Source organism: Bacillus sp. MN7755 (assembly GCF_054771475.1).
In genome coordinates this window covers 341,344-398,786 of sequence record NZ_BTRL01000015.1, presented here as the reverse complement: position 1 = coordinate 398,786, position 57,443 = coordinate 341,344, and the positions used below count along the sequence as shown (strand labels likewise).

The following is a 57,443-nucleotide window of genomic DNA, read 5'->3' as shown; positions in this document are numbered from 1 at the left end:
GCGGTACAGCCCATTATAAATTTTATAAAAAAGAACCCAGAAAAAAATTGGGATGTTGTAGTAAAGGATTTTGGAAGATACTCTACGGGACAATTTTTAAAGTATCATCCTTATCAATATAATACGTACTTTTCTCCAGTAACGATTGAAATGATCGGTGTTCTTTTAGACTTAGAAGGTTTTTTGGAAAGGTCGTTTGTTGAAACGTTGCGCTTTTTATATATTATGCAAGAGGAGAGTGGATTTTGTGAAATAGTAGGGGGGAATGATAGATTACCAAAGTCCTTTTTACCACAATTAGAAGAAAATATTATTTATAACCAAAAATTAATGAAACTGCATCAACACGATAATGGGGTGACGGCTTTCTATCGGAACGAAGAAACGTTTGAATATAGTAGTATAACTGGTGATTTAGTTATTGTTACGATTCCGTTTTCGACAATGCGTTTTGTGGAAGTAGATCCATTTGATTCTATATCTCATGAAAAATGGAAAGCAATTCGTGAATTGCATTATATGCCTGCGACGAAAATAGGGATTCAATTTAAAAGCCGATTTTGGGAAGAGCAAGGACAATTAGGAGGCAGAATTATAACAGATTTGCCAATACGTTACGCTTATTATCCAAGCTATGGAATTGGAGAGAAGGGACCAGCTATGATGCTAGGAAGCTATACATGGTCATATGATGCGTTGTTATGGGATGGATTATCAAAGGGGGATCGTATTTATTACACATTACAAAACTTAGCAACGATACTAGGTGGTCAAGTATATGATGAATTCTTGTCTGGAATATCAAAAAGTTGGACATTGGATCCATATGCACTTGGAGGGTTTGCGCTATTTCAGGCAGGTCAAGAATCTGAGCTACAACCAGTGATTGTCAAACCAGAGGGAAGAATATTCTTCGCTGGAGACCATACGACGTTATATCACGGTTGGATTCAAGGGGCAATTGAATCTGGGGTTCGTGTAGCGTTAGAGGTGAACAAGTAAAATGTGTAAAATTCAGAAATTTCTTTACTGTATAGTTTGAGATGGATATTATTATATATAAAAGAATTATAGGGAGTGTTTACAGTGAATCCATTATTATTCGATTTTCCTTCTGAATTTTATACTGAAAGGCTATGTATTCGAATGCCGAAACCGGGAGACGGTAAAGTTGTATACGATGCAATTCAAGCTTCTATGCAAGAATTAAAACCATGGATGGTTTTTGCTCAAAAAGAGCAAACAGAGGAAGAAGTAGAAGAAAGCATTAGAAAATCACATATCCAATTTTTGAAGCGTGAGGATTTGAGATTGCTAGTATTTTTGAAAGAAACAGGTGAATTTATTGCATCAGCTGGATTACACCGTATTAATTGGGATATACCTCAATTTGAAATTGGGTATTGGATTGATTCAAGATTCAGTGGAAAGGGCTATATGGTAGAGGCAGCAAAGGGTATAACAGATTATGCTTTTTCTGAGCTGAAAGCAAACCGCGTAGAAATTCGTTGTGATTCTTTAAATAAGAAGAGTAGAGCAATACCTGAGAAATTAGGCTTTAAGTTAGAGGGTACGTTAGAAAGTGCGAGTGTAGCAGTAGATGGTAATGGATTAAGAGATATGTGTGTATTTGCGATGACTAGAAATACATATGAAAAAGAAGAGCTGTAAGAAGCAGCTCTTCTTTTTGTGTATTATGGTACAGGATGTCCATTAGAACTTTCGAAAATTGTAAACCATTGTTGACGGTCTAAGTGAACTTTTGTGGCAAGAGCGGCCGTTTTAACACGATCTAATTTACCAGAGCCGATGATTGGCATCATTTTAGCTGGATGTGCAAGTAACCATGCATACATAACAGTATCAATGCTACTAACACCTAGCTCAGTAGCAACCTTTTGTAAAGTTTCACGTACACGTACGGCACGTTCTGATTGACCAGTAAAGATTTCTCCGCCAGCAAGTGGTGACCAAATCATTGGATTGATTCGTTTTTCTTGGCATAAATCAATTGTTCCTTTTTCAAAATGTTCAAGCTGCATTGGGGATACTTCAATTTGATTCGTAATAAGCGGGAAATCTAAGTACGAACTTAACATATTAAATTGGGAAGGTAAGAAGTTAGATACACCGAAGTGACGAACTTTTCCTTCTTGCTTTAAGCGTGAGAACGCTTCTGCCACTTCATTTGGATCCATAAATGGATCAGGACGATGGATAAGTAATACGTCAATATAATCTGTATGTAAATTTTTAAGTGATGCTTCTGCACTTTGAATAATATGTTCTGCACTAGTGTTGTAGTGAGCAACATATCGCTCTGGAAATTTTGGTGATGGGGGAGCGATTCCACATTTTGTGATGATTTGCATGTTTTCACGTAAGGAAGGCTTTAGATGTAATGCCTCTCCGAACAGTCCTTCACATGTATAACCGCCATAAATATCAGCGTGATCGAAAGTAGTAATCCCCATGTCCATGCATTCTTCAATAAAAGAAAGTAATTCTTGTTTCGTCATATTCCATTCTGCTAAACGCCAAAAACCTTGAATAATACGAGAAAATTCTAGCTTTTCGGCCATTTGAACTCGTTCCATTATAAGTGCCCCCTTGATGAATAATAATATTTCTGAAAAGGCTTTCTTTCTACGTATTATTATATAGTTAGATGGGTGTACATACAATAAATATGTTTTGCCACAAAAACGATTATTTCTATATGCTATAATGTAAAAACATATAGCTATAAGGAGATGTACGAAATGATTCCAGTAACAATATTAACTGGTTTTCTTGGTTCAGGGAAAACGACACTATTAAATCGCATTTTGTCAGAGAATCACGGTCAGAAATTAGCGGTGATTGTAAATGAAATAGGGCAAATTGGTATCGATAATCAGTTGATTATGAATGTTGAAGAAGAAATTATGGAAATGACAAACGGTTGTTTATGCTGTACTGTACGGGAAGATTTACTCGTTGCATTAAAACAATTACTAGATGTAAAAGCAGAAGGGAAAATGGACTTTGATGGATTAGTAATTGAAACGACTGGTCTTGCAAATCCGGGTCCGATTATTCAAACATTCTTTTTAGATCCAGTCATTCAATCTGCATACCAAATTAACGGTGTTGTAACAGTAGTAGATAGTTATCATATACATAAACATTTTGAAAAAGGGCTAGAAGCAAAGGAACAAATTGCATTTGCTGATGTCGTTTTAGTAAATAAATTAGATTTAGTGAATGAAAGTGAAAAGGAAAATCTCTTGCAGGAACTGCAAGGTATTAACCCAACTGCAAAGTTAATCGAGGCCACTAACTGTGATGTAGATATTCCATCATTACTACAAATTCAAACGTTTAAAACGAAAGATACGTTACAAATTTATCCTCATACAGAACATAACCATCTAGAAGGTGTAAAATCGTTTGTATTACGTGAAGAGCGCCCGTTAGATTTACAAAAACTAAATGAGTGGATGTCAGCTGTCGTTCAAGAGCTAGGGGAGTATTTATATCGTTATAAAGGGATTTTATCCATCGATGGAGTAGATAAACGTATCGTTTTCCAAGGTGTGCATACATTGTTTGCTGCATCATACGATAGAGAGTGGCAAGAGGGCGAAGAACGAGTAAGTGAAGTCGTGTTTATCGGAAAAGATATTAATAAAGAATGGTTTCAAGAACATTTCGAGGAGTGTGTGAAATAAGTCTGCGTATATTGCAGGCTTATTTTTTGGACGTAACTAAGTGTTTTGTAGAAAAATACTAGATTGCCAAAAACGAAGGATTAAAAAAAGCCTGTTTTCACAGGCTTGTATGTTCATCTAAAAGTAACTCCATTACAACACCTACAACTGGGCCTTCATCATCAATATCCCCGTTTAAACGGAAACCAAATGATTCGTATAGTCCCATTGCAAGTTTGTTGTCTGGGTGTAAACTTAAATAAATTATTTTACATTCAAATTTATCTTGTAAGAATTGAAGGAGTATGCGAAGGAAACGTTTTGCGTATCCTTTTCCTTGATATTGTTGGTCAATCATAAAGCGGTCTAACCACACACTTTTACGCTTTTCCCAATACCATCCGTACATTGCATATCCTACAAGTGTTTCTCCATCATATAAACCTATTGACGTTCCGTTTCCTTCATATAATGATTCTGCTAAAGAAAACGCATTACTTTCAATAAATTGCTGCTGGTCTTTTGCGACGTTTAAAGCAGCTACTGAACGCCAATTTTTTGCTGTTACTTCACAAATGTGAAGAGTCATAATTCCAACTCACCTTCTAAATTAATATAGCTCAAAAGCTAATATGGATAATTTTACTTGTTATTTTGGTCAAGTCAAGCAGAAACACATAAAAAAGAAGAGGTTGCCCAAAAGTAGCTGAATAGCTAATTTTGGACAACCTTTTTAATATTTATGCTTCATTATGCTAATAAGAGCATCTCCATTGGTGAGCTCAATATTTTTATTCACTGCACATTGCGCTCGTTGAAGGGGCACTTGGTTTTGTATTGTCTGCTGTATGTAATATCCTACAGGAGAAATCTTGCCAAGGGGTGTAAAAAAGATGGAGAATGCAAGCTCAATTTTCGTTTACCGACTCTTACTGCATCAGAAGTAGTGGTAGATCAATCTAGATTAGAGAAACTGCAATTTATTCCAGGAAGATATATATGAAAGAAAACGCCACCATACTGCAAGTTCTGTATATTGACGGCAAGGTCAAGTGGAAACATCTAAAAGAATATGAGATGGATAAACATGAACATACAGAATCACATGAACATCAACCATTGTGTGGTGATACTCGCTACGATTAGAAAGCTACAGTTTGCAACAAGAAGACATGTAATTAGTATTCATGATATGGGGAGTATCCGAAATGCAAAACTTATTATGAGAGATTTAAAGTCATATGTGAGCAAAACAATGCCAGGTGGTCCGGTATTGCCAATAAGGCTCAGTGTTACCGGTTGCCCCTGTAGCACCCGTTGAACCAGTGGGACCTGTAGGGATTTGAAAAGGTTGCATAGGTGGAAGTGTCGGTCCGACTGAACCTGGATTTAATGCAGCGGAGGATAAAAACTCGTCCAATAAAATTCACCTCTGAAAAATTCGTATTACTAATAGTAAATGCGTGGGTAGAGCCAAATGAAATGGACAAGCGATTGTATATATGAAATTTAATAAAATAGTTATTTAATAAAAAAGCAGTTAGCTTTCGCTAGACTGCTTTGCTCCCTAATGTAGTTCTTGTTATGTAATTTAGATGAAGATACTACCTACTAGGATTAAGGCTCCTAGCAAAATTAGAGAATCAACTAAAATCAAGAACTGGTTTTTCTGTGGCTTTTTCAATTCTTTTATTAAGCTGAAAACTGCACTTAATCCGAAACAAATGTATAACAAAATCATTATCGTTCCTGACATGATTAACACTCCTAATATATCGATATCTTAATTATATAACGAAAAATATATACATGTAAGTTTTTAATGAAATCCTTATTTAAATAGGGAAATACAGCTGAAATGATAAGTATATCTACTGAACATTTCAGCTGGTATTCAAAGTTTTAAAAACCAATTTTTTTAAACATCTTAGTATATGTAATTACAAGTGCAGCTTGTACAATTACGAATAGTGAACCCATAAACATTTTGTGGTTATGATCTAATGCACCGAATATTGCCATAGATATTCCAATTAAGATAAAAAGTACACTTAGGAAAGGCGTAATTTTCATTAACACATTAAGTCTTTTATTCATATACAGACATCCTGTTCTCAATAGATTTAAGTATTAAACGAACTTATAAATGTATTTTACTATATTTTTGTTTTTGGATATACAGGGACGTATATAAGTACAGGAGAAATTTGAACAAAAACGCTATTTGGGTAGGAAAGGAGAATGAAAATTGGTTACAACTTTAAATGTAACAAGTGTGGCCATAACAATACTGAAGAAGATATTGATTATACGAATATGCTTTGTGGAGAACCTTGTGGTTGTGAGTGCAATGAATACGAATTAATTTGTAGTTCTTGTGGTGATGAAATTTGCAGCGGTAATGGATGGGGAGAATTCGACAGAAAAGAAGCTGCTGAGGATGCTCAAGAAAAACTACTTTATATGAGCAAAAGAGCAGCTAGCAAAAGCTAACTGCTGATCTCCTCCAAGATGTAATTTACTATGTAAATTACATCAACTTATCCGTTAGTAAGTATGTAAATCCTATGAGAATTAACAAATTGAACGAAATCAAAAAAAGAGTTATAGAATTTATAGAAAAACCATAAAAAGATTTAAATTACTGGCAGAATTGTGCCGGTTGTTTTGAAATCATCGTGATATATTTGTATTGTGAGAAATGGCGGAAAAGAGAAAAAAGCATCTATTCAGTAGGTGCTTTTTCTTTTGCACAAAACAAACGAACACAACGAACGAAAAAAACAAGACGTTATGTTTTTTTTATATTTTTCATTTTGTTTTGCTAACTTGATTTTGATGTGACGTAACCTTAAGTATTTAAAAAATTAAAAAAGTCCCTCAATAATGTTAAAGGGACCTTGCTCACGCAAATGATCTGTAAATCAATTCATCTTTGATACACAGATCATTTGTATGATAATATTTATAAAGAATTGCTAAATAATGAAATTACATAAATGCTTTTAGAAGTTCTTGAATTAATGGGATTGCTCCACCAATAAATTTTAAAACTGCCATTGCGATTTCCATATTATTCTCTCCTCTGTTTTTGTATTAAGATGTGTGAATCTTTATAACCTTATTATAGTAAGCGTTTACATTTATAACAATACATTTTCGTATGCAATATTGCATATTTATACGTTTAGACAAAAATTAGGCTCTATTAGTCATTCTTTAATGGTATCATAGCGAGGTGTGAGTCTTTAAGGGTTTTCCCTAATAGGAGGAAATATGGAAAGAGTACAAGTGATTTACAGTAATCTGAAAATTAAAAGTTGGGCTAAACAGGTATTAGCTGTAGGAGGAATATTAGGGTTCTGCTACTTGGTGTTATATGTTTTTAGTTTCTTAGTTGTTATGTAAATATTATATAACTAAACTAGTAGAGTCTTGCCAAGATAGGTAAGGCTCTTTTGTTTTTATCTGTGATGAGCAAACTACATACAAAACCTTTCAAGTTTGTCAGATACTATGTATGGTGCCTTATTTTTCTATGTTTTAGAACACTACCTCTTATTATTGAAATTAAATAAACTTCTATTAAAAATTTTCATTTATATTGAAAACACAATTGTATTTATAAAAAAATGTATTTTTATAAATACATCTTAAAAAGACAAGCATAAGTTATATTAAGTTTTGGTGAAATTTTTTTATCTTTGAAAAGGATTTAAATCTTACAAATAGATTTGATCCCTTTCTGTATACCGTAATTCCTATATTATCATATGAATATAATATACTGAAATTAATTTAAAAGCAAGAATATTAGTAGGTGTCCACCATATGCCCATCAACTTAAGATTTTAAAGTAGCTCCTAAACGAAGAATTTTTTTAAAATTGATTGTTAGTAAACAAGATAGATTGGCAAATCACTAACTAAAGAAATCTCTTCAGGTAAGCTAATCAGTAATATATCAAAAGATTCTTTACAAAATTTAGAGATATATTTCGTAGGTGTTTATCCTTCTATTAGTAGATTGGAAATGCTGATATAATTCTACCAGTTGATTTATCAAGACAAATTTGGATTTGCCGTCTGTTCATTGATTTTCCGATATATGTATTTCTAGCACCTTTTAAAAATTGAGCGTTTTGATAAGCTTCATTTTATAAGGGATACATGAAGAAAGCGATGAAGTTGCAATGTATTGGTATTTGCATTTCAAATGAAAGTACACCAAAATGCGGATATATAAATTCTTTGCTGTTATATTCGGGACACGCAAATAACTAAAAGAAAAAGGAGGTTTTTTTCTGACAGTAGGGGGTATTTTTGATCTTGCTACCGATAATCAAACGATATGTTAATTAGATTTAGATAAAATAAATACGTAGGTATTTACGGTTGACTTCCTATTTTTTTAGAATTATTTTAGTGAATTAAAATTAAAACTTTGTATACATCTTTTGTACTAGTAGACCTAAGTCTAAAAGTATGTACAATTACAACATTTGGCTAGTGGGTAAATTTTACGAACTGATATATACTAGTATTGTGTCTTGCCTTTTTAGGTGCAGTACACAGCCGGTGATTGGCTAGTGGATGTTCTTCCATTTTGCCAGTGCCGGTTTTTTGTTGGATAATAGAGAAAATGAAGTTTTTATAAAGAAAGAAGGGGTTTTTTTGAAAGATGTAAATTCTATCTTTATGAGAGAAAAGATTGCTAGTACTTATCTTTATTTTATTTCTTTTCTTGGTTTGGTTACTATAACTATATCTTTACTTGAAATTAAAATCCCTTCTCATCCAACAATACTAATATTGTTGTTACTATTTATGGGGATTGCAGAGTATTTTCCTGTAAGATTTTGGAGAGGAACTAGTTCGCTTACCTTTCCGATCATTTACGCTATGAATTGGCAGTTTGGAATCCATATAACTATTATTGCTATTGTACTCGTAACGCTAATTATTCACCTGCATCGTCGTTCACCGATACAAAGAATGTTATTTAATAGTACTCAGCATGCACTTAGTTTGATTTTGGCCGAATGGTTTTCAAACAAATGTATGTCCTTATTAATTAATAAGATTGATATGTCAGTTCTATATGAAAATTTAATATCTTTGTTATTATTTTGCGTGTTTTTTTGTTTTTTCAACAATCGTTTTTACGATTTGTTAATGCTACTCCTTCCGCAGCCATATTCAATCCATCAGTGGTATAAAAAAACTGTAACGGTATTTCTTTGCGAAACTTTTGGTTTCTCTTATGCGGCACTGATGCACGTATTAATTAGTACATATAGTGTGGAAGTAAACGAGATTACAGTACTGTTTTTCTTTTTTCCACTTGTAGCAACTTCCGTTATTAGTTCTTTTTCTGTACGGATAAGGATGGAGAAGGAACGATTATATGAGTTATTTCTTATTACGACCGAAATTAGTCGAGGATTAACCGGAGGAAACTTGAAACATATTAAACAAGCACTTAAAGGGTTTTTTGGCATACAAGCATATGTAATATGGACAAAAGATGATGGGAACTGGAATATTCTATTAAAAGATGGGAAAGTCCGCTCTGATATATCTGATGATTTAGAAAAATCTGGGGAGTTTGAGGAACTTTCTAAAAATCTTGTATTTAATGATTGGAAAATTGGTACGGCTCCTGGAGATGAAATATTTGATAGTGTTATACGCTCACTTGTATATTTTCCTCTTATAGTAAATGATGAATTAGTCGGAATGTTTGTTGCAGGGAAAAGTAGAAATGCGGGTTTCTTTCCGGAAGATGTACAGTCGTTAGCTACATTTTCTAACCAATTAGCTAACGTTGTTAAAACAAGGATATTGATTTCTGAACAGGAAAAAAGAATGATCTTAGAAGAAAGAAATAGAATCGCCCGTGAAATTCACGATGGTATTGCGCAAACATTAGCCGGGGTGATATTCCAACTAGAATCCTCGCAGAAAAAATACCGTGATAAACCAAAAGATATGCAGCAAGTAGTAGAGAAAAGCATAAAAGATTTAAGAGGAAGCCTAGGAGAAGTTCGCTATTCAATTTATGCTTTAAAACCATATCCGACACAACAATTAGGCCTTAAGCAGGCAATAGCAAGTAAAATAAAATCTTTAAAACAAGAATATGAACTAGACATTACCTATCATGAAAGAGGTCATGCACGTGCGCTTAGTTTTTCAAAAGAAAGGGTTATATTTGATACATTACAAGAGAGTTTGCAAAACATTGTAAAACATGCACAAGCAAAAAAGGCTGATGTTTTACTCAGTTATCAAAGTGAGCACGTGCTTTTAAGGGTTAAGGATAATGGAATTGGCTTTTCACTATTTGAGTCTATGGTTAAAACAAAGAATGAGCCACATTATGGTATATTACATATGAATGAACAAGCCGACCAATTAGGGGCTACTTTACAGATTGATAGTTCTGTAGGGAAAGGGACAGAAATTACACTGTTAATTCCAGATTCACAAACAAGGGGTGCGTAAAATGATTAAAATATTAGTAGTAGATGATCATGCTTTTTTACGAGATGCAATTCGGAGCATACTAGAGGATGAATCTGATATGAAAGTGGTTGGAGAAGCTAGCTCTGGGGATGGAGTATTGGGAAAAGTAGAAGAATGCCGACCAGATTGTATTTTGATGGATATTAATCTTCCAGGGAAAAATGGAATTGAAGCTACAGAATTAGTGAAAAAAAATTATCCGAGTTGCCGAGTACTTGTGTTTACAATGTATGAACATGATGAGTATTTAATGGATGCACTCCAGGCGGGTGCTGATGGTTATTTATTGAAGGATTCCTCATCAGAGCAGGTAGTAGCAGCAATTCGAATGTTATATCGAGGCGATTCAGTTATTCATCCGCGTATGACTAAAAAATTAATTACATATCATCAGCAAAAAATGAAAGTAGAATCAAATGAAAATGAACTAACGGAACGTGAAAAGGAAATTCTCTTTGAACTAGTAAAAGGACTTAGTAATAAAGAAATTGCTGAAGTTTTATATATTAGTGATAAAACAGTTAAAATACACATCAATAAAATTTTTAAAAAACTAAATGTGAAAAGTCGATCGCAAGCAGTGATTTATGCAGTTCGAAATCAATTGGTTCCGCTAGATTAAATAAGAAATCTATCAAAGAACTATCGTGTCGCTTTATTCTGTATCACAAAGAATAAAGGACAAGATAGTTCTTTTGTACTATGTAGGCATAGAATCCTTAGAGAAAAGATACTCCTTTTGATTAATTTTCAGAATAATCAAAACGTGAAATAATAATAATAGAATTACATTTTAATCCTATTAATAATTCATTTTGTGAAAATCTTTTGTTGAAAATAAATGATGGGGGGCTCCTATAGAAAGAGTAAAGTGAGTAATTAGCTATATGAGGTATGGGGATGGTAGTAGTGTTGGAAATCTTTCATGATACAACAGATTAAGATTGATAGAGTTTCCAACGCTAAGTAGGAATGGAAGAATCAATTGGTTTCAAAAAATAATATGAATAATGGGGAGATGCAATATGAAACGAGGGAAATTTGGAAAGATTCTTATTGGAACGTTAACAGTTGGAATGTTATTGTCTCAAGGAATTCCATATAACGTATTAGCAGAAGAGGTAAATACATCTACTTTAACTGGAATTGATGATGCAAATGCTATCTTGAAAGGTCTTACCAAGGAACAACGTAATGCCTTAAAAACGTTAGATACAAAACCAGGTTTTGTTATTTCGCCAGGTATCAATACAGCAAGTCCTAATAATGTGAATGTGATTATAGAATTTAAGCAAGCACCTAGCAAAATTGAGGTATTAAAACAAGCGGCTAAAGGGAAAAAGGTAGCTCTTTCAAATGCGGAACAAAAGGTAGAGGCATCACATAAAGGATTTAAAGCAGAGCTTGAACAGCTTCAAAAGAATAAAGAGAAAGGGACAAATGTAAAATCTGCAAAAATAACAAGAGAGTATAAGAATGCTTTTAATGGTGTAGCGATTTCTTTACCAGCGAATATGATTGAGGACTTAGTTCGTACCGGTATCGTTAAGCGCGTATGGGAAGATCATGAGGTTAAAATTGATTTACCAAAAGAAACAGCTAAGACTGCTGTTGAACCGAAAATGGCAGATAGTGTACCGCAAATTGGTGTGGACAAGCTACATGATGAAAAAATAACAGGTAAAGGAATTAAGGTAGGTGTACTGGACACAGGTATTGATTACAACCACCCGGATTTGAAAGATGCATATAAAGGATATCGTGCAAAACAAGGTGAGGATCCAAGCAAAATAGATCCGAACTCAATAAAAGGATGGGACTTTGTTAATAATGATGCTGATCCAATGGAGACAACGTATAAGGATTGGCAAAATTCTGGGGGATATCCTGAGATTTATGATGGAAGTGCATATTATACATCCCATGGTACGCATGTAGCTGGGACAATTGCTGCAGACAAACAGAATAGTGTGGATTATGCAGTGAAGGGCGTTGCTCCAGATGTAGATTTATATTCATATCGTGTATTAGGTCCATATGGAAGTGGACAAACAAGTGGTATTCTTGCTGCGATTGATAAAGCAGTGAAAGACGATATGGATGTTATCAATTTATCACTAGGAGCATCTATTAATGATCCTTTATATCCTACTTCTGTCGCAGTGAACAATGCAATGTTAGCAGGTGTTGTTACGGTAGTAGCAGCTGGTAATAGTGGTCCGGATGAAGGTACTATAGGATCACCTAGTGCAGCGGCACTTCCCATTACAGTTGGAGCCAGTGACGCTGCAATGAATATTCCAACGTTTTCCGCCGATGCAGGTGATGTACATGTAGATAAGATGATGCTACTTGGAAAAAGCTTTACTGATAAGATTGAAGATTTGAAAGGTCAATCCTTATCGGTTGTATATGCAGGGCTTGGGAAATCAGGTGATTTTACAGGGAAAGATGTGAAAGGGAAGTTAGCTCTGATCCAACGCGGTGAGATTACATTTGATGAAAAAATTAAAAATGCTAAGGAAGCAGGCGCGAAGGCGGTAATTGTATACAACAATGTAGATGGGGAAATTACAAGTTATCTTGGGGAAAGTACTTCATCTATTCCATCGTTCCGCTTAACAAAAGTAGATGGTGAGAAATTACAAGCAAAAGCTGTACAAGGAGATGTGTCGTTAGCGTTTGGAGAACTTAGTAATATAAAAACAGAGGGAGATCACTTAGCTGATTTCAGCTCCCGTGGTCCTGCAACTAAAACAGATGATATTAAGCCAGATATTGTAGCACCAGGTGTATCTATTTTCTCAACTGTTCCTGAATATATTAATGATCCAAAGGATGGAGAAAATTATCCGGTAGCGTATGGACGTATGTCAGGTACATCTATGGCAACTCCTCATACTGCAGGGGTAGCGGCACTTATTTTACAAGAACATCCAAACTATAGTCCATTTGAAATAAAAGAAGCACTTATGAATACCGCAGTTGACCTAAAAGAAGAGCGTTCTGTATTTGAGGTGGGCTCTGGACGAATTGATGCATATCGTGCAGTTCATGCAGATACATCTATCGAGGTTATCGATAAAACATCAAACGTTGTAGATGATGAAGAAGTAGAAATTGAAGAAAAAACAGGCTCTATTGCGTTTGGGTATAAAAATCAAATTGAAACTGGGCCTATTAAAGATAGTCGAAAAGTCTTAATTAAGAACAGCAGTAAAACAGATGGGAAAGAATTTAAATTAGAGGTAGAATTTTCACCTACAAGTGTAGGGGTGCAAGATGCAGCGAAGAATGGTGTGAAGCTAAATGTACCAGATTCTATTAAAGTAGCTCCTGGTACATCAGAGGAAATTAGCCCTGAAATTATCATTCCAGAAAACGCTGAATTTGGTAGATATGAGGGATATATTCATATTTCAAATAAAAACAATGAAAAAGAAGTATATCAAGTACCATTTGCAGTTAAATTCACAGAAAAAGGGATTGCGTCTGTAGATTTACTGAGAGATGCAATGGCAACAGATGCATCTAAATTCCATCCATTTATGGAGAGACCAAGTTCGCCTTTGACATTTAAAGTAAATAGTCCTCTTGAAACTATTGATGCAGTTGTGAAGGACCGAAAGACAGGGAAGGCATTAGGAGTCGTTGGTACACTTGATGCAAGTAGTCTAACACCGAATGTTGAATATATGATGTTTTCTGGTATGGGAGGGTATGTACTTCCATTTACAGGAGATCCAGCTCATCCAATTGGGGATAAACCTGTTATGTTGCCTGATGGAGATTACGAATTGAACTTCGTTGGATATGATAAGGAAGGAAAATCGTATACAAAAGGCGATAGCATTATCATTGATAATGTTATACCGGAAATGAAATTTAAGGATGTACAACCTGGTATACACGAAGTAAATGATTCTATGTTTAAAGAAGAAGACGGCCAACGTGCATTATGGGTGCATGGTAATATATATGATTCTACAGTAGATGCATTAAAAGCAAAAGGCTTGCAGTATGATCAAAAAGCGAATCAAATTGTATATTATCAAAACTCAGCCTTCCCATCAGGTTGGTTGAATACAGTTCAAGCAAATGGTGATTTTAAATTTGGAGTACTTCCAGAGGAAATAAATGAGCCGTTAAATTTAAGATTATTTGGATATGACCTTGCCACTGCAGGGAATATGGCAACTGGATATAAAGATTATGTCTTTGTAAAAGAAGGGACAGAATACGCTGTTCCAAGTTATGACAAAGATAAAATAAAATTAGGTGAAAAAATTACGTTAACTTTGAATCTCAATAATGTAAAACAGCTTATGTCAGGTACATTTGAAATTCCTTATTACAAGCAGCTCTTTAAATTTAAAGATGTGAAACCAAATCCAGCACTTACGGAATATGTAAAACAACATGGACTGAACCTTAAATTAGAAGATCCGAAGGTAAGTGAAGAAGGAGCTTGGGAAAACAAGGTGAAAGTTGGCGCGTCATTGGAAGGAAAAGAATTTAAAGGATTAGATGGAGATACACCATTTTTAGATGTTACATTCGAGATGACGAGCGATGAATACTTTAATGATTTAACTGCATTTGGAGTAGATAAGTTCTCTTATACAAAAGTTGGTGCAACAGAAGGCAATGAGATTCCTGTGTTTAAAGATAAATCTTTTGCTATTGTTTCGAAACATTCAACGGTTACAGGATATATTGGTCCGGAAGCTTTCTTGAATGAAGAGGGGTATTTAGGTAAGAAAGACTATACAAAACTAGGAGCAAAAGTGTATGCAGTTGGTAAGGATGGAAAGAAATATACAGGAACGATTGATGATAACGGGCAATTTGAAATTCGTAGTGTCCCTGTAAGCGATAAAGAATATGATATTTTCGTAGAAATGCCAGGTCATTTAAATAGTAAATTAACAACAAAAATCGGAAAAATGCAGGATGGAGAATTAGTGGGACAAAACTTTAGGGCTGACATAGATGATAACCTTGCAGGTGATGTAAACGGCGATAAAATGGTGGATATTCAAGATGCTAGAATAGTAGCTCTGTCATATGAAAAAGGAAAAGTATCTGTAAAAGATGGAGATATAAATCAAGATGGTGTTGTAGATGAAACGGATATTCGTTTTATTGAGAAAAACTTCTTGAAAAAGGGTCCAGATGCCAAAGAAAATCAGAAACCGAAAGAAAATGTAGGGCCAGTGACGTTAGATAAAATCTTACGATCTATCGGTTTAGAACCAAAAAAATAAGTGGACAAACTTCTAGAGTAAATAAAGTAATCAGACAATGAATAGTAAATGAAATGAGATTGGCTAACAAATGACCGGTAATGATTCACGTTAATATTACCGGTCATTTTAAAAGTAATAGTCGTTTGGGCACAAGAAGTAACTAGTTTAAAGTTAGTTTTCTTTCGTTATGGGACAAGGTAGTTGTTTAATGATTATTGTTTGTGGGATGGAAATAAGGTTTATGGTTTGAACTTAAAAAATAGGGGGACTTGTGAAATGGGTATGAAGAAAAAACTTGGTAGGGGTGTCATAACTGCAGCGCTGGGCTTATCTTTAATTGGCGGGGGAACATATGCGTATTTCAGTGATAAGGAAGTATCACAAAACACGTTTGCAGCGGGTACTTTAGATTTGAGTGTAAATCCTGAAGTTGTTATTAATGTCGACAATCTGAAACCAGGTGATGAAATGGAGCGCGGTTTTCAATTAGTTAACAAAGGAACCTTAGCAATAGGAGATGTGAAACTCCTGACAGATTACAGTGTAATCGATGCGAAAGGGGATAATGGAAATGCTGATTTTGGTGATCATATCCGTGTGGATTTCTTGTGGAATTTGGATAAAAATGAAGTTCCAGTATGGTCTACTACATTATCTGAATTAAAGGTAGCTACGCAAAATGGAAGTATTCCTGACCTTGTAAAGAAAGGTATTGTAGATCGAGAAGGAAATGGACTTGCTCCTGGTGATGATGATACATTTTATGTAATGTTCACATTTATAGATAGCGGTGAAGACCAAAATGTATTTCAAGGAGATGCATTGAAATTAAATTGGACGTTTAATTCCATGCAAACAAGTGGTGAAGAAAAGTAAGTGTAACAATTTGTATACTATATGTTTAAACGTATAGTGTACAATTAAAAGAACTGTATTTAAATTGAAGAGTTTATCGCGAATGGTAAGGCTCCTCATAAATATATGGGTGAAAAAACTGATGACGATTTTCTTTTTTTAGATTCTATTCCTTAGTTGATAAAAAGGTTAGATTGCACAATTAATTGGGAGATAAGTATAAGTAACTTTGAACAATATTAAGTTCACCATTTTTATGATGCCGCTTTTTCTATAACGGTAAGTTCAAATTGTGTTTCTATTAAATAAAAAATACATCCTTATAGGGATGTATTTTTTATTTATGATAATGTTATAAATTATTCTACATGAACCGATATGCTTTTAGATAATACTTGCATTGAGAAAGGAACTCTAGCTTCAAAAGCTATAGTGTTTGTTGAATTTGGTGTGTTTGAGAAGATGTAAGAATCCTTAATGCGTAATCTAAATGTTTTTTCAGATCCGAATGGACCAGTATAAGAACTGACTTCGTCTAAAGAACTTCCCGCATATCTAACACCATTAACAGTCAAAGCCTCAGAATATGAATCCGGTGTACCTACTTCACTAACTTTCACATAAAGGTAATCGCCTTTAAGAACAGGAATAGTTAAGTAAGAACTTGCACTATACATTTTGTTATTATCGCCTACAGCACTAATGCTAACACTTCGCAGTGGAGAAGAATCCGCCTTTGAAATAGTTGGTAAAAATGCTAGTGTAAGTGCAAAACACATAGCTAACATGCCCATAAATTTTTTCATATAAACAACCCCTTAGATATTTATTTAACATCCTGTATTTTACAGGTTAAAAATGTAAATTTCAATATCGTTATATAAGGAATAATTATGCAATTATGCATATCTAATATAAAGCACACCAAAACTCGGATACATAAATCCCTTGGGGTTACATTTAGGATACGAAAATAACTAAAAGAAAAAGGCGTCTACAGAATAAAATTTCTATTCTTATATTTGTAGGATAGTTTTAGATACAAAAATAAAGAGATTAGTAATATATATATTCCCTAATGTTAAATATATATTTCGATTATGCAGTTAATAATTTAATATATAGAATATAAGATTTATGGTATGAAGTTATCATTTACATAATGAGACGTATTTAAAGTCTATAAGTAAAGAGAAAATTGCAAGAGTTAAAAAAGTCTAATTCAACTGGAGTTTACCGATATTGTAAACGCTACGCGAAAAAACAGTAGTCATATTGAAAGTAATAAATTTAACCCTTCTTTAAAACTTTGTATGCATATAGCTAAAACATTAGATAAGAATTTAGATAAATTATTTTGGGAGGAACTCTAAAATGGAAAAACTAAAAAAATGGTTTTCACTCAGTACACACTCAGATGAAAGAATTCAATAAATCGAAATGAAAATTTGGGCTCAATCTGGAATTGTTGTCCTACTTTTAGCTTTTATTGATGTTATTATAAGGGGAGCATATCTACACCGCCCATTCCTAGAATGGATTGCTTCATTAGCCATTATAATTTGTTATATGATTTTCTTCTTTATTAAATCTATTCTAACTGGTGTTTATGCAACAGATATTAATAATAAAGAGCAATTAAAAGAAAAATTAAAAGAAAAAATGAGTGATACCTTTATTTTGTGTTTTGTAGCAATAGGTGCTACCACATACAAATATAATTTACCTGAAGATTTCGTTGGATGGTTAGCAGTAATAGCAAGATTTATTATACTTTTCGCTTTCCTATTTGGTATACAATATCTTATTACAGTAATAGCATGGAAGAGATCCAATAAAATATAAGGAAACGAAACAAAATCTATCAGCGTCTCTGTCAAAAATCAAAAACAGCGAAAAGAAGTACGAGAACGTTTACGTACAAAAGAAGGTAAAGAATTATATGTAAAACGACAAATAGAGGTAGAACCCGTATTCGGTCATATTAAATACAATCGCTTCTTCCAACGTTTTTCCTTACGAGACCTTTCCAAAAATCGACTGGAATGGGGTTTTATTTGTGTTGCCCATAATTTACGGAAATGGACAACAAGAGCTCAATCCAAAGCGAAAAACGCCCGGTTATAGTAGGAAATCTGTTGATTTTCTACTATAATCGGGCATTTTCTCATCCATATTAAAGTTAAAATAAAAAACTGTCTCCAAAAGGCTTTATTTAAAGACCTTTTGAGACAGCCTCTTCTTATCAAAAGTTGATTAGTTAGTAGCTTCTTTCAATGTATTCACGTTTTCTTCCATTAAAGTGAAGTAATCTTTATTATTTTTCGCATCGTCTTCAGAAATAGTGGCTAAGTGATTTAAGCGTAAAATTTTTGTACCTGTTTCTTTTTGGATAACGGATGCTACTTTTGGAGTAGAAAATGTTTCAAATAAAATATATTTTAGATTATGTTCTTTTACTGTTTTTGTAATTTCAGCAAGCTGTTTTTGAGATGGTTCATCAGAAGCTGAAATACCAGCGATAGCAATTTGTTTTAGGCCATAGCGTTGTTCCCAGTATCCATAAGCTGCATGAGAAACTAAAATATCTTTCGTTTTTGCATTCGCAACAGCTGCTTTAAATTGATCATCTAAATCAGTAAATTTTGTTTGAAGTGCTGCAAAGTTTTTTTCGAACTCTTGTTTATGGTCAGGTTGTAATTCTACAAGTGCATTTTTAATTTTTTCAGCCTGTTTCATTGCTAGAGTAGGGTCTAACCAAATGTGTGGGTCTTTATCATGATGATGTTCATCTTCTTTATGGCCGTCTCCGTGATCATGATGCTCTTCTTCAGTAGAAGTACGCAGTTCAATACCTTTTGATGCATTTACAATTTTAACATTTTCTTTTTGTAATGATTTTTCCATTTTTTTAGCAAATGGCTCTAATTCAGCTCCGTTATAAACGAATAAATCGGCTTTTGCAACCTGTACTGTTTGTTTTTGACTTGGCTCAAATGTATGAGAATCTGCACCAGGTGGGTAAATCGCTTCAACAGTTACATAGTCGCCACCAATTTTTTTTGCGAAATCTGCAAGAGGAAAAATAGTTGTATAAACAGTTAGCTTTCCGTCTTTCTTGGCATTACCTTCTTTTTTATTTGAGCAGCCAGTAAAAATTAAAGTGAAAATAAGTAAGAATGAAAATATAGTCAGTCTTTTAGGCATGAAGTTCTCCTCTTTTCTTTTTTACGGATATATTTTCCCCAATTATAGAAGAAAAATATCATTTTAATACAAAACGGAATAATTACGTTTTAGTTTGCGAACTTAGTATAATACATCTTTTATAAAGTTGCAATAAATAATAATCATTCCGATTTGATTTTGTTATAAAGTTGTCAAATATAGATGTGTTATTTTTGCGAATACATGCATATGTGACAACGCTGTGTTCATATATATGAAAGGAGGGTGTAGAGGGGGATGAGTGTTTGGGCTACTTAATGGAAGCTATTTTATTGATATTAGCGGTAGTATTACCATTAGCCTTAGTCTTAATTTTTTTAAGAAGATTAATAAGTAATTTAGGAGATGCATCAACAGTAACAAAATTACGAGAGAAAGATGAGAAAAAAGAGTGAGTAAAGCACTATGCGTACGCATGGTGCTTTACTTGTGGTAAAATGAGAGAAGGAAACTCCTAAAAGTTGTATTTTACTGAAGGAGAGAAAAGTAAAATAAGAGGTATATGCATATATGAATAAGCGAACAGCGTTAGTACTTGGTGCAAGTGGTTTAGTTGGACAAGAAATAACGCGTCTATTACTTGAATCAGATTACTACGATTCGGTTACTATTTTTGTAAGAGAACCAATACAATGGCAACATGAGAAGTTACAGCAAAAACAAGTAGACTATTCGGTATTAGAGGAATATAAAGAGTTTTTTGCTGTGGATGACGTATTTAGTTGTCTAGGAACAACAATCAAGAAAGCAAAAACAAAGGCGAATTTCAAAAAGGTAGATTATGAATATACGTTAAGAGCTGCTTGTTTAGCTGAGAAACAAGGGGTGCAAAATTTCCTTGTTGTGTCCTCAATGGGAGCGAATCCTAAATCGTTTTTCTTTTACTCACAAGTGAAAGGAAGAATGGAAGAGGAATTGCAAAAGTTAGTAATCGGTGGTATTCACATTTTTAGGCCATCTTTATTAGTAGGAAATCGACAAGAATTTCGCTTTGGCGAACGAATGGCGGAAAAATTATCTCGTATGATTCCTTTTATATTTAAGGGGGCATTCAAAAAGTATAAACCAATTTCAGCTAAAGATGTGGCGAAAGGGATGTATATAACTGCATTGCGAGAAGAATCGGGTATCCACATTTATAATTCGAATGAAATTACAGCGATAGAATAAATAAAACCGAGAAGGATAGCTTCTCGGTTTTATTTATTTGTACTGATTTTCCCAGGTGCTCGCTCGTATTGATACGGTTCTTCTAACTCAAAGCCAAGTTCATTGGCCGCTATTCTTGGGAAGTAAGGATTGCGAAGTAACTCACGTCCGATAAAAATTAAATCTGCTTCGTTATTATTTAAAATTTGCTCTGCTTGTGCCCCGGTCGTAATCAATCCAACGGCACCAGTTGCAATGTTAGCATGTTTTTTAATATGTTTAGCGTATGGTACTTGATACCCAGGATAAATATCGATGCGTGCAGGTACAACAGCCCCAGAGCTACAATCGATTAAATCTACTCCTTGTTCTTTCATCCATTTCGTATACTGAACGTAATCTTGAACCGTTAACCCGTCAGGGTGATAATCATTTGCTGAAATACGAACAAATAACGGTCCGTTCCAAACTTCATTTATCGAGTCAATGATTTTGCGTAAGAAACGATATCGTTTTTCAGGCGAACCACCATAATCATCAGTCCGCTTATTGGAAAGCGGAGAAAGAAATTCATTAATAAGATAACCGTGAGCACCGTGTATTTCAATAACGTCAAATCCAGCTTGTTTTGATCGTATTGCAGCCTGCTGAAAAGCTAATACAGTATCTTTAATTTGGTGTTTACTCATTTCTATTGGCATTTTCATTGTTTCATTAAATGGAATGGCTGACGGAGCTAACGCATCTGTTTCTAATTCTGCTTTTCTTCCAGCGTGAGCGAGTTGAATGGCAGCTTTTGCACCGTTATCATGTATAAAAGTTGTCGTTTTATGTAAGCCTTCAATTTGGCTATCATCCCAAATACCTAAGTCTTTATTAGAAATTCGCCCTTCAGGTAATACGGCTGTTGCTTCAATCATAACTAAACCAACTTGACCAGCAGCTCTTGTTCCGTAATGAACGAGATGGAAATTAGTTACTTGGCCATCCTCGTTTTCTGACGAATACATGCACATAGGTGACATAACGATACGATTTTTTAATGTAACGTCCTTAATTGTATAAGGTGAAAAAAGTTCGGAATTCATCCAATAGCCTCCTAGATTGAATTTTCTTACATTGTATCATTCTCGTTTTTGTTTCCCTAATAAAACGCTTATACGAAAAATTTTGTCTATTCGTGTTACAATAATTAATATGAATTGAATTGGAGGATGACATATGTACCAGGCTTATTATGAAAGTGAATTAGGTCTGCTGGAAATTACAGCGAACGATAAAGGAATTACGTCTGTTATATTTGTTGATGAGAGACAAGAAGAAATTACAAACGAAATGATAGATCAATGTATAAATGAGCTAGATGAATATTTTAAGGGGAATAGAAAAGAGTTCACGGTCCCGTTGTCTGCCGAGGGAACAGCATTTCAAAAAAATGTATGGGATGCGCTCTATACTATTCCTTATGGCGTAAGTGCTTCATATTTAGATATTGCAGAGAAGGTCGGAAATACGAAAGCTGTACGAGCGATAGGAGGAGCAAATAGTCGTAATCCAATTTCAATTATCGTTCCGTGTCATCGTGTAATAGGGAAGAGCGGGAAGCTTGTCGGGTATGCGGGTGGTTTATGGAGGAAAGAGTGGTTATTAAAACACGAAGGTATTTTGAAATGACGTATGGATGGGAAGAGGGATTGTTTTGAACTGTATAAATTGTGGGCAACCTTGCTCGAATGACCAATTAAATTGTACAAGTTGTCAGCGTAACTTGCACAATGAACAAGATAAAGGAAGCTTACTAATAGATAAAGAATTAGAAGTATATGTAGGGAGACAGTATCCGTATTACAAAAGGAAGTGGGAGCTTGAGGAAAAGCGGATTGCTAGGTGGAGCTGGAATGGTTGGGCAGCTATTTTCAATGTAGGTTGGCTTGGATATCGTAAGTATTATTTACCTGCAGCTTTATTTTTATTGTTATTAGTAGCATGTGATGCGTTTTCTTATTATATGGGCTTCAACGTAGCATTGCCAATCATTAATATGGTGCCTCTTACGTTTCTATTACTTGTTTTTATTTTATTTGGAATGGCGATTTTTGCAAATGGATTATATTATCAATTTGCAGAAAGACGTATATATCGAATAAAAGCACGGGAAATTCAAGATGCATCGGTGGAGAATTACCTCATTCGTGATAGCGGTGGAACGAGTAAAATGGGAGCAACAATTGTTACGATTTTAGCAGTTGCTAGTATTTTTTTCAGCCATTTCTTTTTCCCGACTGATCGAGATATTATTCAAAAAGTTCGTACAAGCTCGCTATATGAATATCCGTTCTTTTCCATTGGTGAATCATTTGAAAATTACTTTAAAAATCCAGATTGGGTATATTATCGCGGAACGGAAGGATTAGAATTAGTAGAATTCCAAGGAAATAGTCCTGATATGGCAAGGAAAAAGGTGAGAATCCAATTTATTGTTGATTATAAATTGGGTGAGATTGAGCCGTACTCACTTACGATTAATGGAGAATCTAAAAATGAGGAAGAATTTTTGAAGATATTGGACGAAATATTTAAAGTCCAAAATCCATTTGACATAGAAGATGGATTACAAGTAAAAGAAATAGAAAAAGAAATGGATGGAAGAGCGCTCTATCCATTTCTTTTTTTGTGTATATGAAAATAATATTTGAAATAATCTGAATCTTTTGTATAATAATATATATTATACTGGCTTTCATGTATACATATAGATTGGGGGAAGGAAGAATGAAGAGAAAGGTAACAACGATTGCTGCAGTTGCATTATCGACTAGTGTATTAGTTGCAGGTTGCGGAAATGGGGAGAAGGCATCTACAACGAAGAAAGAAGCAGGTAAGGGAGCAGCAGATAAGCAAGTATTAAACTTACTAGAAACAGCAGAAATTCCTTCAATGGATACGTCAAAATCAACAGACTCTGTGTCATTCCGTGCCTTTGTAAATGCAATGGAAGGATTATATCGTTTAGATAAGGATAATAAACCAACTCCAGGTATGGCAAAAGACGTGAAAATTAGTGAAGATAAAAAAACATATACATTTGAATTACGAGACGCAAAGTGGTCTAATGGCGATCCAGTTCGAGCACAAGATTTTGTATATGCATGGCAACGCGCATTAGATAAAGCAACGGCAGCTGAGTATGCATTTATTTTATTTGATGTGAAAAATGCACAGAAAGTCAATAAAGGAGAATTACCGTTAGATCAATTAGGAGTGAAAGCAAAGGATGATAAAACATTAGTAGTAGAATTAGAACAACCAGCACCATATTTCCTTGAGCTTACTTCATTCCCAACATTTTTCCCTTTAAATGAAAAATATGTGAAAGAACAAGGAGATAAATATGCATTAGAAGCAGATAAACTATTATACAATGGACCATTTACGATGAGTGAATGGAAACATGAACGAAGTTATCAGTTAAAGAAAAACCCTAATTATTGGGATAAAGATACTGTGAAGTTAGAAGAAATTAATGTAAATATTGTGAAGGAAACGAGCACGGGAGTGAATTTATATGATAGTGATCAAGCAGACCGTGTTATTTTAAGTTCTGAATTTGTTGATAAATATAAAAAGAATAAGCCAGATGAATTTAAAACGAAGTTAGATCCACGTATGTATTTCTTGCGCTTTAACCAAAAAAATGCAACGTTTAAAAACCAAAAAGTTCGTGAAGCAATTGATCTGGCATATGATAAAAAAGGAATTGCAAATGTTATTTTAAATGACGGATCATTGCCAGCATATTTCTTAGTACCTGAAAAATTTACGACAGGACCAGATGGGAAAGATTTCCGTACTGTAAATAAAAATTTCCGTGACAGTAAAGATAATGCAGCAAAAGCAAAAAAATTATGGGAAGAAGCGAAGAAAGAACTTGGCCAAGATACAATTACAGTAGAATTTCTAAATGATGATAACGGTAGTCGTAAAAAAGTGGGCGACTTTATTAAAGAAGAGTTAGAGAAAAATTTACCGGGTATTAAAGTGAATTTGAAACAACAGCCATATAAGCAGAAGTTAGAGTTAGAAAAGAAATTTGAATATGAATTCTCATTATCCGCATGGAGTCCGGACTATCCAGATCCAATGACTTATATTGATATGTTTGTTACTGGAAGCTCATTTAATGAAATGGATTATTCTAATCCGAAGTATGATGATTTAGTAGCGAAATCAAAAGGAGAGCTATTAAAAGATGATAAAGCCCGCTGGAATGCACTTGCAGAAGCTGAAAAAATCTTAATTGGTCAAGATGCTGCCATTTCTCCTGCGTACCAACAAAGTACCGCATATTTAGAGAAACCATACGTAAAAGGTATTGCAAATCATACGTTTGGTGGAGATTTCAGTTATAAATGGGCATATATTACAAAGAAATAGTATAATAAAAGATGAGTGAATTTTCGCTCATCTTTTATTTGTATAGGAGGAATTAGAGTTGTTAAAAGGAATCAATCATCTTTGTTTTTCAGTATCTAATTTAGAAGATTCTATTACATTTTACGAAAAAGTACTAGAAGGAGAATTATTAGTTAAAGGGAGAAAGCTTGCATATTTTAATATATGTGGAGTATGGATAGCACTTAATGAAGAAACACATATTCCTAGAAATGAGATTCATCAATCTTATACGCATATTGCGTTTTCAGTTGAACAGAAAGACTTTGAACGCCTACAGCAGCGATTAGAAGAAAACAAAGTTCATATTTTACAAGGAAGAGAACGTGATGTGAAAGATTGTGACTCTATATATTTTGTAGATCCTGATGGTCACAAATTTGAGTTTCATTCAGGGTCATTGCAAGACCGACTTAATTATTATAGGGAAGATAAACCTCATATGACATTTTATTAAGGGAGAAAAAAGTTGCATGCGCTAGTAATTGGTGGAACAGGAATGTTAAAGAAAGTTTCTATGTGGCTTTGTGAGCAAGAGTTTCATGTTTCTATTATTGGAAGAGATGAAGTGAAATTAGAAAATGTTAAGCGGGAGAGTGCTATACCAGAAAGTGTCACATGCCTTCCGTTAGATTATCATAATGATGACGATGTAAAGCTAGCTATTACAAGTACAATTGAGAGGAATGGCCCAATAACATTAGTTGTTGCGTGGATACATTCAAGTGCGAAGGATGCGTTATCACTCATTTGTAGAGAATTAGACATGTCGTCTGAAACATACAACGTTCTTCATATTTTAGGCAGTAAAGCGTCGAGAATAGCCTCACAAAAAATAGGCGGTACGCGATGTAGCTATCATAGAATAATATTAGGTTTTATATTAGAAGATACATACGGAAGATGGCTTACTCATGAAGAAATATCGGATGGGGTAATTGATGGAATTGAAAGTAATTGTGATGAATGGATTGTAGGACGAGTAGAACCGTGGGAATTACGGCCAACATGGTAAGGGGGAATTGAAGTGAAGACAACTGTATATGTAACAAGGCACGGTGAAACAGAATGGAATGTAGCGAAGCGAATGCAAGGGCGGAAAAATTCTGCTTTAACTGAAAACGGTATGCTACAAGCTAAGCAATTAGGAGATAGAATGAAAGATTTATCTATCAATGCAATCTATAGTAGTCCGAGTGAAAGAACCCTTCATACTGCAGAGTTAATAAAGGGCGATCGTGATATGCCGATAATCGCGGATGAGCATTTTTATGAAATTAACATGGGGATTTGGGAAGGACAGACAATTGATGATATAGAAAGGCAATACCCAGACGACATACAGTTATTTTGGTATGAGCCACATCTTTTTCAGTCCACATCAGGAGAAAATTTTGAGGCTGTTCATAAAAGGGTAATGGAGGGGATACAGCTTCTTTTAGAAAAGCATAAAGGAGAAAGTATATTAATTGTCTCCCATGCGGCAGCTGCAAAACTACTTGTAGGACATTTTGCGGGTATTGAAATTGAAAATGTGTGGGATGAGCCATTTATGCATAGTGCTAGTCTAAGTATAATAGAATTTGAAGACGGTAAAGGTGAAGTGAAGCAATTTGCGGATATAAGTCATTTTCAATAAACGTAAAAAAGGCCGCAAAACGGCCTTTTTTTGTAGGCATAAAAACTAGCAATTACGTTTTTTATACCAGAAGTGATCAAATTTCTTGTTTTTGCAAGATGGGAATTTATGTCCGCCTTTGCAATCATTCCATTTGTGTCCATCATCGTGACAGTCTTTACCATGATCGCATGAATCATCACAAGAGCCACCATGTCTATGAGGGAAGAATTCGCATTTTTTACAGAAACTTCGTTTTGTCCAGAAAAATTTCTTTTCAAAGCGGATGCATTTTGTAACGAATGTACAATGCTTCCTACGCGTCACTTTCGTAACTAAAACGCATTCTTTTCTACGTGTCACTTTCGTAACGAACGTCCATTTTTGAACGCGTACACGAGTACATTTTGTAACAAATGTCCATTTTTTTACATGCGTACATTTTGTAACGAACGTACAATGTTTCACGCGAGTACATCTTGTTCTTGGACATTTACCCCCAGTTGTACATTTACATCCTGTTGTACATCGATGATGAGAGAATTTATCATCATCGCACTCAAAAGTACTTGGATCTTGGTGTAAGAAATCCTCCATCCCAGCACTTTTGATTTCTTCAACCGCTTTTCTAATATCACGTTTCATAGAAATCCTCCTTATCATGTATTAAGTTGAAAAGGTATTCTTTTTCCTTAACATGATATGAGATATGAAGTCTTTCTGAACAGGACAAGAGTGTAATTTTATATAAATAGATGATAGCGGATGTATGGACAAGACAAGGCGCATACATTGAATGAAGAGAACTGAGAAGGGATGAGAAAACATGCTACCTTCATATGATTTTTTTATTCATCCAATGTACTTAGTGGAATTGAAAAAAGACATTTGGTCAGACAGTCCAGTACCAGCAAAATTAACTTATGGAAAAAAGAAGTATGATATTGATATCGTATACCGGGGTGCTCATATTCGTGAATTTGAGAAAAAGTCTTATCATGTTATGTTTTATAAACCGAAAAAATTTCAAGGCGCTAAAGAGATTCATTTAAATTCTGAGTTTATGGATCCATCTCTCATACGAAATAAATTATCTTTAGACTTTTTTCATGATATTGGTGTACTTTCACCGAAATCACAACATGTATTTATAAAAATTAATGGTCAAATTCAAGGTGTATATTTACAGTTAGAATCAGTTGATGAAAACTTTTTGAAAAATAGAGGATTACCGAGTGGTTCTATTTATTATGCGATAGATGATGATGCGAATTTTTCTTTAATGAGTGAGAGAGATAAAGATGTTAAGACCGAGCTCTTTGCGGGTTATGAATTTAAATATTCGAATGAAAATAGTGAAGAACAGCTGAGTGAATTTGTATTTCAAGCGAACGCTTTGTCGAGGGAATCTTATGAAAAAGAAATTGGGAAGTTTTTGCATGTTGATAAATATTTACGATGGTTAGCTGGCGTTATTTTTACACAAAACTTTGATGGTTTCGTTCATAACTATGCACTATATCATAATGATGAAACAAATTTATTTGAAGTGATACCGTGGGATTATGATGCGACTTGGGGGCGAGATGTACAAGGGAGACCACTTAATCATGAATATATTCGTATTCAAGGTTATAACACGTTAAGTGCAAGATTGTTAGATATACCTGTATTTAGAAAGCAATACCGAGATATTTTGGAAGAAATATTAGCAGAACAATTTACCGTTTCATTTATGATGCCGAAAGTAGAAAGTTTGTGTGAGTCGATTCGTCCTTATTTACTACAAGATCCATATATGAAAGAAAAATTAGAAACATTTGACCAAGAAGCTGATATGATTGAGGAATATATAAATAAAAGAAGAAAGTATATACAAGATCATTTACATGAATTGGATTAATTTTGAAAGAGATTGGAACATTATCAATCTCTTTTTTTGTATAATAAAGATGTATTGGTGGGATTGACTTAATATTCACTTGAAAGAGAATGGGGGATGTAAAAGCATGACGGTAAAATGGATTGATTGGGTAAAACAAATACAATCTATAGCCCAAGCAGGTTTAACGTATTCTAAGGATGTGTATGATATAGAGCGTTTCCAACAATTACGGGATATTTCCATTTCGATGATGTCACATTACACAAAGACAGATTGGGAAGTTGTAGAGAAGTTATTTGCAAGTGAGACAGGCTATCAAACACCAAAAGTTGATATAAGAGCAGTTGTTTTTCAAAATGATAAACTATTATTGGTGAAAGAAAAAAGTGATGGGAAATGGGCATTGCCAGGTGGATGGGCTGATATCGGTTATACGCCGACAGAAGTAGCAGCAAAAGAAGTTTTAGAGGAGACGGGTTATGAAGTAGATGATTTTAAGCTACTCGCTATATTTGATAAAGAAAAACATCAACCATCACCTTCAGCAACACATGTATATAAAATTTTTATTGCCTGTAAGATTATTGGTGGTGAAAAGAAAACTAGTATTGAAACAGAAGATGTGGAGTTTTTTGGTGAGAATGAATTACCTAATTTATCGATTGCTAGAAATACAGAAGAGCAAATTAAAGAAATGTTTGCTTACATGAAAGAACCTCAGAAAGAAACATTAATAGATTAATAATGCTTATACCGATGATATTGTTGGAATGAAGATATTGGCAGAATGCAACCTTTATGTAATAATGGGATGGTATGTGAAGAAAAAAGGAGATAGAAAATAAAATGTTAGCAAGCATAATAGATCAGTTATTGCAATTTTTTGCAAGCTTAGGTTACTTTGGAGTAGCACTAGCTTTAATGATTGAAATTATCCCGAGTGAAATTGTACTTTCGTATGCTGGTTTTTTAGTCGCAGATGGTAAAATTAGTTTTGTCGGTGCAGTTATTGCGGGAACAATCGGTGGTACTTTAGCTCAAATATTTTTATATTGGCTTGGGTACTATGGAGGACGTCCAGTTGTAGAGAAATATGGAAAATATCTACTTATTAATAAACACCATTTAGACATAGCAGAAAATTGGTTTAAGCGTTATGGAGCAGGAGTAATCTTTTCTGCGCGCTTTATTCCAGTAGTACGTCATGCTATTTCTATTCCAGCAGGATTAGCTAAAATGCCGTTAAAACTATTCACACTGTATACAGTAGTTGCGATTATTCCATGGTCAATACTATTTATATATTTAGGTGAAAAGCTTGGTGGAAATTGGCGACATATTAAAGAGTATGCATCTGATTACACACATTACATAATTATAGGAGCGATTCTTTTTGTTGCTCTATACTTCGGCTCAAAGTATTTCAAAAAGAAAAAAGCAGCGCGTTAAAGTCAATGATTTTTCATTGGCTTTTTTTATTTGTTTCGGTTCTAAAAAAAAGAGTTGTCCATAATGTATAATAATAAAGCGTAGCGGAGGAATGTGATGAAAGGGTCACCGTTTATACGTGGAACGATATTTTTAACAATGGCAACGATGATATCTAAAATGTTAGGGTTTATATATGTGATACCATTTACAGCTATGGTCGGTACAAGTGGGTACGTTTTATACACGTATGCATATCGTCCATATACCATTATGCTCAGCATTGCGACGATGGGACTACCACTTGCAGTTTCAAAAATGGTATCAAAATATGATCAACTGAATGATTATCATACGGTTAAGAGAGTGTTGAAAAGTGGAATCGTATTTATGTTTATAATGGGAATTATTTCGTGTTTTGCTTTATATATGCTAGCTCCACATTTAGCTAAACTTGTAATTGATGGAAACGATCAAACGGGGAATAGTGTAGGGGCGGTCACTACTAATATTCGAATTGTGAGTTTTGCGTTAATACTTGTGCCAGTAATGAGTTTATTAAGGGGCTTCTTTCAAGGATTTCAATCGATGGGGCCTTCTGCTCTAAGTGTAGTTGTAGAGCAATTTTTTCGGGTTCTAACCATTTTGATAGGAAGCTTTGTCGTTTTATATATTTTAAAAGCTTCTGTCTCGCTAGCAGTGGGTATTTCAACGTTCGGTGCCTTTATGGGAGCGGTAGGTGGATTAACTGTTTTAAGTGCGTATTATATAAGAAGGAGAAGGCATTTAAAGAAAAAGGAAATGGCAAGTATACCACAAACAACGAAATCTTTTTTCTCACTATATAAGGAGCTCTTTACATATTCAATACCATTTGTTGTGGTTGGTTTAGCAATTCCGTTATATCAGACGATTGACACATTTACAATTAATAAATTACTTATACAAATAGGATATATGCAAGGAGAAGCGGAGAAGATAAATGCAATAATTGGACTTGTTCAAATGGTTGTACTTATCCCAGTTTCCGTTGCGACTGCTTTTAGTATGTCACTCGTACCTGAGATGACAAAAGCTTATACAGCAGGAAATGTGAAGTTACTGTACAAACATTTTACAAGGACGAATGTATTAGTTGTAGGGATTACGGTACCAGCGGCAATTGGAATGATGGTGTTAGCAAAACCGGTCTATACTCTTTTATTTGGCGCGGGGAATGATCCAGAGCTGGGCAGCCTTATATTACAGTATTATGCTCCTGCTTGTATACTATTTTCTCTTTTTACAGTAACGGCTGCTATGTTACAAGGAATTAATCAACAACAGAAAACAGTGCTAGGATTAGTGATAGGAATTATTGTGAAGATAGTTTTAAATATTGTATTGCTTCCGTATTTCGATTATGTAAGTTTTATTATTTCAACATACGCTGGTTATACGATTTCGGTTGGCTTTAACTTGTGGATGCTTTCTAAATATGTTATAAAGGCAACATAAGCTTTTTAAGGCAGAGAGCACTCTGTCTTTTTCTTTGTTTATCCCGCTTTAACGGGCAGTAAGATCCTCACCTCAAAATTCAGCGAAAGAAAAGAAGTTTGGTTGGGATCAACTGCCCGTAAAAGCCCGATTGGTTCAACTAATAATCAGTGGGGGGATGAAGCCCCCCACTGATTAAAGTTTCACTTTATAATATTTTTCTTATAAAAACGTTTTCAAAATAATTTTTCTATTGAAATTTAAACGTATGTTTCATATGCTGAGAATGGCGGTTCAAAAACTGTTATGTAAGAGAGGTAGATTCCTACATGTAAAAAGAATCGGGGTGATAGTATGTTAAATATTTATTTAACAGACCGAAACGGAAAACTACAAGAGGTTGAGGAAATGCAAAAGGGTTGCTGGATTAATGTACTTCATCCAACGGAAGAAGAAATTCAATATCTAGTACAAACTTTAAATGTAGACTTAGATTTCATTAAAGACCCTTTAGATGATGAAGAACGCTCTCGTATTGAAAAGGAAGACAATAATACTTTAATAATCGTGGATATTCCAACAGTTAGACATGATGAAGAAGGAAATTCGATTTATGACACGATTCCAATAGGGATGATTGTCATGCCAGATTGCTTTGTGACAATTTGTTTAGAAGAAAATCCAATTTTTGAACGTTTTATTAATCAACGTATTAAAGAATTTTATACGTTTAAAAAGACACGCTTTGCACTTCAGCTCTTATATACGATTTCTACTTATTATTTAAGATACTTAAAGCAAATTAACAGAAAAACAATCGATTTAGAGCATCAATTAAATAAGTCGATGAAAAATAAAGAGATTTTCACATTGCTAGGCCTTGAAAAAAGTTTAGTTTATTTTACAACATCATTAAAGGCAAATAAAATTGTAATTCAAAAACTAATGCGTAACAGTACATTTTTAAAAATGTATGAAGACGATCAAGATTTATTAGAAGATGTATTAATTGAAAATAAACAGGCTATTGAAATGGCGGAAATATATAGTCACATTTTAAGTGGAATGATGAATACTTTTAGCTCCGTTATATCAAATAATTTAAATAGTGTTATGAAACTGTTAACGTCTATTACAATCATTTTATCGTTACCAACGATGGTTTCTAGTTTCTTTGGAATGAACGTAAAGGTTCCGTTTGAAGGAGAAGCACATGGCTTTGTAATTGTACTTATAATATGTGTAACACTATCTTTCACATTAGCATTTGTTTTTTGGAAGAAACGTTACTTTTAATGAAAAGAAAGCTGCTCTAGCATAGTTGTATAACTGCGCTAGAGCAGCTTTTTTGCTATGAAATCCAAAGTTTTGAATAGAATATAACTTATAAAATGTAATGTATATGAAAGGTAGGAATTCCGTATAAGTCTTGTCCAATTAATAAAATGGGGTTAAAATTACATATTGTTAATGAAAAGTTGGAGGAAATACATCATGGAATTGTTTCAATTACCGAAAGCATTCCTGCAAATGAATACAATCTTTATTTCCATATTGATCGAAGCACTTCCTTTTGTGCTCATTGGTGTATTTATTTCAGGATTCATTCAAATGTTTGTGACAGAAGATATGGTAGCAAAATGGATGCCGAAAAACCGATTTCTGTCTGTTTTAGTAGCTACTTTTTTAGGTATGATGTTTCCGGGCTGTGAATGTGGAATCGTTCCGATTGTAAGACGATTAATTGGAAAAGGTGTTCCACCATATGCGGGGATTGCATTTATGTTAACTGGACCGATCATTAATCCAGTTGTATTATTTGCAACATACGTTGCCTTTGGAAGTAGTATGCACATGGTATGGTATCGTTCTATTGTAGCGATTATCGTAGCAATTATCGTTGGAATTATATTATCATTTATGTTTAAAGAACATCAATTACGAGATGATCACTTCCCAGAAGTGAATCATATGCGTCCATTACGTAAAAAAATGTGGGATGTATGTACGCATGCTGTTGAGGAGTTTTTCTCGATGGGAAAATATTTAGTATTAGGTGCGTTAATTGCAGCTGCAGTTCAAACGTTCGTACAAACTTCAACACTTCTTGCTATAGGACAAGGGCCGTTCTCTTCACCAGCAGTTATGATGGGACTTGCATATATATTATCACTTTGTTCAGAAGCGGATGCGTTTATTGCTTCATCATTCCAAAGTACATTTTCAACAGCATCACTTGTCGCGTTTCTCGTATATGGACCGATGGTGGATATTAAAAATATGTTTATGATGCTTGCGACATTTAAAACAAAATTTGTAATTGTCGTTACAATTACAGTTACACTTGTTGTTTATGCAAGCTCACTACTCATTTATGCGATGGGGTGGTAGGTTATGTTTCGAGCATATATATTATTAGGTTTTACAATCTTAATCGCGCAGCTTCATATTTCAGGTAATATTACGAAGTATATCAATATGAAGTATGCCTATTTATCAATAACAGCAGCTATTATTTTAGGTTTTTTAACGGTCGTTCAAATTATTATCGTTTTCCAAAAAGAACACCAGAAAGAACAAGGGAAACAGGATTGTAGTTGTGACCATAACCATTGCGGGCATGATCATTCAAAAGATGAGAACACATGGTGGAAAAAAGCATTCTCATATACATTGTTCTGCTTTCCGATTGTCTCAGGATTGTTTTTCCCGATTGCAACGTTAGATTCAGATATCGTTAAGGCGAAAGGATTTCATTTTCCTGTTGCGCAAGCAGAAAGTAAAGATCCGTTTATGACAAGGCAATTCTTAAGGCCTGACACGAGTATTTATTACGGGAAAGAAGGATACCGTGGTGTAATGGAAAAAGGGAAGAAAGAGTTTGTAACGAAAGATAGTGTTACTTTAAATGATGAAAATTTCCTAAAGGGAATGGAAACAATTTATAATTATCCTGGCGAGTTTACTGGGAAAAAGTTATCATTTAAAGGGTTTGTTTTCAAAGATGATTCTTCTAAAAAAGAACAATATTTCTTATTCCGTTTTGGTATTATACATTGTGTAGCGGATTCTGGTGTATATGGTATGTTAGTGAAAAAGCCAGAAGGTGTAGAATGGAAAAACGATGATTGGATTCAAATAGAGGGAGAAATTTCTACTGAATTTTATCAGCCATTCCATGCGAACATTCCTGTTTTAGAAGTAACGAAATGGAATAAAGTTGAACAGCCGAAAGAACAATATGTATTTAGAGGAGCCGATTGATAACATCGGTTCTTTTTTGTGGACTAAAAGTTCTGAATGTTGTTAATATTAAACGTGTAGTGATAATAAGCTCATACGGTTCTAGTGTTAATGGAAAATGAAACTCTTGCCAAACTTCTTTGCTCCAGCCGAATTTTGTGGTGGGAGTCGTAATGTCTGCAAATAGCGGATTAAATAATCAAAGAGGTGATAACAATGACTGAAGTAAAGGGAAAAACAGCTAATGAGTCTAGAGTGTTTAAAACGAGCCGAGTATTTCCAACAGATTTAAATGATCACAATACGCTATTTGGTGGAAAGATATTAGCCGAGATGGATATGGTTGCTTCTATTTCAGCAACGAGGCATGCAAGAAAAGAATGTGTCACAGCATCAATGGATTGGGTAGATTTCTTACATCCTGTTCGTTCTACTGATTGTGTTAGTTATGAATCTTTTGTAATTTGGACGGGTAGAACTTCTATGGAAGTATTTGTGAAGGTAGTAGCAGAAGATTTAATTTCAGGTGAGAAACGTATAGCAGCAACATCATTTGTTACTTTCGTTGCACTTAGTAAGGACAATAATCCAGTTCCAGTTCCTCGAGTAATCCCTGAAACAGAAGAAGAGAAAGAATTACATCGCATTGCTGTGTTGCGTGCAGAACAACGTCATATACGTAAGGCGGAGAGTAAGAAAGTAGCCACATTACTAACTTTTTGAGTTGAATATTTAGTCGTTAAAGATATTATAACGGACTGAAATGTTTTTCATATGAAAAGCGGACACCTAAAAATAGGTGTCCGCTTTTATAGTTTTTTCATCCACATATCATATGACGATAACTACTTAGCAGAAGCAAGCAGCACCGACGATGATTAAGAGGATAAATAATACGACTAATAGCGCGAATCCATTACCATGTGCGAAGCCCATTGTTATTTCCTCCTTTTATTTTAAGATACAACATACAATATGCAAATGAGCTATCGTTTGATATGGACATATATCATGTAATGACATATTTTCTTGAATGATAATGTATTAAAAAAGGGAAGATATAGAAATAACAGTAAGTGGAGAAAGGAAAATATCCATGAAACACTTTTTCGCTGTACTCCTTTTTTTAGTAGGTGTATTCATTTGGATGAACATCGATGTGGAAATGGGGAAAAAAATGGCTAGTGAATATGAAGTAGGACAAGTTCGATTAGGTGAATTTCAACTATATACGAACGGTGAAGAGTTATATAAGAAATTATTTGAGGATATACGTAATGCAGAAAAGTACGTGTATATCCATTTTTATATTGTAGGTAAAGATGAAATAAGCAAAGAGTTTTTGCAGTTACTTGAGAAAAAGGCAACGAGCGGAGTAGAAGTGAAATTGTCAGTCGATCGAATAGGCGGATATAAGCTGAAGAAAAAGATAATTCATCAACTAAAAAGCAATGGTGTCCAGTTTACGTTTAGTAAAAAACCTAAATTGAAACATTTATTCTATTCGTTGCACCAACGGAACCATAGACGCATCGTTACGATAGATGGAAAAGTATCATATGTCGGCGGCTTTAACATTGGAAAGGAGTACCTTGGACAAAATCCGAAATTTGGCCCGTGGCGTGATTATCATGTACGAGTCAAGGGGAATGGTGCCACGGATATGGAAAGAAAATTTGTAACTGACTGGGAAGAAGATACAGGAGAAAAAATGCCTATACATGAAAGTTTACCTGCAATTGGGCATGTAAAATATCAATATTTATTTTCAGATGGAAAAGGTTTATGGGAAAAATATGGAGCACTTTTAAAGCAGGCTAAAACGTCTTTAATTATTGCAACGCCATATTTTGTACCAAGTAAAGAAATGATGAAAGAGTTAAAAGATGCATTAAACCGCGGTGTCAATGTGAAAATTCTCGTACCATTTAAAAGTGATGCAGTATTGTTAAAACAAGCTGCCTATCCGTATTTGAAAGACATGTTACATGCTGGAGCGGAGATTTATCAATATCAGAATGGTTTTTTTCATGGGAAAGTAACAATCATTGATGGGGAAATTGTTGATATTGGTACCGCAAACTTTGATAATAGAAGTTTTTATTTAAATACGGAGTCTAATTGTATTATCTATGATAAGGGAGTAACAGCGGACGTATGGAACCGATTAAAAGAAGACTTTCATAAATCAAAAAAATTTTCGGAAGAAGATTTTGAGAAAATTAGTAAATGGGATTGGTTTTTAGCAAGAATAGCAAATGTTATAGCATCATATTTATAGTATATAGACAAAAGAGAAGGGAGGCACTTTCATGGATTGTATGAAAGAACTAATGAGATATAGTTATATGCTTATATACAAGGTTGGGAAGTATACAGGAGAGGTAAGAGATGAAGAATTAAAGGAGCTATTACAGCATCATTTACCATATATGTTGCAAGCGTATAATGAACAAGTGAATTTTCAAGAAGGAGAGAATATACAGCATATAACCTGTGAACCAATTTCATTTCATTTGCATGGAATGGAGGAGGAAACTGATAGTAAATATTCAGGAGATATCCAAATAGCAACTTGTTATATTGCGCATTTAAAACGGTTAGCGTTAAAGTTTGCTCAAGTGGCAGTTGAAGTTGCAAATCCAGAATTTCGTTCGTTTTTAGAAAATTGCTTCCTAAAAATGAACCGTTATGCCTATAGTGTATGGCAATATGTTGTGAAGAAAGAGTATAAGATTAAACATGTATATGAAAATGAGAAGTTTGCATAAGAAACTGAGGCGGAAAGATAGGCGCCTTAGTTTTTTATTTTTCGTAGAGAAAAATGATTAGGTTTACATATTTATTATTAGAAAATTTACAAAAATTTACCGTTTATTTACTATTTGTCAATCTTTCCTTTAAAAATAGAGAGTAATATGGGATTGTACATATTCTATCAAAAGGAGGAAACGCAAATGAACAAATGGGTTAAATCATTAACTGCTATGGCACTTGCAAGTTCTTTATTAATGGTAGGTTGTAGTAAAGATGAGGACAAGAAGAAAGAAGACGATACAACAACACAACAAGAGGACAAAAAGGATAAAGAAACAAGTGGAACTGAGAAGTCTACGGATTCTAAAGAAAAGAAATAATGTAATAATAGAGCTTCCTCTTATATGTGAGGAAGCTTTTTTGTTGTAAATTGATTGAGATTATTGAAAAATAGAGAAAGAATGAAAGAGGGGGAAAACAAATGAAAGTATGTATATTGGGAGCAACAGGGAGAGTAGGTTCAAATATAATAAAATTAGCATTAAAGGATTCAGCTGAAGTGACTGCATTAGCGCGTGATTTAAATAGAATAGAAATATATCATGAAAGATTACAAGTTATAGAAGGTAATGTATTGAACGCAAATGATATAAAGAAAGCGATAGAAGGAAGCGATATAGTAATTAGTGCACTTGGAACGGATCAAAATGGGACGTTAACGAAAAGTATGCCGCAAATTATAAAGCAAATGGAAAAAGAAGGGGTTCATAAAATCATTACAATAGGAACAGCTGGTATTTTACAAGCAAGAACAAATCTAAATTTATATCGTTTTCAATCAACGGAATCAAAAAGGAAAACGACAACAGCAGCAGAAGATCATTTAGCTGCATATAAGATACTTAGTAGTAGTAATTTATGTTGGACGGTCGTTTGTCCAACGCATTTAATAGACGGTGATGTGACAGGTGTATATCGGACTGAAAAAGATGTATTACCAGAAGGTGGTGCGAAAATAACAGTTGGTGATACAGCACAATTTACGTGGAATCTGTGTAGTAAAAACAAATATGAGAATAGTCGAGTAGGTATTTCATATTAAAAAACCATCCCGAAATTGGGATGGTTAAAAGACGATATAACATACAAATATGATAATCATAATGATTTGGAGAATGGCTTTCGCTACTGTACTGCTTAAAAAACCAACTACAGTAGCAACTCCTACTAGAAAAGCGTCTTTTGGCGCTTTTTTATGCATTAATTCGGTTATAAATACCGATAAGAACGGTATGATAATAAGTCCGAATGGTGGGAAGAAGAAAGATCCAACAATGATAGAAATCATTCCGACACGTTCTCCCCATTTAGAACTACCGTATTTCTTTAAGAAATATCCATTTGCAATAAAATCAGCAACGAAAATGAATAGTGTGAAAATAGCTTGAATAATCCAAAAAGAAATCGTTAGTTCTCCGCCATTTATACCAAAATGGTAAATGAAATATCCAGCCCAGACAGCTAGGATGCCGGGGATAATAGGATAAATAAAAGCTAGAAATGAAATAATGAAACAGGCAATGATACAGATTGTTAAGAAAACAGTCACTTTATAACTCCTTTTTTATATCTAATTTATGTACAGCAATTTTTTTGACTTGATGTCCATCAAGTTCTAATGCTTTAAATTGAAAACCGGCATATTCGATGGAGTAGCCAGCTTCAATATTTACGTCAACTGCCTGAGATAGTAGCCAGCCTCCGATTGTATCTAAGTCGCTCTCATCAATATGTAAGCCAAACATATCATTTACTTCAGAAATAAGTACTTTTCCATCTAAAACAGTAAGCTTCGGCGTACGTTTTTCAATCATAGGTGATTCATCTGCATCAAACTCATCTTGAATTTCTCCAATGATTTCTTCAAGAATATCTTCCATTGTTAAAAGTCCAGCAGTACCACCATATTCATCCATAACGATTGCCATCTGAACGCGATTCTTTTGTAGATGTACCAGTGTTTTACGAATTGGAACAGTTTCAAATACTGTTAGTACTGGATGTATGTAAGATTCAAGTGGCTTATGAATGCCTTTCGTTTGATCATGAAATACTTCTTTCGTATTGATCATACCGATAATATCATCTTTATCTTTTTCGATGATAGGGTAGCGTGTATACTTTTCAGTTGCGACGATATCCATATTTTCTTCTAACGTATTTTCAGTAGATAAGCAAATCATTTCTGTACGAGGGACCATAATTTCTTTCGCAACTCGGTCGTCAAATTCAAAAATATTATTTACATATTTATATTCGGTTTGGTTTATTTCGCCGCTTTTGAAACTTTCACCTAAAATGAGTCGTAATTCTTCTTCAGAATGGGCAAGTTCATTTTCTTTCGCAGGCTCTAAACCGAGTAGTTTTGTGAAAAAGATAGCTGTACTATTAAGTAGCCAAATGAACGGATACATAATTTTATCAAATAAAATAAGTGGTCGTGCAAACTTAAGTGTGATTGCTTCTGCTCTTTGGATTGCGAAAGACTTTGGAACTAATTCACCTAATACAACATGGAAAAATGTAATAACACTAAAGGCAATTATAAAGGATAAAGTATTTGCCATTGTTCCAGTAATATTAATCTTTTCAAAGAGCGGTCGTAGTAAATGTTCCACAGTCGGTTCACCAAGCCAACCTAGTCCTAAAGAAGTAATGGTAATCCCGAGCTGACAAGCTGATAAATAAACATCTAAATTAGAAATGACACTTCTTGCAGCTAAAGCTTGTTTATTGCCTTCATTTGCAAGCTGGTCAATTCGACTTTTTCGTACTTTTACAACAGCAAATTCTGATGCAACGAAAAAGCCGGAAATAAGGATAAGTACAAAGATGAGAAAAATATTTAATATGTCCAAGTGTGTTCTCTATTCCATAGTTTGGAATAAAGATGTCACCTCCTGCAATTATGTTATACTTTTATAATAAATCCAAACGAAAAGAATAGTCAAAGGAAAAGGGTAAATATTGGTATGTTTCTGTAATAGTTTTTGAATTTGCTGTTATTTTGTCCGCTATACAAAAGGAATAACCCCCTACTTTCAGATTATAGAGGGTTATTTCAAATTAAGGTTTTGAAATACTTCTCGTTAAAGCGTATGACTGTTGTTTAAAGTGGTTTGTCGTCCATAGTGTTTGAAGGAATGAGAGTATGCAATACGGGATATACAAAAGTAATAAGCTAATTGTAACAATAACAGGTGCATTTCCGCCGAATTGAACGATAAATTGCAATAGTCCGCTTGCGTGAAAAACGCATTCCATAAAAAGGAATGAAATAATAATGGAGCCTAAAATTGATTTATGATTCGAAGTAAGAGCTAAAAACAATGTATCTACAAGAAAAGAAGATTGTTTTATTTCATATTCATTTGTGTTACTTAAGAAAGGAACCCATTTTTTTATTGCTTGCATAACGATAATCATGGAAGTACTACAAACGATGATTAAAGATGAGTAGTAAGGAAGCTTTATAAATTTTGCGATGTATAGGAGTAGTAATAAGACTGAACATTGTAATAATACAGTGCAAAAAGAGTATGGTATCCATCTTAATAAAGAAGGGAACTTTTTAACCGAATGAGGTGCTTTAAAAAATAAATGGCCGATCCCTAAACTGATGAAGAATCCGATCGCAAGAGTAAAGGTAAAACGAACAATCGATAAAAAATATATTTCCCATATGTAAGGGAATAATGGAGTTGAATGATTAGAAGTATGTACCATCTCATTTGCTGAGAAAAAGATAGATTCGTGCATCCAATCAATCTTTGGAATTGTCATAGAAGAAAGCTGTGCGAAGTTATGAAAAATGCTTATAAAGCCAGTGAAGTATGAGTATTTATGTGTAATAAATAATGACGGAATAGGACTAATGATAAATATAATAAGAACACCAACTGTAAATTTACAAATATGTGAGCGTAATAAAGACATGTAATCACCTACTCTTAGAATATTCAGAAAATTCTTATTCTTATTTTAGCTGTTTTCGGCGTAAGTTACAATATATTTTCTTAAAGAAGTTTCGAGAGAACGTTTGGTATTGTAGAGATATAAGTGAATGAAACGTGAATAAATTATGACAAGAAAATGAAAAATATTCAGAAAAGTAAAATAAATTATTTATTTTTTTGTGAAAATATAATATAGTTATGGCACAGAAAGTATTTTAACATAAGGAGGCTGTTTATGAGAATTAAAGGGAATTATGTGTCGAAAAGGGAAGTTTTATTTTGTTCAAGTTCAATTACAATAGGGGAAGCACTGGAGCATTTAAATAAAACTGGCTATCGTTGTGTACCAGTTTTAGATGAAAAAAAAGAGAAATATTTAGGGAATATATATAAAGTAGATATTTTAGAATATAAAGGTTCACTGGAAGAGAGTGTATTACAATTATTAAACGATAAAGAAGGATATGTGAGAGAAGATTCTTCGTTCTTTAAAGTATTTTTTACAATAAAAAAATTACCTTATTTATCAGTAGTTGATGAAAAAGGAGTCTTTCTTGGGATTTTAACGCATAAAAAAGTTTTTGAGTTATTAGAAGATGCTTGGGGTGTGCATTCTAGTAAATATTCTGTCATGATTGGGACACAGGATTATAATGGAGCAATTCAAAAATTATCGACAGTATTAAAAAAATATACAGGTATCCAAAGTTTAATGACTTTTGATAATGATGCCTTATTAGTTCGTAGAATTATGTTTACATTAGGAGAAGAGTTTAACGACGGTGAATTAGAGACGTTATTGAAAGATTTAGAAGATCACGGATTTAGAGTTGTGTATGTGGAAGAAATGAAAAATCCACGTGAAGTTGAAACGATAGATTAACATGCAAAAGCCGTCTAATTATGTTGGATGGCTTTTGTTATGTTGCGCGTATAAAGTTATTTGAAAATAACGATAGAATAATAGATGAGATTGTTATAATATTTGTGCAAAAGAATAAAAAATGTAGATAATTTTGATTTTCGAAAAAATCAATTTGAAAATATGTTTTTATTTTTCAACTAAATATGTTACTATATGTGTGATAAAAACAAAGAGGTCTGACAACTTTACTCCACGTAATACCACTCTAATGAGTTAAATATTCAAAAAAATCAAAATTAATAATTAGAGTAAGAATAAGGGGAATGGAGAAATTATGGAGAAAGACACTGCTTTGTAAGGGGCATATTTTATCATCTTGAGCAGAGAGGAGGATGCATAGCATATTGTGAAAATAGAGATAAACAATGAAAAAGTGCTATGCAAATGAAAAGCATGAAGGGACGTTTAAGGCCAGGTGATACGGTAGCAATTGGTTTAATGTTATTTGCACTATTTTTAGGAGCAGGAAATTTAATTTTCCCACCAGTTTTAGGGCAACAAGCTGGAGAGAATGTTTGGGTTGCTACAATTGGATTCCTTGTAACGGGAGTCGGATTACCCCTATTAGCTGTAACAGCTGTCGCGTTTGTAGAGGGGGACTTGAAAGCGCTATCTTCTAGAGTTCACCCTATATTTGCGTTTGTTTTTCCATTAATTAGTTATTTAGCGATTGGACCATTTTTCGCGATTCCGCGTACTGGAGCCGTTTCATATGAAATGGGTATGAAGCCATTTTTATCAGAGGCATTGGTTTCAGAGTGGTACATGCTATTTCTTTTCACGATAATTTTCTTCGGAATAACGTGGTATTTATCTTTAAATCCATCTAAATTAGTGGATTGGTTTGGGAAATTTCTTACACCAGTATTAGTATTGATTGTTGCTGTTATTGTCGGAAAGGCAATTATTGATCCGATTGGAGAACCAGCTGCGCCGCTAGCGGCATATAAAGAAAATGCTTTCTTTGGTGGTTTTATTCAAGGATATTTAACGATGGATGCAATTAGTGCGCTTGTATTTGGAATTGTCGTTGTACAAGTTATCCGCTCTAAAGGAATAAAAGAGAGTAATCAAATTGCAAAAATAACAGTAGTATCAGGTATTATTGCTGTACTTGGTTTAACGTTAATCTATTTATCACTTGCTTATCTTGGTTCAACAAGTACATCACTTGGTGTATCGGAGAATGGTGGACTTATTTTAACGAATGTTGTAAATGAGTTATATGGAACAAGTGGTAAAATTTTATTAGGACTTGTTATTATACTTGCTTGTTTAACAACTTCTGTTGGATTAACATCAGCTTGTGCTGGTTTCTTTACAAACTTATTCCCAAAACTTTCGCATAAAACGATTGTAACAATGGTATGTGTGTTTAGTTTAATTGTATCTAACCTAGGTTTAACACAATTAATCGCAGTTACTTTACCAGTGTTAATGATCATTTATCCAGTTGCAATCGTATTAATCGTACTTTCTTACTTCCATAAATGGATTGGGAAGCGTAATACCATTTATATTGGAGCTATTTTAGGTGCGTTGTTGATTAGTTTCTTTAACGGTTTAGAAAGTGCGAAGATTAAAATTGACGCGATTTCTAATGTACTACAAATGTTACCGTTATATAACGAAGGAATCGGATGGTTAATTCCATCATGTATTGGCGGGATTCTCGGTTTCTTCTTCTATAAGTCAAATGAATCAAGTGAATTACAAAAGAAAGGTGCTTAGGCGCCTTTCTTTTTTTAAAGGGGATTTTTGTATTTTGTCTAAGTAATAATGGGGAGGAATGATATAATGGCTAATTTTGAAGATTTTTTAACTTTGGATTTGCGGATTAGAACGGTGATACATGCAGAGGAATTTAAAGAAGCGAGGGTGCCAGCGATTAAACTAGAAATTGATTTTGGGGAAATTGGGATAAAACAGTCGAGTGCTCAAATTACGAAAAGGTATAATCCAGAAGATTTAGTGGGTCAACAAATCGTTGCGATTGTAAACTTTCCGCCAAAGCGTGTAGCTGGGTTCAAATCGGAAGTACTAGTATTAGGAGGAGTACCTGAAGCGGGGGATGTTGTATTACTTCAGCCTAATATGGAATTACCAAATGGAACAAAAATTAGTTAGTGTAAAGGCGGGGGAGCATGGATATTGGACGTGAATATTTACAATGTGCCATTTCGAATTTTGAAGCAACAAAGAAACAAGGGGAACGGGTGCTTTCACAATTATCATATGAACAGATTGAATGGTCTTCTCATGAAGCAACAAATAGCATAGCGATCATAATTAAGCATCTGCACGGTAATATGCGTTCTAGATGGACGGATTTTTTAACATCTGACGGTGAAAAAATAGATCGTAACCGAGATGCTGAATTTGAAGGTGGTTATTCTTCTAAGGAAGAGGTACTCGCAGCATGGAATGAAGGTTGGGAATATGTTTTTAAAACGATGAATGTGCTAACGCCGGAACATTTAATACAGACGGTATATATTCGCGGTGAAGCACATACTGTCATGCAAGCAATTGAAAGACAAAATTCTCATTATGCTTTGCATATTGGACAAATGATTTACATCGGTAAAATGTTAAAAGAAAACGAGTGGGAATGTTTAAGTATTCCTAAAGGAAAGTCTAACTTTCATTTAGAGAAAAAACGTTCAACATAATAATAGGAAAGAAACCGATATAAAATGGGAAATAAGAAAATAAGCCAAATGATAGATGGCTCTGCAATCATAAGAATGCTACCAACAATCAGCCCATATATAATAAGAAAGAAATTAATAAGTGTATTCACAGGGATAAATCGTGAGATGAAAACTTGCTGTCGTTTAAAACAATCACTGTGAAATACATAAAAGCGGAAGTACCATGTGGTAGTAATAAGATCTTTCTTTCGCGCAATTCTTTTTTTGCATGTATGACAGATGAACGGTGGTTGCATTTCATTACGCTCCATTTTTCATATTTGTAATCATGTAGGACAAAAGTAGGTACAAAGTGTATATCCCTATATACGCTCCTGATATAAGAAAAAATGGATTTAGTAAAATCCCATGAATGCTTGTCATAAAAACTAAATCTTGTATTAAAACCTCATATATATTAATAGAAATAATTGTTCCGAGTACATACAGAGTCAAGTACGCTGAAATATGTAACGCAACACGGATTGTAGGTTGCTTAGCAAGCCAATAAAAAACAAATGATAATACAATGGGTAATGTTCCTATTAGTAGCTTCAATTCATTTCACCTCATTAACAATATAGCCGGAATTTAGACGGTCTATTCTCTAGAGCTTGTACATAACTTGAAATAGAGAGGTGATAGTATGAATCGAGGCTTTTTTTATGTGAAGTTCACGAGTGTACGTAAGTTAGTATTATTTATTATTGCTACAGTACTAGCGACTTTTTTTCTTATTAGTATGATGGTAACCTCTATGAAAGAGACAAAGTCAACGTATTTATATAATTGGTTAAATGAGTTATCGATGAATGGTTACATGTATGTTCTTGGGAAAGAGAATCATTATTTTACACAGGAATATAGGAATTTAAATCAAGATTTTTCAATATCGTCGTTTCTCTTTTCCATGGCTACGAATATTCGTTTTAACGATGTACGCAGTTTTGTCGGTAAAGAGCTACCTGGTTTTGGTAAGTACGATACAGAAATTGTTATTGCGGGTGAAGGAACAAATTATTCTAACTTACCGATAGAGTCGAGCGTTCCACTTGAAGAAGTAGTAAAAGAACGGACTGGAGAAGGTGGACAGGCTCCAAAAACGGATAAGAACAAAGAGAAAAAGCAACCTGCTCAAACGACAGGAAAAAGACAAGTTGCTTTTATTTATCATTCGCATAGCTGGGAATCTTATTTGCCGTTATTGAATTTAACAAACGATCCAAATCCGAATAAAGCAACAAGTTCCGTCACGAATATTTCAATAGTCGGCGACCGATTTCGTGAACAATTAGAAGGTGAAGGAATCGGAGCAACAAACGATAAGACTGATGTTGGTCAAAAGTTGATTAGTAAAGGATTAAATAGTAATAGTTCTTATAAAATGTCACGAGAAATTGTACAAGAAGCAATGACTGGCAATAAGGAACTACAGTACTTTTTTGACTTACATCGTGATAGTGCTCGGAAAAATGTAACGACAAAAGCAATTGGAGATAAATCATATGCAAAGCTTGCTTTCGTAATAGGAAAAGGAAATAAAAACTATGAAAAGAACTTACAATTAGCAACGGCTTTACATGAGACAATTAATAAGAAATATCCAGGGGTTAGCCGCGGTGTCATTCAAAAAGGATTCCAAACAGGCAATGGAGTCTATAATCAAGATTTGTCAGGGCAAGCAATATTAATTGAAGTTGGTGGTGTAGATAATACAGAAGAAGAATTAAATCGATCAATTGACGCACTTGCTAAAGCATTTGGTGAATACTTTTGGCAAGCTGAAAAAGTGAATGGATAAAGTGAAACTAAAATAGTGGGAGGCACCCGCTAATAATTATTAGCTCATACCAATTTTGGAAAAACGTAAGTGTAATGCTTACGTTTTTTTCTTTGGTTTGAAATGTGGATGATACGATGTCACATAATGGACATAATTTTTAATTGTTATAGTAATATCGAAATTTGTCTATTTATACTGGGTAAATTAGAAAGGGATTTTCGGAAGAGTAGAGAAAATCTTTTTACAAGGAAAATTTTTATATTATGAAATTGGTAGGGTGATTCAGGTGATCAGGGAAATCAAAGTAGAAGATGCAGCATCATTTTTGCAATTAAGTAAGCGATTAGATGAAGAAACAAAATTTATGTTATATGAACCAGGAGAAAGAAAATTTACAGTTAAGCAACAAGAACAAATGATTCATCGCTTTATAGAAAATGAATATGCAACAATATTGGTAGCAGTTGAAGAAGAGAGAATAGTAGGATTTATTTTAGTGAATGGAAATAATATTCAAAGAAAGCGACATGTAGCAGGTATTGTAATTGGTATTTTGCAAGAGCATAGCGGGCGAGGTATTGGGACGAGATTGTTTAAAGAGGCTGAGAAGTGGGCAAGATTACATGATGTATGGCGTTTAGAATTAACGGTAATGGCCCACAATACAAGAGCTCAGGCACTATATAAAAAAGCTGGATTTGAGAAAGAAGGTGTCAAAAAAGCTGCTCTTATTATCGATGGTGAGAACATCGATGAGTATGAAATGGCCAAATTATTAAAATAAGAGGTCGTTATATGAAAAAAAGATGGATACTACTTGGTATCGTAGCGGCGATACTCATTGTTGGAGTAGCAGGAATCAATTATAAAATGTATAAGGATAAGCAGGCGCGCGAGGTAAATGTAAATAACATATTTCCGAAAGCGAAAGAAACGATTGCGAATATGGATGGTGATATTGCGGTAATTAGTAATCCGAATTCGATGCTTGTGCTTGTGAATAAAAGTAGGCGTTTGCCAGATGGGTATAGACCGCCAGATTTAGTTATTCCGAAAGTGCGCTACTCAAGTGAAGGTGATCAAGAAAAGAAAAAAATGAGGAAAGAGGCAGCAGGAGCGCTTGAGGAAATGTTTCAGCAAGCTGATAAGGAGCGTATTTTCCTTTTTGCAGTCTCTGGATTTAGATCTTTTGATCGACAAAAAGCATTGAATACGATGTATAAAAAACAAGATGGAGAAGCAAAAACAGCAATGTCGAGTGCAGTTCCTGGAACGAGTGAACATCAAACTGGACTAGCTATGGATATTACATCGCAATCTGCTAAGTTTCAGTTAGAGACAATTTTTGGTGAAACGAAAGAAGGGCAGTGGCTTTCTGAAAATGCTCATAAATTTGGTTTTGTCATTCGATATACAAAAGAGAAAGAATCGCTTACGGGCTATCGATTTGAACCATGGCATGTGAGGTATGTGGGGAATCCACAAGCTACATATTTATATGAAAATCAACTGACACTTGAAGAAGTAACAGAGTGAACAATTGAGGGGAGAGAAGGATTATGACGGTGTTATATAAGAAAAAAGTACACGCATATGTGACAAGAGAAAAAGAGGGAGTTATGCAACTGCTTGTTTTTAAACATCGTGATGTACCTGAAGCTGGTATACAAGTACCAGGGGGAACAGTTGACGTAGGAGAAACGTTAGAAGCAGCACTTTTACGTGAAGTACAAGAAGAGACTGGATTACGTCATTTATGCATAGAGAGTTTTTTAGCAGATTACATCATACATGTGAAAGAGAAAAAGGAATATCAAAAACGACATTTTTTCCACGTAACGTTACTAACAGATGTAAAAGATACTTGGGAACATATAGTAAGTGCGGGTGAGGAAGATCAAGGTTTAGTATTTTGCTACGAATGGGTTAATATTGCAAAATGTCCTGAATTAGCCGGGAAACAAGGTGAGTTTTTACATTTGTTAGATGAGGTATATGTAAAGTAAGAAAAGAGTCTGAAGCGGTAGTTTATTCGTTTCAGACTCTTTTTATTTTTCAGGAAATAAAAGGTTTTTACATTGGAAAGTTGAATTCTCTTAAAGGGATTGTAGTTGTATATGCGAGGAGCGGAGAAAATGAAAAAGTAATAGAGACATATTATCAATAAAAGGTTTTATAGAAGGAGAATGAAAATGGAGATGCAGTTCAATGCACTATTACAAAAAGAATTAAATATTCATGATATACAAGCAGCGATGGAAGCGGGACAATTAACTTCAAAAGAACTAGTTATGTATTATCTTCATAGAATCGCAATGTATGATCAAGACGGACCTAAAATCAATTCTATTTTAGAAATCAACCCGGACGCTATCTTTATGGCAGAAGCGCTAGATCATGAAAGAAAAACAAAAGGTGTAAGAGGTCCGCTACACGGCATACCTGTTCTACTTAAAGACAATATCGAAACGAATGATTCTATGCATACAAGTGCAGGTACGATTGCACTAGAACAACATATAAGTAGTGAAGATGCATTTCTCGTTACGAAACTGCGAGAAGCAGGAGCAGTGATAATAGGAAAAACAAATATGACAGAATTAGCAAATGGAATGTCTTTTGACATGTGGGCTGGATATAGTGCAAGAGGTGGGCAAACAATAAACCCTTACGGTACAGGGGAGGATGATATGTTTGTTGGGGGCTCAAGTACAGGGTCTGCGATAGCAGTTGCCGCTAATTTTACAGTAGTATCTGTTGGAACAGAAACAGATGGTTCTATATTGAGTCCAGCTGTTCAAAACTCTGTAGTAGGTATTAAACCGACTGTTGGTCTAATTAGTCGTAGGGGAATTATTCCGCTTACTTATTCACAGGATACAGCGGGACCATTTGCTAGAACGGTAACAGATGCTACTATTTTGTTAGGGAGTTTAACTGGGTTAGACGACAAGGATGTAGCTACTCATAAAAGTGAAGGTATAGCAGAAGATGACTATACAAAGTATCTTGATGATAATGGTTTAAATGGAGCAAAGATTGGTGTATATAGCAATGCGCCAAAAGATTATTATGAATCTGGTGAGTATGATGAAAAATTGTTTAAGGAAACGATTGAAGTATTGCGTAGTAAGGGCGCGACAGTAGTAGAGGATATTGATATTCCATCTTTTCATAGGGAATGGAGTTGGGGAGTATCGCTTTATGAACTAAAGCATAGTCTAGATAATTATCTTTCTAAATTACCTTCAACTATTCCAGTACATTCTATTTCGGAATTAATGGAGTTTAATAAAAACATAGCAGAAAGAGCTTTGAAATATGGACAAACTAAATTAGAAATAAGAAAAGATTTTCCTAATACATTAAGAAATTCAGAATATTTAAATGCAAGGTTAGAAGATATATATTTTTCTCAAGAACAAGGCATTGATTTTGCACTGGAAAAATATAATCTTGATGCGATTCTGTTCCCTTCTTATATAGGCTCCACTATATGTGCGAAAGCAGGTTATCCGTCTATTGCAATACATGCAGGATATATGGAGAGCGGGAGACCTTTTGGGATTACTCTTGCAAGTACCGCTTTTAGTGAAGGAATATTAATTAAACTAGCATATGCTTATGGACAAGCGACTAAACATAGGAGAATCCCTAATTTGTCATAAATAGAATATACAAAAAGGACAGGAATTTCTGTCCTTTTTGCTTTATTGATTACATTAAGATATTTTTTGATCTGTCTTATCATATTTTAATAAACTAAAAGATAAACAAGCAGAACATAAAATAAGAAAAGAAGCGATGATATAAATTGTACGAACACCGAACATATCAGTAATAATACCAACACTAAGCATAGAAAGACCAGAAGCTGTTGAAAGAAGTGCGCCATGTGCTGTATACATTCTTGATAATAAAGAAGGAGTGACACTTGATTGTAGAACTGTCGTTTGAGAAATATCTCTAATTTGATAACATGGACCCATTAGAACACATAAAAAAAGCGCAATAAATCCGCTACTTGTCATACCATATAAAAATGTAAGAATACTAAATATAAGAGAGCCTATCGCCATGGAGCGTATTAAATTGTTTTGAATGTATATACTCATTTTCCACGCTAATAGCCCGCCAATTAACGTCCCAACATAATAACTTGTATTAATATATCCCCACCATTCTTCTCCTTTATGAAGGGCAGTCGTTACATAAGCCATCGTAATAGCGCCGATCCATATTGTCCCTGCGAATGTTTCAATTAAGTCCATACATGTAACGGTACGGAGAGCAGGATTTTGAAATAAGAGTTTCCAACCTTCTAATAAAGCGGCGCCTTTTGAAGAAGAAGGCTCTATTACTCGTTCATTATGTATGGAACGTAATGAAAAGTGTAGTGCAACACATCCGAAAATCATCAAAATGTTATTTATCATGAGTGTAGAAGTAGCGCCGATAAGAAGAACAATAACACTTGTAAATGAATAAGCAGCGGCTTGCGCAATTTGTATGGAAAAGGAAAAAATATTATTTACTTTTACTAAATTTTCTTGTGGTGTAAGGCGCGGTAGAATACCGTATAGTAATGGAGCGCTCCAGCCACTACATAATGAAATGAAAAAAATGAAAATTAATAGTGCTACAATGTTTGTGGAAAGGACCGGGAATAATATCATTAATAAAAATAATAGAGCAGTTTTTGACCATTGTAGTGTAAACAGTAATGAATAAGATGGAAATCGATTCATTATAAGTGGTGCAGATGTATTTGCTATAAGATTTGTAATGACTTGTAATAATGGAAAGAGAGCAGTTAATGTAGCGGATTTAGTTGTGATATACATATGAGTTGTAATAATCATTACGTATACGATGTCAGCGAGAGTAATGCATATTTTAGAGCTTAAATAGTATGTTAGGGAACGCTTGTGCAATAAGCACACAACCTTTCTGAGAAAATATTACAATAGTTAGAATAATTATAGTTTGAAAATTAAATTTTTGAAAGAATTTAATTTTTTGTCACTTTTTGAAAGGGGATTTCATGTATAATGAAGAATATATTGATATAGTATTTTAATAATACTCATTATAACAGTGAATATGTACAATAGCTTGTAGTAAGCGCCCACGTATTAGAAAGGGCGGATAAACCATACTTTTCTTCATATACATATAGAAAATGAGAAAGAAAGTGAGGGTTGTATATGGCTGCTTGGGTAATTTGGTTTATAATAGCTGGTATTTTATTTATTGCAGAAATGTTGTCGATTACGTTTTACATGCTTTGGCTTGGAATTGGAGCTGTTGTCGGAGGTCTTATTGCTTTGTTTGTCCCTGAAGCACTATTATTACAAGTTGTTGTTGGTGCGATTGTAAGTTTAACACTGACTTTCTTCACCAAAAGAATTTCAAAAAATTTTCGGGAAGCAAAAGGCTTTACTGATACAGTAGATATGCTTGCAGGTAAAAAAGGGATTGTTATGCAAGCGATTACAAATGAAGTGAATGGTATTGTGAAGGTGGATGGAGGTACTTGGACAGCTGTTGCAGATAATCCAATTGATGCTGGAGAAAAAATCGTTGTTATAAAGAGGCATAGTACTATTTTACAAGTGAAAAGGGAGAGTGAATAAATATGGTAGCATTAACGTTAACGATTATATTTGCACTAATTGTTGTTACATTTATCGCATTAACAATTAAAATTATTCCTCAGCAAAAAGTTGGGGTCGTTGAAAGATTTGGTAAGTTTCAACGTATTATGCAACCAGGATTAAATTTATTAATACCAATTGTGGATCGCGTTCGCGTATATCACGACTTACGTATTCAACAAACGAATGTACCACCGCAAAAGGTGATTACAAAAGATAATGTTCAAGTAGAAATTGATACAATTATTTTCTATCAAATTGTGGAACCAGAACTTGCGACATATGGTATTTCAAACTATGAATATGGTGTTCGTAACATTACTTCTGCAACGATGCGTCAAATTATTGGTAAAATGGAACTGGATGAAACGTTATCTGGTCGTGAAAAAATTTCAACAGAAATTCGCTTAGCGCTTGATGAAGCAACAGAAAAATGGGGCGTTCGTATTGAACGTGTTGAAGTAGTAGATATTAACCCACCAAAAGATGTGCAAGCATCAATGGAAAAACAAATGAAAGCAGAACGTAATAAACGTGCGATTATTTTAGAGGCTGAAGCTGCCAAACAAGATAAAGTCCTTCGTGCTGAAGGGGAAAAGCAAAGTAAAATCTTAATGGCTGAAGGGGATAAAGAAGCACGTATCAGAGAAGCTGAAGGGTTAAAAGAAGCAAAAGAATTAGAAGCGCAAGGGGAAGCAAGAGCGATTGAGGAAATTGCAAAAGCAGAACAAAATCGAATTGAATTACTTCGTGAAGCGAATCTAGATGAGCGTATACTTGCTTACAAATCATTTGAATCATTAGCTGAAGTTGCAAAAGGGCCAGCAAATAAAGTCTTTATTCCATCTAATGCAATTGAAACACTTGGTACTCTCGGGGCAATTGGAGAAATCTTTAAAGAAAAACAGGCGAAGAGATTACCTTCTTCAGATACACCAAAAGAACAATAAGAGTGAAAAAGAGAAATGGGATGCCATTTCTCTTTTTATTGTTTAGCATTGTTTTATTTTATAGATTAAATTTTTCATTCTTATATGAATAGGATTGTTTTTGTTATTTTGAAAAATTTTAATAATATGTTAAAATTTAACCTTAGTTTTGAGGAGATAAGGGGGAATAAACATGCAAATATTACTAATACGCCACGGAGAATCCGAAGCTGATATCTTAAACGTACATGAAGGACGAGCTGACTTTGAATTAACAGAAAAGGGAAGACAGCAAGTGCAAAGGCTTGTACAGAAAGTGAAAACAGATTTTCCGCCAGATTTCATTTGGGCAAGTACATTAAAACGTGCTCGTGAAACTGCTGAAACGTTAGCTGAAGGAATTGGGTGTCCAATTCAATTAGAAGAGGAATTAATGGAGTTTAATAATGGAGTGCAAGCAGGCTTATCATTTGAAGAAGCAAAGAAATATCCAGAGCCAAAGTTTCTTCATGATCGTTTTGAAAACGGGGAATCGTTTATTGAGTTTCGAATGAGAATAGAGGGAATCTTTTCTAAAATCGTGACAGAGAATACATATGACCGAATTGCAATTGTTGCACATGGTGGTGTAATAAATAGTCTATTACGTGCATTTTTCAAAATGCCAATTTCAATGGATTATTACTTTAAAATGGGAGATACGGGAATAAGCTTAATTGAAATTGATGGGGAACAAAAAACGGTACATTTCATTAATGATACGAGTCATTTGGACGGGATGTAAAGACCTATGTACAAAGTAGTGTTTTTTGATGTTGATGGCACTCTTTTAAGCGAAATAGATAGAAGTATGCATGAAAGTACAAAGGAAGCGATACAAAGATTAATAGATAAAGGAATTCATGTAGTTGTTACTACAGGGAGACCATATAGCTTATGTTCGCAATTTAAAGAGCTGGGCATACATACAATTATTTCTGCAAATGGTGCACATATCAAGTGTGGGGAAACAGTTATACATAAATCGGTAATTTCTAGTGAAATAGTTCACGATATCTTGGGTTTTGCTGAATTACATGGTCACGGTGTTTCTTATTTTACTGAAGGTTTTGCAATGAACGGAATAGCTTCAGATAATGAGCGTGTAATACAAGCGCTTAGCGAGACGTTAAATTTAGAGGAGTATCCTGAAAAAAGCAAGGATTTGTCTGAAGAGATCTATTGTTTATGTTTATATGCGGATGAAATAGAATCTCAAAAATTTATTAAAAAATACCCCATGCTTACATTCGACCGTTTTCATGGTTATGTCATAAATGTACTGGAAGATAGTAAAGTATCGAAGCTAACTGCAATTCAAAAAGTATTGGAGCATTTAAACATTTGTGAATCAGAAGCGGTTGCTTTTGGTGACGGTAGAAATGATATTGAGATGTTGCAGTATGTAGGATTAGGGATTGCAATAGGAAATGGCGGAGAAGAGTTAAAAACAAGAGCTGATTTCGTTACAAAGAAGGCAAGTGAAGGTGGTATTGCTTTCGCCTTAAAGGAGTTTCGGATAATTTAAAAATAATAGATAGTCAGTTTGAAAAATCCTGTTTGAATTGCAGGATTTTTTTGTCTAACAATATTCTTGCAATAAAAGGAAAAATGTGAGTATAATGAAAAAGTAGTTAGGTAAGCTAATTAATTAAAAGGAAAGGAGAGTGAAGATGAATGGGTTCAAGAAAAGATTCTCTTCCTTTAGGGATTGAGCCATATGCAGAGCTAATAAAAAAGACAGCATCAGCGGATACGGATCCAATTGCAGCAAAACTTGGTTTGTTAATGTTATGGACGTCTGATAATGTTCTGGATGCTGTTGACGTAGATTTAGCTCCGCTTGGTATTTCAGAAAGTAAATTAGATTTTTTACTATTGTTTATTTTGCGTGAAATGGAATCAAATGGGGAGGAAGTGAACATGAGTCCTTCGGATATTGCGAGTCGATTAGGGATAACACGTGCTTCTGTCACTGGCTTATTAGATTGGATGGAGAAACGAGAGTTAATCGTAAGATTCCATCATTCTGAAGATCGAAGAAGATTAAAAGTGAAAATTACTCCGAAAGGAAAAGAACTAGTTACGCAATCTTTACCAACTTTTTGGTTATCTTGCGCTTCGTTAGTTGACGACTTTAATCAAGAAGAGTGTCAAGTTTTAGAGAAGTTATTAAATAAAATGCAAGTAACTATGCAGGTGAAATTAGGAGAAGGTAGATAAATAAGTTGATTATGAGGGTCAACTTATTTATTTGGGAATATAATTAGCTTAACTTATTATAAGTTAAGCTAACTTTAATTGTAAGTCATAATTTTTCAATGTAATAAAATAAATAACAGTTAAAGAAATACTATTTTAAGTGCTTTAGATTAGAGGTTTTAAATTAACAAAACAAATCGTATTAAGGGAGAGATATTATGATGGAAATAGGAAAGGAAATAAATAGTGAAAAGAATTACACAATAATGACGGTTGTATTATGTTGGTCGGGTATGGTAGTTATGTCTAGTTTATATGTAACAATCCCTTTAATTGCTCTATTTTCAGACCTTTTTAATATTTCACTAGCACAATCTGCAGCTACAGGTAGTATATTTTCTGTTGGCTTTGCTATAGGGTGTTTGTTATTTGGGGCAATCTCTGATAAATACGGGCGAAAAAAAGTGATCTTTATTGGGTTACTTGCTCTGTCGATCATTTCTTTTTCCTTAGGGTTTGTAGATAGTATATTTTGGCTTGTTATTCTTAGAGGATTACAAGGGATAGCGGCAGCTACGTTTTCTCCAGTAGCATTAGCCTACGTTGTAGAAATGTTTCCAGTAGAAAAAAAGGTTACAACAATAGGATTTGTTAGTACCGGTTTTTTAGTAGCTGGAATTGTAGGTCAGGTTATAAGTACGGTTGTGAGTCAACATTTTGGATGGCATATGGTATTCTTTCTTCTTAGCATTGTCTATATGATTACTGCTGTATGGGTTCAGTATTCTCTTCCAAAAGGGGCGACATCTCAATCTTATACTGATATTTTAGGACCGATTAAACAGATGGGTAAAGTATTTACACATAAAAGCTTAGTATTGAGCTATATGATAGCTTTTGTTTTATTAATGGCTTTTGTTAATATTTATACTGTTTTAGGGAATTATTTGAGCTCTCCTATTTACAATTTAAATGCAGAACAAATCCTTTATTTTCGCTTAGCGGGGCTATTTGGTATGATGCTGTCACCGATTGCGGGTCGTTTAACAAAGAGGTTCGAAGTAAGGAAAGTTCTCCAAGGTGGATTGTTGGTCGCTATTTTTAATCTAAGTGCAATGGGCTTTGTTTCATACTTACCTCTACTTGTCATAATGAGTGTCTGTTTTGTAATAGGTATTGCTATATCAGTTCCGTCTTTAGTTGCTCTTGTCGGCCAATTAGGAGGGAAAGCAAGGGGAATAGCAGTTTCCATTTATACTTTTATTTTATTTTTAGGTACTAGTATCGGACCCCTCATTTCTATTTATCTTATGAAAATAGGAAGTTATGCTCAAACGTTTATTTTATTAGGAATGATACTTTTTATTGGTTTTATAGCTTCTCTATTTATAAATAATGAACATGTATTTGATGATATGTAGATTGGATAATGAATGAGTGGAAAATCACTCAAATAAAGGAATGCGTGGGTCTTTCATATGCTCACATAGTAAAATATGAACTTGTCCACGATGATGATAAAAATGCGAGAGAATTTCAAGTAACCATTCAAATCGAGAATAAGAAACACCCCAATAGGCAGTCATAACTTCTGCTAATTCTTCTTGGGAATAGGAAAGAAATGTTTTAGAGAGAAGATT

The 57,443-nt window shown here is 34.1% G+C and carries 62 protein-coding genes and 4 pseudogenes (2 of these 66 only partly in view); 48 read left to right on the top strand and 18 right to left on the bottom strand.

The window, feature by feature from the left end:
- Positions 1-1,002 carry the 3' portion of a flavin monoamine oxidase family protein gene (locus ACYVEC_RS18765; RefSeq protein WP_063222788.1) on the top strand. Its footprint begins 462 nt before the window's first position, so only the last 1,002 of its 1,464 coding nucleotides appear in the window; its start codon lies beyond the left edge, outside the window; the stop codon is at positions 1,000-1,002.
- Between the two features lie 84 nt (positions 1,003-1,086).
- Positions 1,087-1,671, top strand: a complete 585-nt coding sequence (locus ACYVEC_RS18760) for a GNAT family N-acetyltransferase (RefSeq protein ID WP_098557046.1) — start codon at positions 1,087-1,089, stop codon at positions 1,669-1,671.
- A 23-nt stretch (positions 1,672-1,694) separates the two neighbouring features.
- Here the strand turns inward: ACYVEC_RS18760 and ACYVEC_RS18755 are convergent, their stop codons facing one another.
- On the bottom strand, positions 1,695-2,597 hold the full coding sequence (locus ACYVEC_RS18755; RefSeq protein ID WP_098557048.1) for an aldo/keto reductase: 903 nt from the start codon (positions 2,595-2,597) through the stop codon (positions 1,695-1,697).
- A 165-nt stretch (positions 2,598-2,762) separates the two neighbouring features.
- On the opposite strand from ACYVEC_RS18755, the gene ACYVEC_RS18750 reads away from it, so the two are divergent.
- Positions 2,763-3,713, top strand: a complete 951-nt coding sequence (locus ACYVEC_RS18750) for a CobW family GTP-binding protein (protein ID WP_063222785.1) — start codon at positions 2,763-2,765, stop codon at positions 3,711-3,713.
- A 97-nt stretch (positions 3,714-3,810) separates the two neighbouring features.
- Here the strand turns inward: ACYVEC_RS18750 and ACYVEC_RS18745 are convergent, their stop codons facing one another.
- Positions 3,811-4,281, bottom strand: coding sequence for a GNAT family N-acetyltransferase (locus ACYVEC_RS18745; RefSeq protein ID WP_000172416.1), 471 nt, complete (start codon positions 4,279-4,281; stop codon positions 3,811-3,813).
- A 410-nt stretch (positions 4,282-4,691) separates the two neighbouring features.
- On the opposite strand from ACYVEC_RS18745, the gene ACYVEC_RS18740 reads away from it, so the two are divergent.
- The gene (locus ACYVEC_RS18740) at positions 4,692-4,838 is read left to right on the top strand and encodes a hypothetical protein (protein ID WP_098557049.1); all 147 of its coding nucleotides are present in this window, start codon (positions 4,692-4,694) and stop codon (positions 4,836-4,838) included.
- A complete protein-coding gene (locus ACYVEC_RS18735; protein WP_306475100.1) occupies positions 4,819-5,013 on the top strand; it encodes a hypothetical protein in 195 nt (64 codons plus the stop codon). Before ACYVEC_RS18740 ends, ACYVEC_RS18735 begins: the two co-directional genes overlap by 20 nt.
- Here the strand turns inward: ACYVEC_RS18735 and ACYVEC_RS18730 are convergent.
- The 3 genes and pseudogenes from ACYVEC_RS18730 to ACYVEC_RS18720 all read right to left on the bottom strand — a co-directional run.
- Positions 4,975-5,112: pseudogene (locus ACYVEC_RS18730) on the bottom strand (exosporium leader peptide-containing protein); the annotation flags it as partial. The gene ACYVEC_RS18735 and the pseudogene ACYVEC_RS18730 sit on opposite strands and share 39 nt — an antisense overlap.
- Before the next feature lie 171 nt (positions 5,113-5,283).
- Positions 5,284-5,448 carry a hypothetical protein gene (locus tag ACYVEC_RS18725; protein WP_000017081.1) on the bottom strand — a complete coding sequence of 55 codons (165 nt, stop codon included), beginning with the start codon at positions 5,446-5,448 and terminating at the stop codon, positions 5,284-5,286.
- Positions 5,449-5,594: 146 nt separating this feature from the next.
- Complete coding sequence (locus ACYVEC_RS18720; protein WP_001042534.1) at positions 5,595-5,789, bottom strand: hypothetical protein; 195 nt, start codon at positions 5,787-5,789, stop codon at positions 5,595-5,597.
- A 144-nt stretch (positions 5,790-5,933) separates the two neighbouring features.
- Here ACYVEC_RS18720 and ACYVEC_RS18715 point away from each other — a divergent pair, with 144 nt between their 5' ends.
- Positions 5,934-6,185: a hypothetical protein gene (locus tag ACYVEC_RS18715; RefSeq protein WP_000690661.1), complete on the top strand. Its 252-nt coding sequence runs from the start codon at positions 5,934-5,936 to the stop codon at positions 6,183-6,185.
- A gap of 498 nt (positions 6,186-6,683) precedes the next feature.
- On the opposite strand, the pseudogene ACYVEC_RS18710 reads toward ACYVEC_RS18715, so the two are convergent.
- Positions 6,684-6,869: pseudogene (locus ACYVEC_RS18710) on the bottom strand (hypothetical protein).
- Positions 6,870-8,365: 1,496 nt separating this feature from the next.
- Here ACYVEC_RS18710 and ACYVEC_RS18705 point away from each other — a divergent pair.
- From ACYVEC_RS18705 to ACYVEC_RS18690, 4 genes are all read left to right on the top strand, one after another.
- On the top strand, positions 8,366-10,198 hold the full coding sequence (locus ACYVEC_RS18705; protein ID WP_098556297.1) for a GAF domain-containing sensor histidine kinase: 1,833 nt from the start codon (positions 8,366-8,368) through the stop codon (positions 10,196-10,198).
- A 1-nt stretch (position 10,199) separates the two neighbouring features.
- Complete coding sequence (locus tag ACYVEC_RS18700; protein WP_048527415.1) at positions 10,200-10,841, top strand: response regulator; 642 nt, start codon at positions 10,200-10,202, stop codon at positions 10,839-10,841.
- A gap of 403 nt (positions 10,842-11,244) precedes the next feature.
- A complete protein-coding gene (locus tag ACYVEC_RS18695; protein ID WP_098556272.1) occupies positions 11,245-15,486 on the top strand; it encodes a S8 family serine peptidase in 4,242 nt (1,413 codons plus the stop codon).
- Positions 15,487-15,744: 258 nt separating this feature from the next.
- A complete protein-coding gene (locus ACYVEC_RS18690; protein ID WP_098556274.1) occupies positions 15,745-16,344 on the top strand; it encodes a TasA family protein in 600 nt (199 codons plus the stop codon).
- Positions 16,345-16,682: 338 nt separating this feature from the next.
- Here the strand turns inward: ACYVEC_RS18690 and ACYVEC_RS18685 are convergent, their stop codons facing one another.
- A complete protein-coding gene (locus ACYVEC_RS18685; RefSeq protein ID WP_064475128.1) occupies positions 16,683-17,129 on the bottom strand; it encodes a hypothetical protein in 447 nt (148 codons plus the stop codon).
- A gap of 376 nt (positions 17,130-17,505) precedes the next feature.
- Here ACYVEC_RS18685 and ACYVEC_RS18680 point away from each other — a divergent pair.
- The 3 genes and pseudogenes from ACYVEC_RS18680 to ACYVEC_RS18670 form a co-directional block, all read left to right on the top strand.
- A pseudogene (locus ACYVEC_RS18680) lies at positions 17,506-17,696 on the top strand (helix-turn-helix transcriptional regulator).
- A gap of 61 nt (positions 17,697-17,757) precedes the next feature.
- Positions 17,758-18,168 carry a hypothetical protein gene (locus tag ACYVEC_RS18675; protein ID WP_231428573.1) on the top strand — a complete coding sequence of 137 codons (411 nt, stop codon included), beginning with the start codon at positions 17,758-17,760 and terminating at the stop codon, positions 18,166-18,168.
- Positions 18,169-18,450: pseudogene (locus ACYVEC_RS18670) on the top strand (transposase); the annotation flags it as partial.
- Between the two features lie 129 nt (positions 18,451-18,579).
- On the opposite strand, the gene ACYVEC_RS18665 reads toward ACYVEC_RS18670, so the two are convergent.
- The gene (locus ACYVEC_RS18665; RefSeq protein WP_098556277.1) at positions 18,580-19,530 is read right to left on the bottom strand and encodes a metal ABC transporter substrate-binding protein; all 951 of its coding nucleotides are present in this window, start codon (positions 19,528-19,530) and stop codon (positions 18,580-18,582) included.
- Positions 19,531-19,796: 266 nt separating this feature from the next.
- On the opposite strand from ACYVEC_RS18665, the gene ACYVEC_RS18660 reads away from it, so the two are divergent.
- Together ACYVEC_RS18660 and ACYVEC_RS18655 are read left to right on the top strand one after the other, a co-directional pair.
- Positions 19,797-19,946 (top strand): hypothetical protein, encoded by a 150-nt coding sequence (locus tag ACYVEC_RS18660; protein ID WP_000540925.1) that lies wholly within the window; start codon positions 19,797-19,799, stop codon positions 19,944-19,946.
- 115 nt (positions 19,947-20,061) lie between these two features.
- Positions 20,062-20,721: an oxidoreductase gene (locus tag ACYVEC_RS18655; RefSeq protein WP_098556278.1), complete on the top strand. Its 660-nt coding sequence runs from the start codon at positions 20,062-20,064 to the stop codon at positions 20,719-20,721.
- A 29-nt stretch (positions 20,722-20,750) separates the two neighbouring features.
- Here the strand turns inward: ACYVEC_RS18655 and namA are convergent, their stop codons facing one another.
- Positions 20,751-21,788: an NADPH dehydrogenase NamA gene (namA, locus tag ACYVEC_RS18650; protein ID WP_098556280.1), complete on the bottom strand. Its 1,038-nt coding sequence runs from the start codon at positions 21,786-21,788 to the stop codon at positions 20,751-20,753.
- Between the two features lie 133 nt (positions 21,789-21,921).
- On the opposite strand from namA, the gene ACYVEC_RS18645 reads away from it, so the two are divergent.
- The 6 genes from ACYVEC_RS18645 to ACYVEC_RS18620 all read left to right on the top strand — a co-directional run bounded on the left by ACYVEC_RS18645 (position 21,922) and on the right by ACYVEC_RS18620 (position 26,791).
- Positions 21,922-22,374 (top strand): methylated-DNA--[protein]-cysteine S-methyltransferase, encoded by a 453-nt coding sequence (locus tag ACYVEC_RS18645; protein ID WP_098556281.1) that lies wholly within the window; start codon positions 21,922-21,924, stop codon positions 22,372-22,374.
- A gap of 25 nt (positions 22,375-22,399) precedes the next feature.
- Positions 22,400-23,383 (top strand): DUF2628 domain-containing protein, encoded by a 984-nt coding sequence (locus ACYVEC_RS18640; RefSeq protein ID WP_142332797.1) that lies wholly within the window; start codon positions 22,400-22,402, stop codon positions 23,381-23,383.
- An 89-nt stretch (positions 23,384-23,472) separates the two neighbouring features.
- Positions 23,473-25,134, top strand: coding sequence for a peptide ABC transporter substrate-binding protein (locus ACYVEC_RS18635; RefSeq protein ID WP_063222775.1), 1,662 nt, complete (start codon positions 23,473-23,475; stop codon positions 25,132-25,134).
- Between the two features lie 58 nt (positions 25,135-25,192).
- On the top strand, positions 25,193-25,609 hold the full coding sequence (gene fosB, locus ACYVEC_RS18630) for a FosBx1 family fosfomycin resistance bacillithiol transferase (protein WP_063222774.1): 417 nt from the start codon (positions 25,193-25,195) through the stop codon (positions 25,607-25,609).
- 12 nt (positions 25,610-25,621) lie between these two features.
- Positions 25,622-26,167, top strand: coding sequence for a short-chain dehydrogenase (locus ACYVEC_RS18625; protein ID WP_460507691.1), 546 nt, complete (start codon positions 25,622-25,624; stop codon positions 26,165-26,167).
- 12 nt (positions 26,168-26,179) lie between these two features.
- Positions 26,180-26,791, top strand: a complete 612-nt coding sequence (locus ACYVEC_RS18620; RefSeq protein WP_063222772.1) for a phosphoserine phosphatase 1 — start codon at positions 26,180-26,182, stop codon at positions 26,789-26,791.
- Positions 26,792-26,836: 45 nt separating this feature from the next.
- Here the strand turns inward: ACYVEC_RS18620 and exsB are convergent, their stop codons facing one another.
- Positions 26,837-27,415 carry an exosporium protein ExsB gene (exsB, locus tag ACYVEC_RS18615; protein WP_063222771.1) on the bottom strand — a complete coding sequence of 193 codons (579 nt, stop codon included), beginning with the start codon at positions 27,413-27,415 and terminating at the stop codon, positions 26,837-26,839.
- A gap of 181 nt (positions 27,416-27,596) precedes the next feature.
- Between exsB and cotH the strand changes: the two genes are divergently transcribed.
- From cotH to ACYVEC_RS18575, 8 genes are all read left to right on the top strand, one after another.
- A complete protein-coding gene (gene cotH, locus ACYVEC_RS18610) occupies positions 27,597-28,673 on the top strand; it encodes a spore coat protein CotH (RefSeq protein ID WP_063222770.1) in 1,077 nt (358 codons plus the stop codon).
- A gap of 106 nt (positions 28,674-28,779) precedes the next feature.
- Positions 28,780-29,397 carry an NUDIX hydrolase N-terminal domain-containing protein gene (locus tag ACYVEC_RS18605; RefSeq protein ID WP_098556286.1) on the top strand — a complete coding sequence of 206 codons (618 nt, stop codon included), beginning with the start codon at positions 28,780-28,782 and terminating at the stop codon, positions 29,395-29,397.
- A gap of 104 nt (positions 29,398-29,501) precedes the next feature.
- The gene (gene uptA, locus ACYVEC_RS18600) at positions 29,502-30,104 is read left to right on the top strand and encodes an undecaprenyl phosphate transporter UptA (protein WP_098556288.1); all 603 of its coding nucleotides are present in this window, start codon (positions 29,502-29,504) and stop codon (positions 30,102-30,104) included.
- A 96-nt stretch (positions 30,105-30,200) separates the two neighbouring features.
- The gene (locus ACYVEC_RS18595) at positions 30,201-31,580 is read left to right on the top strand and encodes a putative polysaccharide biosynthesis protein (RefSeq protein WP_063222768.1); all 1,380 of its coding nucleotides are present in this window, start codon (positions 30,201-30,203) and stop codon (positions 31,578-31,580) included.
- 333 nt (positions 31,581-31,913) lie between these two features.
- Positions 31,914-32,855, top strand: a complete 942-nt coding sequence (locus tag ACYVEC_RS18590; protein WP_000932392.1) for a magnesium transporter CorA family protein — start codon at positions 31,914-31,916, stop codon at positions 32,853-32,855.
- Positions 32,856-33,053: 198 nt separating this feature from the next.
- Positions 33,054-33,950: a permease gene (locus tag ACYVEC_RS18585; RefSeq protein ID WP_098555219.1), complete on the top strand. Its 897-nt coding sequence runs from the start codon at positions 33,054-33,056 to the stop codon at positions 33,948-33,950.
- A gap of 3 nt (positions 33,951-33,953) precedes the next feature.
- Positions 33,954-34,823 (top strand): TIGR03943 family putative permease subunit, encoded by an 870-nt coding sequence (locus ACYVEC_RS18580; RefSeq protein ID WP_063222766.1) that lies wholly within the window; start codon positions 33,954-33,956, stop codon positions 34,821-34,823.
- 195 nt (positions 34,824-35,018) lie between these two features.
- Entirely contained in the window at positions 35,019-35,525 is a 507-nt protein-coding gene (locus ACYVEC_RS18575; RefSeq protein ID WP_048559693.1) for an acyl-CoA thioesterase, read from the top strand.
- 126 nt (positions 35,526-35,651) lie between these two features.
- Here the strand turns inward: ACYVEC_RS18575 and ACYVEC_RS18570 are convergent, their stop codons facing one another.
- Positions 35,652-35,738: a YjcZ family sporulation protein gene (locus tag ACYVEC_RS18570; RefSeq protein WP_000505094.1), complete on the bottom strand. Its 87-nt coding sequence runs from the start codon at positions 35,736-35,738 to the stop codon at positions 35,652-35,654.
- 160 nt (positions 35,739-35,898) lie between these two features.
- Between ACYVEC_RS18570 and cls the strand changes: the two genes are divergently transcribed.
- From cls to ACYVEC_RS18550, 4 genes are all read left to right on the top strand, one after another.
- Entirely contained in the window at positions 35,899-37,083 is a 1,185-nt protein-coding gene (gene cls, locus ACYVEC_RS18565) for a cardiolipin synthase (RefSeq protein WP_063222765.1), read from the top strand.
- A gap of 31 nt (positions 37,084-37,114) precedes the next feature.
- Entirely contained in the window at positions 37,115-37,573 is a 459-nt protein-coding gene (locus tag ACYVEC_RS18560) for a spore coat protein (protein WP_460507681.1), read from the top strand.
- A 186-nt stretch (positions 37,574-37,759) separates the two neighbouring features.
- The gene (locus tag ACYVEC_RS18555; protein WP_001045957.1) at positions 37,760-37,939 is read left to right on the top strand and encodes a hypothetical protein; all 180 of its coding nucleotides are present in this window, start codon (positions 37,760-37,762) and stop codon (positions 37,937-37,939) included.
- Positions 37,940-38,040: 101 nt separating this feature from the next.
- Complete coding sequence (locus ACYVEC_RS18550) at positions 38,041-38,661, top strand: NAD(P)-dependent oxidoreductase (protein WP_063222763.1); 621 nt, start codon at positions 38,041-38,043, stop codon at positions 38,659-38,661.
- Positions 38,662-38,685: 24 nt separating this feature from the next.
- Here the strand turns inward: ACYVEC_RS18550 and ACYVEC_RS18545 are convergent, their stop codons facing one another.
- The 3 genes from ACYVEC_RS18545 to ACYVEC_RS18535 form a co-directional block, all read right to left on the bottom strand.
- Positions 38,686-39,168 (bottom strand): DUF456 domain-containing protein, encoded by a 483-nt coding sequence (locus tag ACYVEC_RS18545; RefSeq protein WP_000215662.1) that lies wholly within the window; start codon positions 39,166-39,168, stop codon positions 38,686-38,688.
- A gap of 1 nt (position 39,169) precedes the next feature.
- Entirely contained in the window at positions 39,170-40,477 is a 1,308-nt protein-coding gene (locus ACYVEC_RS18540; protein WP_063222762.1) for a hemolysin family protein, read from the bottom strand.
- 208 nt (positions 40,478-40,685) lie between these two features.
- Positions 40,686-41,555 (bottom strand): hypothetical protein, encoded by an 870-nt coding sequence (locus ACYVEC_RS18535; RefSeq protein WP_063222761.1) that lies wholly within the window; start codon positions 41,553-41,555, stop codon positions 40,686-40,688.
- A 255-nt stretch (positions 41,556-41,810) separates the two neighbouring features.
- Here ACYVEC_RS18535 and cbpA point away from each other — a divergent pair, with 255 nt between their 5' ends.
- The 4 genes from cbpA (at position 41,811) to ACYVEC_RS18515 (ending at position 45,172) form a co-directional block, all read left to right on the top strand.
- Positions 41,811-42,458 (top strand): cyclic di-AMP binding protein CbpA, encoded by a 648-nt coding sequence (gene cbpA, locus ACYVEC_RS18530; RefSeq protein WP_063222760.1) that lies wholly within the window; start codon positions 41,811-41,813, stop codon positions 42,456-42,458.
- Between the two features lie 435 nt (positions 42,459-42,893).
- The gene (gene brnQ4 / locus ACYVEC_RS18525; protein WP_420792411.1) at positions 42,894-44,231 is read left to right on the top strand and encodes a branched-chain amino acid transport system II carrier protein BrnQ4; all 1,338 of its coding nucleotides are present in this window, start codon (positions 42,894-42,896) and stop codon (positions 44,229-44,231) included.
- Between the two features lie 66 nt (positions 44,232-44,297).
- A complete protein-coding gene (gene csaA, locus ACYVEC_RS18520) occupies positions 44,298-44,627 on the top strand; it encodes a chaperone CsaA (RefSeq protein ID WP_098555902.1) in 330 nt (109 codons plus the stop codon).
- Positions 44,628-44,644: 17 nt separating this feature from the next.
- On the top strand, positions 44,645-45,172 hold the full coding sequence (locus tag ACYVEC_RS18515; RefSeq protein WP_098555904.1) for a DUF1572 domain-containing protein: 528 nt from the start codon (positions 44,645-44,647) through the stop codon (positions 45,170-45,172).
- On the opposite strand, the gene ACYVEC_RS18510 is transcribed toward ACYVEC_RS18515, so the two are convergent.
- Together ACYVEC_RS18510 and ACYVEC_RS18505 are read right to left on the bottom strand one after the other, a co-directional pair.
- A complete protein-coding gene (locus ACYVEC_RS18510; protein WP_142332752.1) occupies positions 45,145-45,450 on the bottom strand; it encodes a permease in 306 nt (101 codons plus the stop codon). The two genes, ACYVEC_RS18515 and ACYVEC_RS18510, sit on opposite strands and share 28 nt — an antisense overlap.
- A gap of 4 nt (positions 45,451-45,454) precedes the next feature.
- Entirely contained in the window at positions 45,455-45,751 is a 297-nt protein-coding gene (locus ACYVEC_RS18505) for a hypothetical protein (protein WP_063222757.1), read from the bottom strand.
- Between the two features lie 88 nt (positions 45,752-45,839).
- Between ACYVEC_RS18505 and spoIIP the strand changes: the two genes are divergently transcribed.
- The 5 genes from spoIIP to ACYVEC_RS18480 all read left to right on the top strand — a co-directional run bounded on the left by spoIIP (position 45,840) and on the right by ACYVEC_RS18480 (position 50,644).
- Positions 45,840-46,994 (top strand): stage II sporulation protein SpoIIP, encoded by a 1,155-nt coding sequence (gene spoIIP, locus ACYVEC_RS18500; RefSeq protein ID WP_063222756.1) that lies wholly within the window; start codon positions 45,840-45,842, stop codon positions 46,992-46,994.
- Positions 46,995-47,262: 268 nt separating this feature from the next.
- The gene (locus tag ACYVEC_RS18495; protein ID WP_063222755.1) at positions 47,263-47,760 is read left to right on the top strand and encodes a GNAT family N-acetyltransferase; all 498 of its coding nucleotides are present in this window, start codon (positions 47,263-47,265) and stop codon (positions 47,758-47,760) included.
- Positions 47,761-47,771: 11 nt separating this feature from the next.
- Complete coding sequence (locus tag ACYVEC_RS18490; RefSeq protein WP_098555907.1) at positions 47,772-48,512, top strand: M15 family metallopeptidase; 741 nt, start codon at positions 47,772-47,774, stop codon at positions 48,510-48,512.
- Positions 48,513-48,535: 23 nt separating this feature from the next.
- The gene (locus ACYVEC_RS18485; RefSeq protein WP_098555908.1) at positions 48,536-48,982 is read left to right on the top strand and encodes an NUDIX hydrolase; all 447 of its coding nucleotides are present in this window, start codon (positions 48,536-48,538) and stop codon (positions 48,980-48,982) included.
- Positions 48,983-49,168: 186 nt separating this feature from the next.
- Complete coding sequence (locus ACYVEC_RS18480) at positions 49,169-50,644, top strand: amidase family protein (RefSeq protein ID WP_098555910.1); 1,476 nt, start codon at positions 49,169-49,171, stop codon at positions 50,642-50,644.
- A 54-nt stretch (positions 50,645-50,698) separates the two neighbouring features.
- Here the strand turns inward: ACYVEC_RS18480 and ACYVEC_RS18475 are convergent, their stop codons facing one another.
- Complete coding sequence (locus ACYVEC_RS18475; protein ID WP_460507668.1) at positions 50,699-51,910, bottom strand: MFS transporter; 1,212 nt, start codon at positions 51,908-51,910, stop codon at positions 50,699-50,701.
- 273 nt (positions 51,911-52,183) lie between these two features.
- Here ACYVEC_RS18475 and ACYVEC_RS18470 point away from each other — a divergent pair, with 273 nt between their 5' ends.
- The 6 genes from ACYVEC_RS18470 (at position 52,184) to ACYVEC_RS18445 (ending at position 57,224) form a co-directional block, all read left to right on the top strand.
- Positions 52,184-52,612: an NfeD family protein gene (locus ACYVEC_RS18470; RefSeq protein WP_063222750.1), complete on the top strand. Its 429-nt coding sequence runs from the start codon at positions 52,184-52,186 to the stop codon at positions 52,610-52,612.
- 2 nt (positions 52,613-52,614) lie between these two features.
- Positions 52,615-53,583: an SPFH domain-containing protein gene (locus ACYVEC_RS18465; RefSeq protein ID WP_063222749.1), complete on the top strand. Its 969-nt coding sequence runs from the start codon at positions 52,615-52,617 to the stop codon at positions 53,581-53,583.
- 172 nt (positions 53,584-53,755) lie between these two features.
- A complete protein-coding gene (locus ACYVEC_RS18460) occupies positions 53,756-54,346 on the top strand; it encodes a histidine phosphatase family protein (protein ID WP_063222748.1) in 591 nt (196 codons plus the stop codon).
- A gap of 6 nt (positions 54,347-54,352) precedes the next feature.
- Positions 54,353-55,129 (top strand): Cof-type HAD-IIB family hydrolase, encoded by a 777-nt coding sequence (locus ACYVEC_RS18455; protein WP_460507663.1) that lies wholly within the window; start codon positions 54,353-54,355, stop codon positions 55,127-55,129.
- Between the two features lie 149 nt (positions 55,130-55,278).
- Positions 55,279-55,824, top strand: a complete 546-nt coding sequence (locus ACYVEC_RS18450) for a MarR family winged helix-turn-helix transcriptional regulator (protein WP_063222746.1) — start codon at positions 55,279-55,281, stop codon at positions 55,822-55,824.
- Positions 55,825-56,024: 200 nt separating this feature from the next.
- Complete coding sequence (locus ACYVEC_RS18445; RefSeq protein ID WP_063222812.1) at positions 56,025-57,224, top strand: MFS transporter; 1,200 nt, start codon at positions 56,025-56,027, stop codon at positions 57,222-57,224.
- Positions 57,225-57,248: 24 nt separating this feature from the next.
- Here the strand turns inward: ACYVEC_RS18445 and ACYVEC_RS18440 are convergent, their stop codons facing one another.
- Positions 57,249-57,443, bottom strand: the end of a protein-coding gene (locus ACYVEC_RS18440; RefSeq protein ID WP_063222745.1) for a DinB family protein. Its footprint extends 267 nt past the window's final position; 195 of the gene's 462 nt are visible here — the last part of the coding sequence; its start codon lies beyond the right edge, outside the window — the gene reads right to left on this strand; it ends in the stop codon at positions 57,249-57,251.

Excerpts from the sequence above, each read along its gene's own strand:
- ACYVEC_RS18755 (WP_098557048.1), bottom strand. The coding sequence starts at position 2,597 with ATGGAACGAGTTCAAATGGCCGAAAAGCTAGAATTTTCTCGTATTATT.
- ACYVEC_RS18750 (WP_063222785.1), top strand. The coding sequence starts at position 2,763 with ATGATTCCAGTAACAATATTAACTGGTTTTCTTGGTTCAGGGAAAACG.
- ACYVEC_RS18745 (WP_000172416.1), bottom strand. The coding sequence starts at position 4,281 with ATGACTCTTCACATTTGTGAAGTAACAGCAAAAAATTGGCGTTCAGTA.
- ACYVEC_RS18740 (WP_098557049.1), top strand. The coding sequence starts at position 4,692 with ATGAAAGAAAACGCCACCATACTGCAAGTTCTGTATATTGACGGCAAG.
- ACYVEC_RS18725 (WP_000017081.1), bottom strand. The coding sequence starts at position 5,448 with ATGTCAGGAACGATAATGATTTTGTTATACATTTGTTTCGGATTAAGT.
- ACYVEC_RS18720 (WP_001042534.1), bottom strand. The coding sequence starts at position 5,789 with ATGAATAAAAGACTTAATGTGTTAATGAAAATTACGCCTTTCCTAAGT.
- ACYVEC_RS18715 (WP_000690661.1), top strand. The coding sequence starts at position 5,934 with ATGAAAATTGGTTACAACTTTAAATGTAACAAGTGTGGCCATAACAAT.
- ACYVEC_RS18700 (WP_048527415.1), top strand. The coding sequence starts at position 10,200 with ATGATTAAAATATTAGTAGTAGATGATCATGCTTTTTTACGAGATGCA.
- ACYVEC_RS18695 (WP_098556272.1), top strand. The coding sequence starts at position 11,245 with ATGAAACGAGGGAAATTTGGAAAGATTCTTATTGGAACGTTAACAGTT.
- ACYVEC_RS18690 (WP_098556274.1), top strand. The coding sequence starts at position 15,745 with ATGGGTATGAAGAAAAAACTTGGTAGGGGTGTCATAACTGCAGCGCTG.
- ACYVEC_RS18685 (WP_064475128.1), bottom strand. The coding sequence starts at position 17,129 with ATGAAAAAATTTATGGGCATGTTAGCTATGTGTTTTGCACTTACACTA.
- ACYVEC_RS18665 (WP_098556277.1), bottom strand. The coding sequence starts at position 19,530 with ATGCCTAAAAGACTGACTATATTTTCATTCTTACTTATTTTCACTTTA.
- ACYVEC_RS18655 (WP_098556278.1), top strand. The coding sequence starts at position 20,062 with ATGAATAAGCGAACAGCGTTAGTACTTGGTGCAAGTGGTTTAGTTGGA.
- namA (WP_098556280.1), bottom strand. The coding sequence starts at position 21,788 with ATGAATTCCGAACTTTTTTCACCTTATACAATTAAGGACGTTACATTA.
- ACYVEC_RS18645 (WP_098556281.1), top strand. The coding sequence starts at position 21,922 with ATGTACCAGGCTTATTATGAAAGTGAATTAGGTCTGCTGGAAATTACA.
- ACYVEC_RS18635 (WP_063222775.1), top strand. The coding sequence starts at position 23,473 with ATGAAGAGAAAGGTAACAACGATTGCTGCAGTTGCATTATCGACTAGT.
- exsB (WP_063222771.1), bottom strand. The coding sequence starts at position 27,415 with ATGAAACGTGATATTAGAAAAGCGGTTGAAGAAATCAAAAGTGCTGGG.
- cotH (WP_063222770.1), top strand. The coding sequence starts at position 27,597 with ATGCTACCTTCATATGATTTTTTTATTCATCCAATGTACTTAGTGGAA.
- ACYVEC_RS18605 (WP_098556286.1), top strand. The coding sequence starts at position 28,780 with ATGACGGTAAAATGGATTGATTGGGTAAAACAAATACAATCTATAGCC.
- uptA (WP_098556288.1), top strand. The coding sequence starts at position 29,502 with ATGTTAGCAAGCATAATAGATCAGTTATTGCAATTTTTTGCAAGCTTA.
- ACYVEC_RS18595 (WP_063222768.1), top strand. The coding sequence starts at position 30,201 with ATGAAAGGGTCACCGTTTATACGTGGAACGATATTTTTAACAATGGCA.
- ACYVEC_RS18590 (WP_000932392.1), top strand. The coding sequence starts at position 31,914 with ATGTTAAATATTTATTTAACAGACCGAAACGGAAAACTACAAGAGGTT.
- ACYVEC_RS18585 (WP_098555219.1), top strand. The coding sequence starts at position 33,054 with ATGGAATTGTTTCAATTACCGAAAGCATTCCTGCAAATGAATACAATC.
- ACYVEC_RS18580 (WP_063222766.1), top strand. The coding sequence starts at position 33,954 with ATGTTTCGAGCATATATATTATTAGGTTTTACAATCTTAATCGCGCAG.
- ACYVEC_RS18575 (WP_048559693.1), top strand. The coding sequence starts at position 35,019 with ATGACTGAAGTAAAGGGAAAAACAGCTAATGAGTCTAGAGTGTTTAAA.
- ACYVEC_RS18570 (WP_000505094.1), bottom strand. The coding sequence starts at position 35,738 with ATGGGCTTCGCACATGGTAATGGATTCGCGCTATTAGTCGTATTATTT.
- cls (WP_063222765.1), top strand. The coding sequence starts at position 35,899 with ATGAAACACTTTTTCGCTGTACTCCTTTTTTTAGTAGGTGTATTCATT.
- ACYVEC_RS18560 (WP_460507681.1), top strand. The coding sequence starts at position 37,115 with ATGGATTGTATGAAAGAACTAATGAGATATAGTTATATGCTTATATAC.
- ACYVEC_RS18555 (WP_001045957.1), top strand. The coding sequence starts at position 37,760 with ATGAACAAATGGGTTAAATCATTAACTGCTATGGCACTTGCAAGTTCT.
- ACYVEC_RS18550 (WP_063222763.1), top strand. The coding sequence starts at position 38,041 with ATGAAAGTATGTATATTGGGAGCAACAGGGAGAGTAGGTTCAAATATA.
- ACYVEC_RS18535 (WP_063222761.1), bottom strand. The coding sequence starts at position 41,555 with ATGTCTTTATTACGCTCACATATTTGTAAATTTACAGTTGGTGTTCTT.
- cbpA (WP_063222760.1), top strand. The coding sequence starts at position 41,811 with ATGAGAATTAAAGGGAATTATGTGTCGAAAAGGGAAGTTTTATTTTGT.
- brnQ4 (WP_420792411.1), top strand. The coding sequence starts at position 42,894 with ATGAAGGGACGTTTAAGGCCAGGTGATACGGTAGCAATTGGTTTAATG.
- csaA (WP_098555902.1), top strand. The coding sequence starts at position 44,298 with ATGGCTAATTTTGAAGATTTTTTAACTTTGGATTTGCGGATTAGAACG.
- ACYVEC_RS18515 (WP_098555904.1), top strand. The coding sequence starts at position 44,645 with ATGGATATTGGACGTGAATATTTACAATGTGCCATTTCGAATTTTGAA.
- ACYVEC_RS18510 (WP_142332752.1), bottom strand. The coding sequence starts at position 45,450 with ATGCAACCACCGTTCATCTGTCATACATGCAAAAAAAGAATTGCGCGA.
- spoIIP (WP_063222756.1), top strand. The coding sequence starts at position 45,840 with ATGAATCGAGGCTTTTTTTATGTGAAGTTCACGAGTGTACGTAAGTTA.
- ACYVEC_RS18490 (WP_098555907.1), top strand. The coding sequence starts at position 47,772 with ATGAAAAAAAGATGGATACTACTTGGTATCGTAGCGGCGATACTCATT.
- ACYVEC_RS18485 (WP_098555908.1), top strand. The coding sequence starts at position 48,536 with ATGACGGTGTTATATAAGAAAAAAGTACACGCATATGTGACAAGAGAA.
- ACYVEC_RS18480 (WP_098555910.1), top strand. The coding sequence starts at position 49,169 with ATGGAGATGCAGTTCAATGCACTATTACAAAAAGAATTAAATATTCAT.
- ACYVEC_RS18470 (WP_063222750.1), top strand. The coding sequence starts at position 52,184 with ATGGCTGCTTGGGTAATTTGGTTTATAATAGCTGGTATTTTATTTATT.
- ACYVEC_RS18465 (WP_063222749.1), top strand. The coding sequence starts at position 52,615 with ATGGTAGCATTAACGTTAACGATTATATTTGCACTAATTGTTGTTACA.
- ACYVEC_RS18460 (WP_063222748.1), top strand. The coding sequence starts at position 53,756 with ATGCAAATATTACTAATACGCCACGGAGAATCCGAAGCTGATATCTTA.
- ACYVEC_RS18455 (WP_460507663.1), top strand. The coding sequence starts at position 54,353 with ATGTACAAAGTAGTGTTTTTTGATGTTGATGGCACTCTTTTAAGCGAA.
- ACYVEC_RS18450 (WP_063222746.1), top strand. The coding sequence starts at position 55,279 with ATGGGTTCAAGAAAAGATTCTCTTCCTTTAGGGATTGAGCCATATGCA.
- ACYVEC_RS18445 (WP_063222812.1), top strand. The coding sequence starts at position 56,025 with ATGGAAATAGGAAAGGAAATAAATAGTGAAAAGAATTACACAATAATG.